Source organism: Sphingomonas jaspsi DSM 18422 (assembly GCF_000585415.1).
GTDB classification, from domain to species: domain Bacteria; phylum Pseudomonadota; class Alphaproteobacteria; order Sphingomonadales; family Sphingomonadaceae; genus Sphingomicrobium; species Sphingomicrobium jaspsi.
On the sequence record NZ_KK073876.1, the window covers coordinates 67,021 to 121,823 of the forward strand.

General features: G+C 64.7%; 60 protein-coding genes, 1 tRNA gene and 1 pseudogene (2 of these 62 only partly in view). 31 read left to right on the forward strand and 31 right to left on the reverse strand.

What is annotated here, in order from left to right:
- The 5 genes in view from G570_RS00355 to G570_RS00375 are tightly spaced (at most 17 nt apart) and all read right to left on the reverse strand, a layout consistent with a single transcriptional unit that may run on beyond the window.
- Positions 1–63 carry the start of a hypothetical protein gene (locus G570_RS00355; protein WP_037497921.1) on the reverse strand. It extends 150 nt beyond the left edge of the window, so 63 of the gene's 213 nt are visible here — the first part of the coding sequence; its start codon is at positions 61–63; its stop codon lies off the left edge, out of view.
- Positions 63–722 (reverse strand): HAD-IA family hydrolase, encoded by a 660-nt coding sequence (locus G570_RS00360; RefSeq protein WP_037497924.1) that lies wholly within the window; start codon positions 720–722, stop codon positions 63–65. Before G570_RS00360 ends, G570_RS00355 begins: the two co-directional genes overlap by 1 nt.
- On the reverse strand, positions 719–1,864 hold the full coding sequence (locus G570_RS00365; protein ID WP_051504464.1) for an RluA family pseudouridine synthase: 1,146 nt from the start codon (positions 1,862–1,864) through the stop codon (positions 719–721). The genes G570_RS00360 and G570_RS00365 overlap by 4 nt, the downstream gene beginning before the upstream one ends.
- Positions 1,865–1,881: 17 nt before the next feature.
- Positions 1,882–2,244: a hypothetical protein gene (locus G570_RS00370; protein ID WP_037497927.1), complete on the reverse strand. Its 363-nt coding sequence runs from the start codon at positions 2,242–2,244 to the stop codon at positions 1,882–1,884.
- Positions 2,241–2,888, reverse strand: a complete 648-nt coding sequence (locus G570_RS00375; RefSeq protein WP_051503889.1) for a DUF4893 domain-containing protein — start codon at positions 2,886–2,888, stop codon at positions 2,241–2,243. Before G570_RS00375 ends, G570_RS00370 begins: the two co-directional genes overlap by 4 nt.
- 146 nt (positions 2,889–3,034) lie before the next feature.
- On the opposite strand from G570_RS00375, the gene rarD reads away from it, so the two are divergent.
- Positions 3,035–3,949, forward strand: a complete 915-nt coding sequence (rarD, locus tag G570_RS00380) for an EamA family transporter RarD (protein ID WP_084607395.1) — start codon at positions 3,035–3,037, stop codon at positions 3,947–3,949.
- Between the two features lie 31 nt (positions 3,950–3,980).
- Complete coding sequence (locus G570_RS00385) at positions 3,981–4,202, forward strand: hypothetical protein (RefSeq protein ID WP_037497929.1); 222 nt, start codon at positions 3,981–3,983, stop codon at positions 4,200–4,202.
- Positions 4,203–4,206: 4 nt separating this feature from the next.
- Here G570_RS00385 and G570_RS00390 read toward each other — a convergent pair whose 3' ends face one another.
- Positions 4,207–5,937 carry a PHA/PHB synthase family protein gene (locus G570_RS00390; protein ID WP_037497938.1) on the reverse strand — a complete coding sequence of 577 codons (1,731 nt, stop codon included), beginning with the start codon at positions 5,935–5,937 and terminating at the stop codon, positions 4,207–4,209.
- Positions 5,938–5,998: 61 nt separating this feature from the next.
- On the opposite strand from G570_RS00390, the gene G570_RS00395 reads away from it, so the two are divergent.
- The 6 genes from G570_RS00395 (at position 5,999) to G570_RS00420 (ending at position 10,439) form a co-directional block, all read left to right on the forward strand.
- On the forward strand, positions 5,999–6,619 hold the full coding sequence (locus tag G570_RS00395; RefSeq protein ID WP_037503211.1) for a trimeric intracellular cation channel family protein: 621 nt from the start codon (positions 5,999–6,001) through the stop codon (positions 6,617–6,619).
- 52 nt (positions 6,620–6,671) lie between these two features.
- Positions 6,672–7,850, forward strand: a complete 1,179-nt coding sequence (locus G570_RS00400; protein ID WP_037497941.1) for an LL-diaminopimelate aminotransferase — start codon at positions 6,672–6,674, stop codon at positions 7,848–7,850.
- Positions 7,851–7,995: 145 nt separating this feature from the next.
- The gene (locus G570_RS00405; RefSeq protein ID WP_169731712.1) at positions 7,996–8,565 is read left to right on the forward strand and encodes a L,D-transpeptidase family protein; all 570 of its coding nucleotides are present in this window, start codon (positions 7,996–7,998) and stop codon (positions 8,563–8,565) included.
- A 32-nt stretch (positions 8,566–8,597) separates the two neighbouring features.
- Positions 8,598–9,173 (forward strand): hypothetical protein, encoded by a 576-nt coding sequence (locus G570_RS00410; protein WP_037497944.1) that lies wholly within the window; start codon positions 8,598–8,600, stop codon positions 9,171–9,173.
- Position 9,174: 1 nt separating this feature from the next.
- Positions 9,175–9,651, forward strand: coding sequence for a DUF2721 domain-containing protein (locus G570_RS00415; RefSeq protein WP_037497948.1), 477 nt, complete (start codon positions 9,175–9,177; stop codon positions 9,649–9,651).
- A 56-nt stretch (positions 9,652–9,707) separates the two neighbouring features.
- A complete protein-coding gene (locus G570_RS00420; protein ID WP_037497952.1) occupies positions 9,708–10,439 on the forward strand; it encodes a DUF2059 domain-containing protein in 732 nt (243 codons plus the stop codon).
- On the opposite strand, the gene G570_RS00425 is transcribed toward G570_RS00420, so the two are convergent.
- Complete coding sequence (locus G570_RS00425) at positions 10,436–10,693, reverse strand: hypothetical protein (RefSeq protein WP_051503891.1); 258 nt, start codon at positions 10,691–10,693, stop codon at positions 10,436–10,438. The two genes, G570_RS00420 and G570_RS00425, sit on opposite strands and share 4 nt — an antisense overlap.
- A 134-nt stretch (positions 10,694–10,827) precedes the next feature.
- Here G570_RS00425 and glpX point away from each other — a divergent pair, with 134 nt between their 5' ends.
- The 6 genes from glpX (at position 10,828) to G570_RS00455 (ending at position 15,671) form a co-directional block, all read left to right on the forward strand.
- Complete coding sequence (glpX, locus tag G570_RS00430; protein ID WP_037497954.1) at positions 10,828–11,805, forward strand: class II fructose-bisphosphatase; 978 nt, start codon at positions 10,828–10,830, stop codon at positions 11,803–11,805.
- Between the two features lie 40 nt (positions 11,806–11,845).
- On the forward strand, positions 11,846–12,328 hold the full coding sequence (locus G570_RS00435; protein ID WP_037497956.1) for a PH domain-containing protein: 483 nt from the start codon (positions 11,846–11,848) through the stop codon (positions 12,326–12,328).
- A complete protein-coding gene (locus G570_RS00440) occupies positions 12,325–13,200 on the forward strand; it encodes a PH domain-containing protein (RefSeq protein WP_037497959.1) in 876 nt (291 codons plus the stop codon). The genes G570_RS00435 and G570_RS00440 overlap by 4 nt, the downstream gene beginning before the upstream one ends.
- A gap of 111 nt (positions 13,201–13,311) precedes the next feature.
- Positions 13,312–13,800, forward strand: coding sequence for a PH domain-containing protein (locus G570_RS00445; RefSeq protein ID WP_037497962.1), 489 nt, complete (start codon positions 13,312–13,314; stop codon positions 13,798–13,800).
- Entirely contained in the window at positions 13,797–15,551 is a 1,755-nt protein-coding gene (gene recJ, locus G570_RS00450) for a single-stranded-DNA-specific exonuclease RecJ (protein ID WP_037497964.1), read from the forward strand. Before G570_RS00445 ends, recJ begins: the two co-directional genes overlap by 4 nt.
- Positions 15,552–15,596: 45 nt before the next feature.
- Positions 15,597–15,671 (forward strand) — tRNA-Glu (locus G570_RS00455).
- A gap of 87 nt (positions 15,672–15,758) precedes the next feature.
- Here the strand turns inward: G570_RS00455 and G570_RS00460 are convergent.
- Positions 15,759–17,924 carry a putative bifunctional diguanylate cyclase/phosphodiesterase gene (locus G570_RS00460; RefSeq protein WP_037503220.1) on the reverse strand — a complete coding sequence of 722 codons (2,166 nt, stop codon included), beginning with the start codon at positions 17,922–17,924 and terminating at the stop codon, positions 15,759–15,761.
- Positions 17,925–18,286: 362 nt separating this feature from the next.
- On the opposite strand from G570_RS00460, the gene G570_RS00465 reads away from it, so the two are divergent.
- A complete protein-coding gene (locus G570_RS00465) occupies positions 18,287–19,825 on the forward strand; it encodes a type II secretion system protein GspD (RefSeq protein ID WP_037497966.1) in 1,539 nt (512 codons plus the stop codon).
- 200 nt (positions 19,826–20,025) lie between these two features.
- On the forward strand, positions 20,026–21,153 hold the full coding sequence (locus G570_RS00470) for a S8 family serine peptidase (RefSeq protein ID WP_037497968.1): 1,128 nt from the start codon (positions 20,026–20,028) through the stop codon (positions 21,151–21,153).
- Positions 21,154–21,212: 59 nt separating this feature from the next.
- Here G570_RS00470 and G570_RS00475 read toward each other — a convergent pair whose 3' ends face one another.
- From G570_RS00475 to putP, 8 genes are all read right to left on the reverse strand, one after another.
- The gene (locus tag G570_RS00475; protein ID WP_051503893.1) at positions 21,213–22,469 is read right to left on the reverse strand and encodes an MgtC/SapB family protein; all 1,257 of its coding nucleotides are present in this window, start codon (positions 22,467–22,469) and stop codon (positions 21,213–21,215) included.
- 42 nt (positions 22,470–22,511) lie between these two features.
- Positions 22,512–23,342: a universal stress protein gene (locus G570_RS00480; protein ID WP_037497970.1), complete on the reverse strand. Its 831-nt coding sequence runs from the start codon at positions 23,340–23,342 to the stop codon at positions 22,512–22,514.
- 62 nt (positions 23,343–23,404) lie between these two features.
- Positions 23,405–24,244, reverse strand: coding sequence for an S-formylglutathione hydrolase (gene fghA / locus G570_RS00485; protein WP_051504467.1), 840 nt, complete (start codon positions 24,242–24,244; stop codon positions 23,405–23,407).
- Between the two features lie 5 nt (positions 24,245–24,249).
- Positions 24,250–24,624, reverse strand: a complete 375-nt coding sequence (locus G570_RS00490) for a VOC family protein (RefSeq protein ID WP_037497973.1) — start codon at positions 24,622–24,624, stop codon at positions 24,250–24,252.
- A gap of 15 nt (positions 24,625–24,639) precedes the next feature.
- The gene (locus G570_RS00495; RefSeq protein ID WP_037497974.1) at positions 24,640–24,996 is read right to left on the reverse strand and encodes a cupin domain-containing protein; all 357 of its coding nucleotides are present in this window, start codon (positions 24,994–24,996) and stop codon (positions 24,640–24,642) included.
- Positions 24,996–26,108 (reverse strand): S-(hydroxymethyl)glutathione dehydrogenase/class III alcohol dehydrogenase, encoded by a 1,113-nt coding sequence (locus G570_RS00500; RefSeq protein ID WP_037497975.1) that lies wholly within the window; start codon positions 26,106–26,108, stop codon positions 24,996–24,998. Before G570_RS00500 ends, G570_RS00495 begins: the two co-directional genes overlap by 1 nt.
- A gap of 66 nt (positions 26,109–26,174) precedes the next feature.
- On the reverse strand, positions 26,175–27,410 hold the full coding sequence (locus G570_RS00505) for an LVIVD repeat-containing protein (protein ID WP_037497976.1): 1,236 nt from the start codon (positions 27,408–27,410) through the stop codon (positions 26,175–26,177).
- A 58-nt stretch (positions 27,411–27,468) separates the two neighbouring features.
- Positions 27,469–28,953: a sodium/proline symporter PutP gene (putP, locus tag G570_RS00510; RefSeq protein WP_037497984.1), complete on the reverse strand. Its 1,485-nt coding sequence runs from the start codon at positions 28,951–28,953 to the stop codon at positions 27,469–27,471.
- Between the two features lie 96 nt (positions 28,954–29,049).
- Here putP and G570_RS00515 point away from each other — a divergent pair, with 96 nt between their 5' ends.
- From G570_RS00515 to G570_RS00535, 5 genes are read left to right on the forward strand one after another with little or no spacing between them, the layout of a single operon-like run.
- Complete coding sequence (locus tag G570_RS00515; protein ID WP_037497987.1) at positions 29,050–29,811, forward strand: SDR family NAD(P)-dependent oxidoreductase; 762 nt, start codon at positions 29,050–29,052, stop codon at positions 29,809–29,811.
- Positions 29,808–30,623, forward strand: coding sequence for an enoyl-CoA hydratase family protein (locus G570_RS00520; protein ID WP_037497990.1), 816 nt, complete (start codon positions 29,808–29,810; stop codon positions 30,621–30,623). Before G570_RS00515 ends, G570_RS00520 begins: the two co-directional genes overlap by 4 nt.
- Positions 30,616–31,746: an acyl-CoA dehydrogenase family protein gene (locus G570_RS00525; RefSeq protein ID WP_037497992.1), complete on the forward strand. Its 1,131-nt coding sequence runs from the start codon at positions 30,616–30,618 to the stop codon at positions 31,744–31,746. Before G570_RS00520 ends, G570_RS00525 begins: the two co-directional genes overlap by 8 nt.
- A complete protein-coding gene (locus G570_RS00530; protein ID WP_037497995.1) occupies positions 31,743–32,135 on the forward strand; it encodes a RidA family protein in 393 nt (130 codons plus the stop codon). The genes G570_RS00525 and G570_RS00530 overlap by 4 nt, the downstream gene beginning before the upstream one ends.
- Positions 32,132–33,691: an AMP-binding protein gene (locus G570_RS00535; RefSeq protein ID WP_037497997.1), complete on the forward strand. Its 1,560-nt coding sequence runs from the start codon at positions 32,132–32,134 to the stop codon at positions 33,689–33,691. Before G570_RS00530 ends, G570_RS00535 begins: the two co-directional genes overlap by 4 nt.
- Here G570_RS00535 and G570_RS13525 read toward each other — a convergent pair.
- The 10 genes and pseudogenes from G570_RS13525 to G570_RS00580 form a co-directional block, all read right to left on the reverse strand.
- Positions 33,663–34,127: a hypothetical protein gene (locus G570_RS13525; RefSeq protein ID WP_156930262.1), complete on the reverse strand. Its 465-nt coding sequence runs from the start codon at positions 34,125–34,127 to the stop codon at positions 33,663–33,665. The two genes, G570_RS00535 and G570_RS13525, sit on opposite strands and share 29 nt — an antisense overlap.
- Positions 34,124–34,249 (reverse strand): annotated as a pseudogene (locus G570_RS14015) (biotin/lipoyl-containing protein); the annotation flags it as partial. The gene G570_RS13525 and the pseudogene G570_RS14015, both read right to left, overlap by 4 nt.
- Positions 34,231–35,043: a phytanoyl-CoA dioxygenase family protein gene (locus G570_RS00540; protein ID WP_037498000.1), complete on the reverse strand. Its 813-nt coding sequence runs from the start codon at positions 35,041–35,043 to the stop codon at positions 34,231–34,233. The gene G570_RS00540 and the pseudogene G570_RS14015, both read right to left, overlap by 19 nt.
- A complete protein-coding gene (locus tag G570_RS00545; protein ID WP_037498003.1) occupies positions 35,040–37,076 on the reverse strand; it encodes an acetyl-CoA carboxylase biotin carboxylase subunit in 2,037 nt (678 codons plus the stop codon). The genes G570_RS00540 and G570_RS00545 overlap by 4 nt, the downstream gene beginning before the upstream one ends.
- 22 nt (positions 37,077–37,098) lie before the next feature.
- The gene (locus G570_RS00550; protein WP_156930263.1) at positions 37,099–37,446 is read right to left on the reverse strand and encodes a hypothetical protein; all 348 of its coding nucleotides are present in this window, start codon (positions 37,444–37,446) and stop codon (positions 37,099–37,101) included.
- A complete protein-coding gene (gene scpA / locus G570_RS00555; RefSeq protein WP_037498008.1) occupies positions 37,443–39,572 on the reverse strand; it encodes a methylmalonyl-CoA mutase in 2,130 nt (709 codons plus the stop codon). The genes G570_RS00550 and scpA overlap by 4 nt, the downstream gene beginning before the upstream one ends.
- 38 nt (positions 39,573–39,610) lie before the next feature.
- Positions 39,611–40,075 carry an OsmC family protein gene (locus G570_RS00560; protein WP_037498010.1) on the reverse strand — a complete coding sequence of 155 codons (465 nt, stop codon included), beginning with the start codon at positions 40,073–40,075 and terminating at the stop codon, positions 39,611–39,613.
- Between the two features lie 18 nt (positions 40,076–40,093).
- A complete protein-coding gene (locus G570_RS00565) occupies positions 40,094–40,441 on the reverse strand; it encodes a hypothetical protein (protein ID WP_037498012.1) in 348 nt (115 codons plus the stop codon).
- A 26-nt stretch (positions 40,442–40,467) separates the two neighbouring features.
- Positions 40,468–40,887, reverse strand: a complete 420-nt coding sequence (gene mce, locus G570_RS00570) for a methylmalonyl-CoA epimerase (RefSeq protein WP_037498015.1) — start codon at positions 40,885–40,887, stop codon at positions 40,468–40,470.
- Positions 40,888–41,094: 207 nt separating this feature from the next.
- A complete protein-coding gene (locus G570_RS00580; RefSeq protein WP_037498034.1) occupies positions 41,095–42,627 on the reverse strand; it encodes an acyl-CoA carboxylase subunit beta in 1,533 nt (510 codons plus the stop codon).
- A 177-nt stretch (positions 42,628–42,804) separates the two neighbouring features.
- Between G570_RS00580 and G570_RS00585 the strand changes: the two genes are divergently transcribed.
- The gene (locus G570_RS00585) at positions 42,805–44,514 is read left to right on the forward strand and encodes a methyl-accepting chemotaxis protein (protein ID WP_169731713.1); all 1,710 of its coding nucleotides are present in this window, start codon (positions 42,805–42,807) and stop codon (positions 44,512–44,514) included.
- An 11-nt stretch (positions 44,515–44,525) separates the two neighbouring features.
- Here the strand turns inward: G570_RS00585 and pyk are convergent, their stop codons facing one another.
- Positions 44,526–45,980 (reverse strand): pyruvate kinase, encoded by a 1,455-nt coding sequence (gene pyk, locus G570_RS00590; RefSeq protein WP_037498040.1) that lies wholly within the window; start codon positions 45,978–45,980, stop codon positions 44,526–44,528.
- Positions 45,981–46,151: 171 nt separating this feature from the next.
- Here pyk and G570_RS00595 point away from each other — a divergent pair, with 171 nt between their 5' ends.
- The 4 genes from G570_RS00595 to ruvC are packed head-to-tail and all read left to right on the forward strand — an operon-like array spanning position 46,152 to position 48,288.
- Positions 46,152–46,394 carry a DUF2312 domain-containing protein gene (locus G570_RS00595; protein ID WP_037498042.1) on the forward strand — a complete coding sequence of 81 codons (243 nt, stop codon included), beginning with the start codon at positions 46,152–46,154 and terminating at the stop codon, positions 46,392–46,394.
- Between the two features lie 51 nt (positions 46,395–46,445).
- Entirely contained in the window at positions 46,446–47,006 is a 561-nt protein-coding gene (locus G570_RS00600) for a DUF1003 domain-containing protein (RefSeq protein ID WP_037498046.1), read from the forward strand.
- A gap of 36 nt (positions 47,007–47,042) precedes the next feature.
- Positions 47,043–47,786, forward strand: coding sequence for a YebC/PmpR family DNA-binding transcriptional regulator (locus G570_RS00605; protein WP_037498047.1), 744 nt, complete (start codon positions 47,043–47,045; stop codon positions 47,784–47,786).
- Positions 47,787–47,799: 13 nt separating this feature from the next.
- Positions 47,800–48,288, forward strand: coding sequence for a crossover junction endodeoxyribonuclease RuvC (gene ruvC / locus G570_RS00610; RefSeq protein WP_037498050.1), 489 nt, complete (start codon positions 47,800–47,802; stop codon positions 48,286–48,288).
- An 11-nt stretch (positions 48,289–48,299) separates the two neighbouring features.
- Here the strand turns inward: ruvC and G570_RS00615 are convergent, their stop codons facing one another.
- Positions 48,300–49,178 carry an alpha/beta fold hydrolase gene (locus G570_RS00615; protein WP_051503894.1) on the reverse strand — a complete coding sequence of 293 codons (879 nt, stop codon included), beginning with the start codon at positions 49,176–49,178 and terminating at the stop codon, positions 48,300–48,302.
- Positions 49,179–49,391: 213 nt separating this feature from the next.
- On the opposite strand from G570_RS00615, the gene ruvA reads away from it, so the two are divergent.
- Entirely contained in the window at positions 49,392–49,988 is a 597-nt protein-coding gene (gene ruvA / locus G570_RS00620; protein WP_037498053.1) for a Holliday junction branch migration protein RuvA, read from the forward strand.
- Positions 49,985–50,239 carry a hypothetical protein gene (locus G570_RS00625; protein WP_156930264.1) on the forward strand — a complete coding sequence of 85 codons (255 nt, stop codon included), beginning with the start codon at positions 49,985–49,987 and terminating at the stop codon, positions 50,237–50,239. The genes ruvA and G570_RS00625 overlap by 4 nt, the downstream gene beginning before the upstream one ends.
- A 2-nt stretch (positions 50,240–50,241) precedes the next feature.
- Here G570_RS00625 and G570_RS00630 read toward each other — a convergent pair whose 3' ends face one another.
- Entirely contained in the window at positions 50,242–51,363 is a 1,122-nt protein-coding gene (locus G570_RS00630) for a dipeptidase (RefSeq protein ID WP_051503895.1), read from the reverse strand.
- A gap of 97 nt (positions 51,364–51,460) precedes the next feature.
- On the opposite strand from G570_RS00630, the gene ruvB reads away from it, so the two are divergent.
- Entirely contained in the window at positions 51,461–52,498 is a 1,038-nt protein-coding gene (gene ruvB / locus G570_RS00635) for a Holliday junction branch migration DNA helicase RuvB (RefSeq protein ID WP_037498058.1), read from the forward strand.
- A complete protein-coding gene (locus G570_RS00640; RefSeq protein WP_051503896.1) occupies positions 52,495–53,655 on the forward strand; it encodes a DUF3089 domain-containing protein in 1,161 nt (386 codons plus the stop codon). The genes ruvB and G570_RS00640 overlap by 4 nt, the downstream gene beginning before the upstream one ends.
- Here the strand turns inward: G570_RS00640 and G570_RS00645 are convergent.
- Positions 53,603–53,821 carry a helix-turn-helix transcriptional regulator gene (locus tag G570_RS00645; RefSeq protein WP_037498062.1) on the reverse strand — a complete coding sequence of 73 codons (219 nt, stop codon included), beginning with the start codon at positions 53,819–53,821 and terminating at the stop codon, positions 53,603–53,605. The two genes, G570_RS00640 and G570_RS00645, sit on opposite strands and share 53 nt — an antisense overlap.
- Positions 53,814–54,260: a hypothetical protein gene (locus G570_RS00650; RefSeq protein WP_037498065.1), complete on the reverse strand. Its 447-nt coding sequence runs from the start codon at positions 54,258–54,260 to the stop codon at positions 53,814–53,816. Before G570_RS00650 ends, G570_RS00645 begins: the two co-directional genes overlap by 8 nt.
- A gap of 117 nt (positions 54,261–54,377) precedes the next feature.
- Here G570_RS00650 and G570_RS00655 point away from each other — a divergent pair, with 117 nt between their 5' ends.
- Positions 54,378–54,803, forward strand: the 5' portion of a protein-coding gene (locus G570_RS00655; RefSeq protein ID WP_156930265.1) for a YbgC/FadM family acyl-CoA thioesterase. The gene runs 33 nt beyond the window's last position; only the first 426 of its 459 coding nucleotides appear in the window; its start codon is at positions 54,378–54,380; its stop codon lies beyond the right edge, outside the window.

A 54,803-nucleotide genomic window follows, 5' to 3' on the forward strand; every position in this document is an offset into this window, starting at 1 on the left:
CAGCCCGATCAGGCGAACGATCGCATAGACCATGAAAATCCGGGCTTCGTCAGGCTGCGCCATCAATTTCTCCCCAACCAGTCGGCCGCGTGCGCCACGACGTCTGCCGGTGTCATGGCCACGCCGTGCGCGCCGGCGTCGATCAACTCTACCGGCTCATGATAGCCCCAGCCCGCGCCGATCGCACCCGCGCCGGCATTGACCGCGCAGCCCATGTCCCAGGCGGTGTCGCCGACGAATATGGTTCGCGAAGCCTCCGCCCCAACATCGGCCATGGCGGCCATTGCCATCGCCGGGTGCGGCTTGGACGGATTGTTGTCTGCCGTCTGCAGGGTCACGAAGCGGCGTTCGAGGCCGTGCAGTTCCAGCACATGGCGGAGCCCGCGCATGCTTTTCCCGGTGGCGACGCCGAGCAGCCAGCCGTCAGCCTCCATCCGGTCGAGCAGGGCGGCAATGCCGTCGAACAGGGGCTCCTCCAACTCGCCCGCGCCTCGCATGGCGAAGAAGGCGTCCTTGTAGGTGGCGGTCAGCGCATCATGGTCCGCGCCGGGCGCGAGTCGCTGCATCGCCTGGTCGAGGCTGAGGCCGATGACCTTCTTCGCTTCCTCGCGCGGCGGGGCGACGAGGCCATGGGCGGCAAAGGCCGCTTCGACCGCACGATGGATGCTGGCGCCGCTGTCGACCAGCGTGCCGTCGCAGTCGAAAATCGCCAGCCGGATCATTTGCGGCGCGGTTTCCTCGCGGGCTTTTCGGGCGTGCTTCCCCCACGCGAACGCCGTTCGCCCTTGCGCGCCTTGCGGTAGGCCTTGGCATGGGCCGCGGTGCGCTTGGCCTTGGTCTCGGGCGACTTCGCCGGGTCGGGATTGTCGAGCGGCAGCATCTCGCCCAGCATCCGGTCGAAGCCCAACGTCGCCAGGCTTTCCTCGAAATGGGCCGGCAGGTCGGCGGTATGGTCGATCGGCTTGCCGTCGGTGCCGTCGATCTTCAGCCGCCGCGCATGGAGGTGCAACTTGCGGCTGATCCCGCCGGTCAGGAAGGCGTCCGCCCCGCCATATTTGGCATCGCCGACGATGGGATGGCCGATCGCCGCCATGTGCGCGCGCAGCTGGTGGGTGCGGCCGGTCAACGGCTGCAGCTCGACCCAGGCGGCGCGGTTGCCGGCGCGTTCGATCAGGCGGTAGCGGGTCTTGGCGGGCAGGCCATTCTCTTCATCGACGTGCATCTTTTCGCCGCCGGTCCCCGGCTGCTTGGCAAGCGGGGCGTCAATCATGCCTTCTTCGCGCGAGGGCACGCCGGTGATCAGCGCCCAATAGACCTTGCGCGCGGTGCGGCCGGAAAATGCCTTGGCGAAATGCGCCGCCGCCTTGGCGGTGCGCGCCACCAGCAACACGCCGCTGGTGTCCTTGTCGAGGCGGTGGACCAGCTTGGGACGCTGTCCTTCGTCGTTGGCGAGGCCATCGAGCAGCCGGTCGAGATGCTGGTTGGTCTTGGTCCCGCCCTGCGTCGCAAGGCCCGGCGGCTTGTTCAGCACATACCAGTCGCGGCCCTTGGCCATCACCATTTCGCGCACGAAGGCTTCTTCGTCCTCGGTCAGGGGTGTGATGATGCGCTTCGGCTTGGCGCCCGGCCCTTCGGCAGGCGCGGCTTCGGCGGGGGGCACGCGCAGCGTCTGCCCCGCTTCGATCCGGTCGCCGGGTGCGACGCGCTTGCCGTCGAGCCGCAGCTGTCCGGTCCGCGCCCAGCGCGACACGATGTTGAAGCTGACATCCGGCAGGTGCCGCTTGAACCAGCGGTCAAGGCGAATGCCGTCATCGTCGTCGGCCACCACGAAGGTGCGGACATTGTCGCTGGAAGTTTGGGCCATGGGCGAGCCCAATAGCGTCAAGCGTCCGCCGACGCCATCGCCCAATAATCAAAGGCCTTTTGCTGAAGCTGGGCGATGAAGCGCTGCGCCTTCGCGCCTTCCCACGGCCCGCGATAGTCGTGGCAGGCCGCGCCACCGACCCACCAGCCTTGGCCGGGGAGGCCGTCCGACTGCCGGACGACCAGAACGGCGAGCTCCGGTTCCCCTCTCGCTTCCGCTTCGGCATCGACCGCGCCCAGCGTCTTGCACAGCGCCCGCATCTTGGGTCGCGAGAAGCCGTAGCCGAGATGTTCGAGCAATTCGGAGTAGGTCAGCGGATGGCCCGCGCTGGCTGCCGCCACCAGATGGGCACGAACCTCTTCGGGGTCACCAATGCTCATTCGGCCGGCTGGTCAGGCACCGGGGTCAGTTCGAACACGTCCAGCTTTGCGCCATCCTTCGGGAAAGGAATGACGAGGCGCCATTTGAACGGTCCGATCCGTTCGAACACACCGGCCATGTCGCGACGCGGGTCCTCGCCATAGGCGCGCGCCTCGTCCTCATTGCCAAGCGCCAACGTGCCGAGGAAGATCAGGCGGTTGGTGCCGCCATTATCGTCCCACAGGCGGCCGGCGGGACGCTGGCTGCCAGTCTGCTTGACGATGGTAAACTGGTCGTCCTGGACCAGCACGTAACAGAAGAAGGGCTTGAACTTCTGGTACGACGGGCCCTTGCCGCCTTCCTTGCCGAGCGTGATCAGGCGGCAACTGTAGCTACCGGGGGTCGGTGCAGGCTTGGTCTCGCCCGCTTTGGGGACCAGCAGCTTTCCTTCGGCATTGAGGTCGGCACGCGACACCACGGCCCGCGCATCGGCCAGCCCGCGCTGCCAGGCTTCGTCGAGCCGGGCGAGGCGCGCCTGGTCGTCGGCGGTGGCAATGCCTTTCCAGACCTGCTCTGCCGTCGGCGGCTCGACCGCGACGACAGGTCGCGGCGCATCCTTCTTGGGGAGCGTGCACGCTCCCAGCGCGAGCAACCCCAACGCCATCGCAATTGATCTCAGACGCAAGGTCGCGACTCCCACAGATTCGCCGGCACGGGGGCGAGGGTGACAAATGCTTCACCGTTATTCAACCAACGTCGGGTTCATCATGACGATTGACTGGGCGCTGAACGGCTCTAGGCGAAGGCCCGGTGAATGCACCGCCAAATCCCACTTCGCTCGATCCGCACCGCACCGCCCGTATCGGTTTCACCTATGGGGTGATCGCCTATGCGTGGTGGGGGATCATGCCGATCTACTTCAAGGCGCTGAAGGCGGTGCCGTCGATCGACATCGTCGCCCACCGGATCGTCTGGTCGCTGCTGGTGCTGGGTGGGTTGCTGACGGCGGTTCGCGGTTGGTCGGCGGTGCGCTCGGCGCTTGGCAATCCCAAGGTTCGCTGGATGTTGTTGCTGTCGTCGGTGCTGATCGGGACCAACTGGCTCTTCTACGTCTATTCGATCAACAGCGGTCATATCCTCGCGGGCAGCCTCGGCTATTATCTCAACCCGCTGGCCAACATCCTGCTTGGCCGCTTCGTCCTGAAGGAACATCTGACCCGGGCGCAGTGGATCGCGGTGGGAATTGCGGCGGCCGGCATCGCCGTACTGGCGGCAGGCGCCTTCACGACGCTTTGGATCAGCCTCACCCTCTGCTTCAGCTTCGCGACCTACGGCCTCATCCGCAAGATGATCGCGGTCGACAGCCTGCCCGGCCTGGCGATCGAGACGGCGATCCTTTTCCCGATCGCTTTTGGATGGCTTGTAATGGGCGGCGCCGAAGGGCGGCCCTTGCTCGGCACCAATAATGTGGAGAGCGGCCTGTTGATCGCGTCGGGCGTCGTGTCGACCGTCCCCTTGCTCTGCTTTACCGCAGCAGCGCGGCGCCTGCGCTATTCAACGGTGGGCATGCTGCAATTCATCGCGCCGACACTGCAGTTCCTTTTGGCGGTGGCCATCTATCGCGAGCCGTTCACGGCCGCACATGGCGTCGCCTTCGGCTGTATCTGGACGGCGCTGGCGATTTACACCACCGCGGTGATCCGCAAGGCGCGCACCGCCGCTTGAAGCGAAACGGCGTCAGGGCCATGTTCGCTTCATGACGAACATCATCTCGATCCTCATTGGCTTGGTAGGCCTGGTCTGTGCGGCCATCGCCTTCATCCCGCTGCTCGGGTGGGCCAATTGGCTCATCATTCCGCTGGCGGTCGTCGGCGCTGGCATCGGTGCGATGTCGGGCAACAAGACAGGCCGGAACCTCAACCTGTTCGTGATCGTCGTTGGCATCGTCCGCCTGATGCTGGGCGGCGGCATTATCTGACGAGTCAGCGCGTTTTCACATACCGGCCGGGCGCGTCCTCGATCGCCTTGAGCTTGCCCTTGCCCGGGATGCGCGCGCCATCGGCCTTGACCATTTTGGGCGCCTGATCGCGCAGCCATCCGATCCAGTCCGGCCACCAGCTGCCTTTGGTTTCTGTTGCGCCCGCGATAAATTCGTCGAGCGTCGCGGCCGGCGCATCATTGGTCCAATATTGATATTTGCCGGCGGACGGCGGGTTCACCACGCCGGCGATATGGCCTGATCCGGCGAGCAGGAACCTTTTCGGGCCCGACAGCACCTTGGTCAATTTCCACACGCTCTTGAGCGGTGCGATATGATCTTCCTTGCCGGCCTGGATGTAGGCGGGCGTCTTGATTGTCGTGAGGTCTATCGGAACCCCCTTCACACTGATGGCGCCCGGCTTCACCAGCAGATTCTCGCGGTAGAGCCGCATCAGATAGTCGCGGTGCCACTGGCCCGGCAGGTTGGTGACGTCCCCGTTCCAGTGCAGCAGGTCGAACGGCGTCGGGTCGTTGCCCATCAGGTAATTGTTGACGACATAATTCCAGATGAGATCGCGGCCGCGCAGCAGGTTGAAGGTCGCCGCCATCACCCGCCCGTCGAGAATGCCGTTTTCGGCGGTCAGCTGCTTCAAGGTCGCGAAGGTGTCGTCGCCGAGGAACAGCTTGAGGTCGCCCGCATCCTCGAAATCGACCTGGGCGGTGAAGAAGGTGACCGACTTGACCTTGTTCGCACGGCCCTTGCCCGCAAGATAGGCGAGCGTTGCGGCCAGCGTCGTCCCGGCCACGCAATAGCCGATGGTATGGACCGCATCGACGCCGAGCAGGTCCTTGACCGTATCGACCGCCCGCTCCTGCGCGCCGACATAATCGTCCATGGTCACGTCGCGGATGCTTTCGTCCGCGCTCTTCCAGCTGACCATGAAGACGGTGACGCCCTGGTCGACCGCCCATTTGACGAAGCTTTTTTCGGGCGTCAGGTCGAGGATATAGAAACGGTTGATCCACGGCGGGAAGATCACCAGCGGCGTTTCGAGCACTTCGTCGGTCGTCGGCGCATATTGGATCAGCTGGAACAGGTCGGTTTCGAACACGACCTTGCCCGGCGTCGTCGCCAGGTTGCGGCCCAGTTCGAAGGCGCCTTCGGGGCTTTGCGTCACCTGCCCGCGCGTGATGTCGCCGAGCATGTTCTTGAGGCCGGACAGAAGGTTTTCGCCCTTCGTCTCCAGCGTGCGCTTCATCACCTCCGGATTGGTCGCGGCGAAATTGGCCGGGCTCATCGCCTCGACGAAGCCGCGCGTCGCGAAACGCAGCCGGTTGCGCGCCTCCTCATCGAGCCCGTCGATTTCCTCGACCGTGCCGAGCAGCTTGTCGGAAATCGCGAGGTAGCCCTGCCGGACCGTGTCGAAGATCGGGTTTTCCTTCCACTCGGGCGACCCGAAGCGGCGGTCCTTGGCCTCGCCCGCGGCGGCGAACTGGCCGAGCATCTGGCTCCACGCCTCCAGACCTTTCGACCAAGCCTCCGCCCCCTGCGCCATCCATTGCATGGGATCGTTGCTGGCGGGCTGCGACAGGCCGAAGCCGGGCATGGTCTTGGCCTTGCCGAGATTCTCGGCCCAGGCCTCCATGATCATCTCGTTGGCGCGGGCCATGACCAGCGCCCAATGCTGCCAGTCCTCGATCCCCGGGATGCTCTTGGTATTATCGTCGGTCATGGCCAGCCTCATAGCGCCGATTGCGCGCGAAAGCGACGTGGGGGTAAGGGGTGACGCGATGATGACTCCGCCCGACATCCCCGCCGACGCGCTGGTCTGGCTAGACTATATCGGCATCGCCGTGTTCGCAGTGTCGGGCGCGCTGGTCGCGGCGGAAAAAAGGCAGACGATGGTCACCTTCATCTTCTTCGCGGTCGCGACCGGCGTTGGCGGCGGCACGCTGCGCGACCTGATGATCGGCGCGCCGGTGTTCTGGGTGCACACCAATTCGACGTTGCTGATCTGCATCGCGGCGGCGACCTTGGTCTGGATGTTGTCCCGCAAGCAGATAGCCGACCGCGCGCTGCTATGGTTCGATGCCATCGGCCTCGCCGCCTACGCAACTTATGGCGCGTCGAAGGCACTCAGCTACGGCGTGTCGCCGGTGCCCGCCTTTGCCATGGGGGTCATTACGGCTTGCGCGGGCGGCGTGATCCGCGACGTGATGGCCAACGAGCCGTCGATCGTGATGCGGCCGGAGCTTTACGTCACCGCCGCGGCCCTGGCATCCGGCCTTTATGTGATCCTGTTCGTCGCCGGCGCGCCGGCCGCACTTGCGGCGCTGGTCGCAGGGCTGATGGGCTTTGCCCTGCGCGGCGCCGCCATCGCTCGCGGCCTGTCGCTACCCGCCTACGATCGCTGATTGTCCGAACAGCCCCCTTGCGGCAGTGCAGCATTTGCCGCCATGAAGCGGCATGTCCGACGATTTCTATCGCATCCAGCGCCTGCCGCCCTACGTGTTCGCCGAAGTGAATGCGATGAAGGCCGCGGCACGCGCACGGGGCGAGGACATCATCGACCTCGGCATGGGCAATCCCGACGGATCGCCGCCGGCGCATGTGATCGACAAGCTAGCCGAAGTCGCCAAGTCGCCCACCGCCCACCGCTACTCCGCGTCGAAGGGGATCAAGGGCCTGAGGAAAGCGCAGGCGGCCTATTACAAGCGCCGCTTCAACGTCGATCTCGATCCCGAAAGCGAGGTCATCGTCACGCTGGGATCGAAGGAAGGGCTCGCCAACTTGGCCCAGGCGATCACCGCGCCAGGGGATGTCGTGCTGACCCCCAACCCCAGCTATCCGATCCACCATTTCGGCTTCATCATCGCCGGCGCAGCGATCCGTTCGATCCCCGCCATCCCCGGCCCGGATTTTTTCGACCGGCTGGAAAAGGCGATGCGCTACACCGTGCCGCGGCCCAAGGTGCTGGTCATCGGCTATCCGTCGAACCCGACCGCCGAGGTCGTCGATCTCGCCTTCTACGAGCAGCTGGTCGCCTTCGCGCGCGAGGCCGGCCTGACCGTCATTTCCGACCTTGCCTATGCCGAAATCTATTTCGGCGACGAGCCGACCCCGTCGATCCTGCAGGTCGAGGGCGCGAAGGATGTCGCGGTCGAGTTCACCTCCATGTCGAAGACCTATTCGATGGCCGGCTGGCGAATGGGCTTTGCGGTCGGCAATGCACGGTTGATCGGTGCGCTGACCCGCGTGAAGAGCTACCTCGACTATGGCGCCTTTACCCCAATCCAGGCGGCGGCGACCGCTGCCTTGAACGGCCCGCAGGACTGCATCGATGCCAATCGCCAACTCTACAAGAAACGGCGCGACGTGATGGTCGAAAGCTTCGGCCGTGCGGGCTGGGCCATTCCGGTTCCCCAAGCGTCGATGTTCGCCTGGGCGCCGATTCCCGAACAGTTTCACAACCTAGGCAGTATGGAATTCGCCAAGAAATTGCTGGTCGAAGCCGGTGTAGCGGTCGCGCCGGGCGTCGGGTTCGGTGAGGAAGGCGAAGGCTATGTGCGCCTTGCGCTGGTCGAGAACGAGCAGCGCCTTCGCCAGGCTGCGCGCGGCATCAAGAAGGTGCTGTCGCGGGGATAGGCCGTTAACCGCGCGGAACCGGCCTTATCGACGAAGCGTTGGCGCGCAACGATGCGCGGCGCGCGGTAATTAACCGTCCGCGTTGTATGGGCGAGCCGGATCGGGCAAGCCCGGACTGACGACCAGTGGGATGGGGTGCAAGATAATGAAATTGCGGACGCTTTTGACTGTGGCCGGCCTGTCGGTCCTGGCAGCCTGCTCGACGCCGACGCGTCCGCCGGTGGTGGCCCAGCCGACCTTTACGCCGCCCGCGACCAATTACCGCTGGACCAACGGCTATTCGGCCAAGGGCTTCGAAGCGATGCACGCGGCGTTCGGCAAGGTCACGCTGGCGCCCGGTGAAAACCATTGGGTCGCCGCGATTCCGGCGGACGGCGACGTCGCCATCACGATCGACATCGCCAACCAGATCGCCTTCGTGTTCAAGGGCGAACAGTTGGTGGGCGTGACCAATGTTTCCACCGGCAAGAAGGGCCACCCGACCCCGCTCGGTTTCTGGACGATCAACTGGAAGCGGCCGATGTATCGCAGCAAGAAGTATGACAATGCGCCGATGCCGTTCATGCAGAACATCGACGACAAGGGCATTGCCATCCATGCCGGCAACACGCCGGGCTATCCCGCCAGCCACGGCTGCATCCGGATGCCGATGGCATTCGCCAAGCAGCTCTACGGGCTGACCAAGGCGGGCAACAAGGTCATTATCGAGGGCTGACGCGGGCCGCCCGGCTCTGCTAGTCATGGGCCGTGCAACAGGATATTTCATCCGACGATAGTGCGCGCAGGGGCCGCATCGTCGGCCTGTGCGGCTGGGCCATCGTCGCGCTCAGCGCCGGCTCGGCCTTGCTTCCGCTACTTGGCCACGCCGATGCCAAGCCGGTGATCGGCACGATGCTGGTCGTCGCCGGCATCTTCGAAGCGATTTCGGCATGGCAGCGGCATGACGCCCGCATCCTCGCGCTGCTTGCCGCTCTGCTGACGATTGCCGCCGGACTGTTGTTCGCCACGCAGGCTGCGGGCCACTTGCTGCCCGCGCTCTACATCGTCGCGGGATGGCTGGCCGGACGCGCGCTGCTGTTTTTTGCCACAGCGGGTGCGGAGCATGGCAGCGTGCGGCGCTGGACCATCGTTTCGGCGGTCACCGACGCCGCATTGGCGGTACTGCTGATCATCGGCATTTCGATCGCGACCCTGGTCGTCGCGCTGTTCGGCGAAACCTCGCCGATGATCGCCAGCTTTGCCTGGGTGCTGGCAGCAAGTTTCGTGACGACCGGATTGATGCTGGTCGAAACCGCCAACTGCGCCCGGCGCGAAGAGGTCTAAGATGCAATCGCCGCTCCACACCCCCGACCTCACCCAGTTGGCGCAGATCATCCAACTGGCGGTCGCGCCGGTGTTCCTGTTCGCGGGGCTCGGCGCATTCCTCAACGTGTGCGCCGGACGGCTGGCGCGTATCGTCGACCGCGCCCGCGCGCTTGAACCGCGCATCTTCGCGTCGCGCGGCGAAGAACATGACCGGCTGGTTTCCGAAGTCCGGATGCTCGACCGCCGCATCAAGGTGGTCAACCAGGCGATCTTCTGCACCGTTCTGGCCGCGCTGCTGGTTTCGGCCGTGGTGATCCTGTTGTTCACCGCCTTCCTGACCGGCTACCGCTTCGGCACCGCCATCGCGCTGCTCTTCATCGCGGCGATGCTTTTTACCGGACTCAGCTTTGCCATCTTCCTTCAGGAAACGCGGCTTGGCACCCGGTCGGTCAGGGTCCGCAACTACATCCTCGAGCACCAGGCCGACGCGGACTAGCGCGGCGACAGGTTCAGGACGTATGGTCGGGGCCTGATCGTAGGGGGAATCGTCAAATGTACCTGTCCGCAGCCGCCGCCGCGCTGATGCTTGCCGCGCCGACCAACAGCCCATCGCGCACCGAAGAGACCAAGTCCGTCAGCGTTGACATGCCTGCCAACAAGAAGTCGGCTGATTTCGCCGAATTCATGAAGATGTTCGACAAGCTGTTCCCGCCCCAGCCCGATCCCGATCCGGCGCGGCTGGCCGTCGCCCGCCAGACGGCCAGCGGCCTGTTTCCGCAGGGCGTCTACGGGCGAATGATGACGACGTTGATCGACACGATGACCACGCGCTTCCTCGACATGTCGGAAGCCGATTTCAACGCGAAGGACAGCAAGGGCAAACCGGCCAGCACGCAAACGATGCGGGAGGCGATCGCCAAGGACGATCCGCATTTCGAAGAGCGCATGGCGATTATCCGCCGGGTGCTGGGCGAGGAAATGGGCAAGGTCTCGGCGATCCTTGAGCCGCGCATGCGCGACGGGCTTGCCCGATCGATGGCGCGGCGCTTCGACGCCAAGCAATTGGCCGACCTCAACGCTTTCCTCGCCACCGACAGCGGCAAGGCGTTCGGCGAACAGAATATGGCGATGTGGGTCGATCCCGACATCATCCGCGGCATATTCGGGTCGATGCCCGAATTGATCGCGATCATGCCGGGCGTGATGCAGCGGATCGAAAAGGAGACCGCGCATTTGCCCAAGCCAAAGAAGGGCAAGCCTGCGCCGGCGAAAAAGGCGAGCTAATTCTTCGGGCGCAGCAACGCCGACAGCAACCAGAGGATGACGACGTTGGCGGCAGGAGCGGCAAGCGCAACGGCCAACCCCTCGCCCCATTGGTTCCAGGGTAGCCCGAGCGGAATCAGGAACACCGCCGACAGCGGATCCCTTTCCTGTCCGAACAAGCCGTAGGTCCCGATCAGCCAAAGGCCGAGCGCCAGGATGTAGAGCAAGCCGACGATCAGTGCGGCCCATCCGAGCAGCTTGGATAGCGTGTTCATCGGCCGGCTCCCTCTCTGTGTCGTTCGAGCCCATGAGTATCACACCGTTGCCCGGCCTCGACAAGCGATGGCGGCACGCCTATCGGGCGCTCGTGCATTCGTATGCATGACCTTGTCCGGAGAGCTACAGCATCATGGTTCGCGCCAGTTCGACCCTCGACCGCGTCCTCGTCCTCGAAATGGTCCGCGTGACCGAAGCCGCGGCCATCGCCGCCGCCAGCCTGATCGGCCGGGGTGACGAGAAGGCCGCCGATGCCGCCGCCGTAGAGGCGATGCGTGCCGCGCTCAATCGACTGCCGATGGACGGGACGGTGGTGATCGGCGAAGGCGAACGCGACGAAGCGCCGATGCTGTACATCGGTGAAAAGGTCGGCAGCGCGCAGGGCGATGGGCCCGGCATCGACATCGCGCTCGATCCGCTGGAAGGCACGACCATCACCGCCAAGGGCGGACCCAACGCGCTGGCCGTGCTCGCCATCGCCGAAAAGGGCGGCCTGCTGAATGCGCCTGACGTCTACATGGACAAGATCGCGATCGGCGGCGGCTACCCCGAAGGCACGATCGACCTCGCCAAATCGCCGACCGACAACATCAAGTCACTGGCCGCGGCAAAAGGCGTCGAGCCCAACCAGATCATCGCCTGCGTTCTCGACCGCCCGCGCCACGGCGCGATCATCGAGGAGCTGCGCGCCCTGGGATGCGGCATCAAGCTGATCCCGGACGGCGATGTCGCCGGCGTAATCGCAACCGCCGATCCCGACACCGGCGTCGACATCTATCTCGGCCAGGGCGGTGCGCCGGAAGGCGTCCTCGCCGCGGCCGCGCTGCGCTGCGTCGGCGGGCAGATCCAGGGACGCCTCGTCTTCCGCAACCAGGACGAGCGCGACCGCGCCAGGCGCTGGGGCATCGAAGACCTCGACCGCATCTACAAGATCGACGAAATGGCCAAGGGCGACTGCATCTTCGCCGCGACCGGAGTCACCGACGGGTCGCTGCTGAAGGGCGTCAAGCATCGCAAGGGCGGTTGCATCGAAACCGAAAGCATCGTCATGCGCGCGTCCAGCGGCACCGTCCGCCGGGTCAGCGCGGAGCACGGCAAGGGGCTCGTCTGATCGACCTTGCGGTCGCTTCTCGTGGCTGTATTGTGTTGGCATGACAGTTGCCGTGCCTAGCGACCTTCGCCCCGTCGAGGTGGCGTACAAGACGAGCCTGCGGGTCCGCGCTCTCCTTTTCTGGCTACCTCTGCTTATTGGCAGCTTCATTACAGATCGCCTGCTGTTGGCCGAGACCGGCTGGGGCGGACTTGCGCCTTCGCTGGTCGTGCTGTTCGCCTTCGCCGGCGCCGTCTATGCCCCGGGTCGCGTCTATCGCCGGTTGGGCTATGCGCTTGACGACCGACTGCTCCGTGTCGTTCGCGGCTGGATGTTCCACACCGACACCGTCGTGCCATTCGTCAAAGTGCAGCACATCGACGTAACGCGCGGGCCGATCGACAAATTGTTCGACCTCGCCAGCCTGGTCGTCCACACCGCAGGGACACATAATAGCGTCGTTACCCTGCCCGGCCTGTCGCCGGAGACGGCGACGTCGATCCGCGACGCCATTCGCGCCGAAATCCGCGCCGACGCCGAATGATCGACGCCGCGGCGACTCCAGCCACGCTGCCGCCTGGGGAACGCCTGCACCCTTTGTTCCTGCTCACCGGCCTGGGAAAAAGTATTCGCGGCGCTTGGGGGCTGTTTGCGGGCGGCGCCGTCTTGGTGACCAGGAACCAGTGGTGGCTTGCGGCCGTGTTGCTCGGCGGGTTCATGCTGCTGTCGGTGGGGTCGCTCGTCCTGAAGTGGCTCAAGCTCGAATTTCGGGTCGGACGCGATGAGATCCGCATCGACACGGGGCTCCTCAATCGCACCAGTCGCGTGATCCCGTTCGACCGAGTCACCGACATCGATATCGAGCAGGGGCCCGCCCACCGGTTGTTCGGCCTGGCGAAGGTTCGCTTCGAAACCGGTGCTTCGGCGGCCGCAAAATCCGACGACGGGGTGTTGGAAGCAGTCTCCTTCCATCGCGCAGAGGCGATCCGCGAACATGTTCGCGCCCGTCGGGGCGGAGCATCAATCGAACAAGCGGACGTGGACGCTGCGCGGCCACCTTTATTTGTGATGGACAAGCGCCGTGTCGCGCTTGCCGGGCTGTTCAATTTTTCGCTGGCCATTTTTGCGGGCCTGTTCGGGGCCACGCAGACGCTCGGCAATGTCGTCGGCTTCGATCCGTTCAAACGCAGTTTTTGGAACCGGGCGTTAAGTGAGGCGGGCCCGTTGAACGAACTCGTGCTCGCTCATCAGTTCATCAGCTTTGCCGCCGGGATCCTGACGCTGACGACGATCGGCATCGTAACGGGGCTAATTCGCAGCACCTTGAGCGACCACGGCTTCCGGCTTGATCGGACCGACACCGGCCTGCGCCGGCGCCGCGGGCTTTTGACGCTCACCGACGTGTCCCTTCCGTAAAGGCGCGTTCAGGCGGCGATTCTAGCCAATGGCCCCTTTCGCGCGCGCTTCGGCTGGTGGACGCTGAAGCTGCAGAGCCTCGCGCAGGACGGGGGTCAGGGCGACCATGTCGTGGCCCCGCTCGCAACGATCGACGAAGTGGCATCCATCAACGCCTCCATCGGGCTGCCGATCGGGCCCGACGAAACTTCATGGCGGCGGGTCGCAAGAGCTTATGTTTGGGCTGTGGCGCCCATCGCGGTTCCCGCAGCAATAGGGGCGCTGGTAGGCGTGACGATCGGCGGGCCGATGGCGCTTCTCTTGGTCCCGGCGGGACTTGCCGCGCTTGTCCTGCGCTATGCCGAATGGCGACACACTCGCTTTGCACTCGACGGATCGACTTTGTTTATCGAACGCGGTTGGTGGCGGCATCGCCGCCTTGTCCTGCCCGTGCGCCGCATCCAGAGCATCGACATCGCCGAGAATTTCTGGACGCGCAGGCTGGGCTATTGCGCCCTTCAACTGGGTATTGCGGGCGGTAACGGCCTTTCCGTCCACGCGATTCCTGCGTTGACCCGCGTTGACGCAGAGGCGCTCAGGGGCCAACTGCTGACCGCATGAGCGGGGAATTTGTGTGTGGAATCGAACGTAGCGTCACCGGCCAGCCGTGGCGCTGGCGGCGCGCCGGCGGCGATGAGCTGGGACTTGACCTTACCGACCAGCTTCTGCTCGCCCGCGGGGTCGATGCCGCCGACCTGGCGCGCCATCGCAGCCCGACGATCCGCGATTTCCTGCCCGACCCGTCCCACTTCGCCGACATGGACAAGGGCGCCCAGCGCATCGCCGACGCGATCGATCGCGGCGAGACGATCGCCATCTTCGGCGACTATGACGTCGACGGCGCGACCTCGGCCGCGCTGCTAACCCTGCTGCTGCGGCGCCTCGGGGTCGAGCCGATGGTCTATATCCCCGACCGATTGATGGAAGGATACGGCCCGTCAGGTGCCGCGCTGGTCGAATTGAAACGACGCGGCGCGGACCTGGCCATCACCGTCGATTGCGGCGCACAGGCGTTCGACGCGCTCGACGAGGCGGCAGCGGCCGGACTGGACGTTATCGTCTGCGATCATCACCAATGCGCGACCCGGCTGCCTGTTGCGCATGCCCTCATCAACCCCAACCGCCTTGACGAAAGCGAGACCGGCGCTGCCCACGGCCATGTGGCAGCGGTCGGCATGGCATTTTTGCTAGGCGTGGCGCTCCTCCGTGAGCTTCGCGGCCGCGGGGCCTTCGTCGACAGGCCGGAACCCAGGATCATCGACCTGCTCGACATCGTCGCCTTGGGCACGGTCGCCGACGTGGCGCGCCTGCGGACGCTGAACCGCGCCTTCGTCACACAGGGCCTGAAGGTCATGTCGGAGGGCCGCAACGTCGGCCTCGTCGCGCTGGCGGAGGCGGCGCGGCTGGTCAAGGCGCCGAGCTCGCGCGACCTCGGCTTTGCGCTCGGCCCACGAATCAACGCCGGCGGGCGGGTCGGCAAGTCCGATCTCGGCGTCCGACTGCTGACCGCCACCGATCCCGCCGAAGCGCGCGAGATCGCGGCCGAACTCGACCGGCTGAACGAGGAACGGCGAGCGATCGAAATGATCGTGACCGAGCAGGCGAGCGAGGCTGCCGAACGGCAGGCCGACGACCCGCTGATCCTGGTCAGCGGCAAGGGCTGGCATCCCGGCGTCATCGGTATCGTCGCCAGCCGCATCAAGGAGCGCTACGGTCGTCCAGCCATTGTGGTCGCCGAAGACGACGACGGCACCGGCAAAGGCTCGGGTCGTTCGATCAGTGGGGTCGACCTCGGCGCCGCGGTATTGGCGGCCAAGGACAGCGGCCTGCTGCTGGCGGGCGGCGGCCACGCCATGGCGGCCGGCCTGACGGTCGCGCCGGGCGGCATCGATGCGCTGCGCGCCTTCCTTCACGACCGCATGGTCGGCGATGTCGAGACGGCGCGCGGCAACCGCTCGCTGCTCCTCGACGCCTTGCTCTCTCCTGGCGGCGTGAGCGGCGAACTGTGCGACGCCCTTGAGGCAGCAGGCCCCTATGGCGCGGGGTGGCCGGCCCCGCGGGTTGCCGCGGGACCCGCGCGCCTGATCCGCCCCAGCATCGTTGGCAACGGCCATGTCCGTGCCATCGCCAGCGGTGCGGACGGCCGCTCGTTCAAGTTGATCGCCTTCCGCGCCGCCGACACGCCGCTCGGTCAGGCGATCCTCTCGGCCAGCCCGGATTCACGCTGGTGGCTGGCAGGCAGCATCAAGCGCGACGCGTGGAACGGCGGCAATGCCGCAGAAATGCACCTGGAAGATGCCGCACCCGCTTGACGCTTCGCGTTTCATCGCCTAGTCGCGCCCCCGCACCACGCAAGTGGCCCCTTCGTCTAGCGGTTAGGACGCGGCCCTTTCACGGCTGAAACACGGGTTCGATTCCCGTAGGGGTCACCATTTTTTGCGATGTGTGGGGCACATCGAAAAAATGGTGACATTGCGTTCAATGCCATGAGCCGCCTTTGGGCGGCTTTTCTTTTACCGTCAGGCGGACAGCGGTCGGACGCCCTCTTCCACCAGGTTGGTGATCGCTTCCGCGGGCATGGGGCGCCCCGTGAGATAGCCTTGCACATCGTTGCAGCCCGCCGCGCGCAGCGACTGGCGCTGGGCATCGGTTTCGACGCCTTCCGCAACCACCTTGAGGCCCAGTGCATGGGCGAGCTGGATGATCGCCAGAACCACCGATTCGGCCTGCCGGTCGACATCGATGCGGGCTACGAAGCTGCGGTCGATCTTGACCTTGTCGATCGGGAAGCGTTGCAGGTAGCCGAGACTGGAATAGCCGGTGCCGAAGTCGTCGAGCACGATCGAAAAGCCCATTCGCCGCAACTGGCGGAGGATCGCCAGCGAATGGCGGTCGTCGGCCATCAGCAGGCGCTCGGTGATCTCCAGCTCGAACTGACGAGGGTCTACGTCGAATCGCTTCACCAGTTCGCGCAGGCTGTCGACGAAATCGCCCGAACGCAATTGCATCGCCGACACGTTGATCGCCACGGTGAGGTGCGGCCAGCGCTGGCTGTCCTGGAACGCCTGGCGGAAGATGAACAGTCCCAGCGAGTCGATCAGTCCCGATTCCTCGGCGATCGGCACGAAGTCGCCGGGCGCGATCGATCCCATGCCCTCGATGTCCCAGCGGCTGAGCGCCTCTACCCCGACGATCCGGCCCGACACGTCCACTTGCGGCTGGTAGTGCAGGTGGATGTCCCCGTCGCGCAGGGCGTCGTGCAGCTGCGTCCGCATCTGCTGCCGCCGCCGCACCTGCCGGTCCATCGTCGGAGAGAAGTGGCGATAGCAGTTCCGCCCGGCGTCCTTCGCATCATAGAGCGCGAGGTCGGCACGGCGGAGACATTCGTTGGCGCTGATATTTTCCCAGCTGCTGGTAACGATCCCGATCGATGCACCGACGAAGACGCGGCCGGCCTCCAGTTCGACCGGTTCCGCAATCGACGCGATCAGCCGTTCGGCGAGTGCCGCCGCGCCCCGCGCGTCGGTCGCGTTTTTCAGGATGACGAATTCGTCACCGCCAAAGCGGGCGACAAATTCGTCGCTGTTGCAGGCGTTACGAATCCGACCTGCAATGACCCTGATTAGCGAGTCCCCAGCTAAGTGCCCCAAACTGTCGTTGACTGCCTTGAAGTGATCGAGGTCGATGCACAGCATCGCAAAGCTCGCGCCGCGGGCCAGCGACCGCGCCGAGATTTCGGCATAGGCGCTTTCCAGCCGCGCTCGGTTCGGCAAGCCGGTCAGCACGTCGTGGAACGCCATGTGGGACGCCCGCGCTTCGCTCACCATCAGGCTTTGGGTCAGCCGGCGCGTGCGCATAGTCATCGCGATCACCGCGCCGGCGACCAGGAGCGAAAAGATCAACAGATAAGGCGCCGCCCGATGGACCAGCGCCGAGCCGGGATCGCGCGGTTTCCATGTCAGCTGCCCGATCTGCGTTCCGTCGCGCGCGACCAGTGCGATCACGCCCATGCCCGGATCGACCTTTGCGCCCGGTGCCAGGAACCGCATGTCCGTGATATGATGCTCGCTGGCCAAAGCGTCGATTGTCGTCTGGTCGAGCTTCTTGCCGATAAGCGCCACTGCCGACCTGCGGGCGAGCGGGTGTGCGCGTTGGTCGGGCTGGACCAGCCCGGCGGCGAGCAGGAAAGGCGAACCGTTGATGGTCGCCAAGTCCCAGGCCGAAATGCGCTTCATGCTCATCCCGTCGGGTTGGACGGCCGGAAGCGGTCCACGCTTGCGCTCCAGCGCTCGGACGGTCGCGATTGACGACTTCGCCGAGGTGACGATTTGCCGCCGAACCGTCGCGTCGGGCCCGACCGCCTTCTGACGGAGCATCGTCAACCGGTCGTCCCGATCGAACACCGCCGCAAGGTCATAGTCGCGCGCGCCGACGAAATAGTCGCCGATCATCATCCTCGCCCAGTTGGGATCGAAACGATTGTCGAGGTTGAGGACCGCGTCATCCCAATAGGTCTGCGGCAGCAGTTCGTTCTGCAGCGTGTTGGCATGATTGCCGATCGCCATGTCGACGATCATTTCCGACTGGCGGCGGGCATCCTTGTCGACGTCGTAAGCGAAGTAGAGCTGGGTGGCTGCGAGCATGGCAATGCAGGCAGCGACCAGCAGCGCCGCTCCCCACGTCATCAACCGCGTCGGCGTTCTGCCGCCCGTCAAGATGCCCCCTTCGTCCACCCGCCAGCGGTTAATCCGGAACGGGTAAATATTAGGCAGATACCGATAGATAACGGGATGGCAACCAATCAATCACTGATTCAGCCGCAATCGGCCCGCTGTCGTCGGCGGGCGGCTCCCCGAAGATCGCGGATTACGCCAAGCAGTTGCGAATATGGGATTTTTAGCGCGGGATGTTGCCGCATTTCCACAGTCGACTTCTTGCAATCGCGACCCGCTCCCTTAAGGTCGGCTAGTTCAGAGTCGGCGTCCTCCGGGACGATAGGGGTCAGTTTCTTTTCATGACATTCAGCTTTTCCCGGCTGGAGGCCGGTATGCTCCTGCCGATCGCGGCAATAGCCGCGCCGGTTCACGCGCAAGTCGAAATTCCGGCCGTGGTCGAAGAGGTCAAGCTTGTCACCGAAGACGAGCGGCAGGCGTCGTTCATCGTCCGATTTTCGCCCGAAGAGCCGCAATTTGCACCGATCAATTCCAACCCCAGCCGGCCGATGCTGGTCATGCGTTCGACGCTTCGGGCGCCGCGCATCGTCGCGCGCAACAGCTATCGCGGCATCGTGAGGTCGACGCAGTTCGATGTCAGCGGTCGCGACCTGCTGATGATGTTCGATACCACCGCGCCGGCCCGTGTGACGGCTGAAAAGGTCGGCAACTCGTCGATCAAGGTCAGCGTGGAAAAAGTGACCGATGCCGAGGCAACCGGCATCCGCCCGATCGGGTCGTCGTCGACCGAGGTCGTCAAGACCAGCGACTTGCCGGTCCTGCCGATGATGAACCCGGGCGACAGCTATGAACTGGTGCCGCTTAAATATGCCGACGTTTCCGAAGTCATCGGCTTGCTGATCGAAGGCACGACCATCGAACCCAACAACGTCTTCATCCGTCGCGAGCCGGGATTCGGATCGCCTGGTGCGAACAACCAGAACAATTATGTGGCGATGAACCAGCCCCAGAACACCAAGGACGACCGTCCGCTGGGGCAAGCGTTCCCCGGTACCGGCCTTGCGATCGATCGCCGTCTCAACGCAATCTGGGTCAGCGGGTCGCCGGATCGCATCGCCAACATCAAGCAACAAATCGCGTTGATCGATATCCCGGTCGACAGTGTGATCCTGGAAACCCAATTCGTCGAACTCAGCGAAACCGGCGCACGCAACATCGGCATTGATTTCAACAATGCGTCCGGCCAGATCGCCAGCGGCACCATCACCACTGGCGACAAACTGCCGTTCACCATCGACAATTACAAAGTCCGACTGCCGTCAGGCCAGTTGCAGGCTGCGATTTACGCGCAAGTCGCCAAGGGCGAAGGTCGCATCGTGTCGCGGCCGCGCATCGCGGCACAAAGTGGGGCCACCGCCAAGATCATTACCGGCGACGCCATTCCGATCCTGACCTCGATCCAGCTGTCGGGTGTCAACGGCGTGTCGCAACAGGTGCAATATGTGAATGTCGGCGTGACGCTACAAATCGCGCCGCGGGTCAGCTCTGACGGGTTCGTCACATCGAAAATCTACGGCGTCGTCAGCTCGGTAACCGGCTTCATCGGCGACTATCCCACGATCAGTCAGCGTGAAGCCGAGACATCGGCCTCGGTGCGCGACGGCGAGACCTTTGTGATTGGCGGCCTCACCCAGGAGAATTCGCTGAATACCAAGTCGAAAATCCCGCTGCTTGGCGACATCCCCGTGGCCGGCGAATTGTTCAAGGTGCGCAAGGGCAACCGCAGCCGCACTGAACTTTACATTGTGATCACCCCGCACATCGTTCGTCATCGGCGCTTTGAATCGGACCAAGATTCGGCCGCCGCCCAGACACAAAATGCTGCGCAACAAATCGACGGGCAGGTTAATTAAATGGGCAGCTAATTCCGCGCGTTGCACGGCCGCCACATAGTTACCGAAAATTATGAATTAGCCCCGTTTCGGGACGTTTTTCGCGACGAAATCTATTCGCTATGCGCGCTCGACCATAGACAGCGCTTGCGCGCGCGATAGTCTCCCTTTCCAGCGGTCGGATCCTCGCCCGCCAGTTCCTACAGAGAGGGGTCTCTAGGATGAATCTGAAGTATGTTGCGCTGGTTGCAGCGCTGCCCGTTGTCGCGGCCGTTTCCGCTCCTGCCTCGGCGCAGGTCGCCGGCGAAAAAATTCCGAACAGCTACATCTGCGTCTTCAAGAAAGAAGCCGTTTCGCGCGGCAACGCCCGCGCCGAAGCGGTGCGCAGCGCCAATGCCGGCCAAGGCCAACTGAAGCATGTCTATTCGGCGACGATCCGCGGCTTTGCCGTCAATGCCTCGGCGCAGGGCGTCGAAAACATGAAGGCGCATAACGCCAACATCGCCTATTGCGAACAGGACCAGGTGGTCACGGTCATCCCCTTTGCCGTCAGCGCTAAGGGCAAGCCCGGCGGCGGCGGCACCCAGCCTGCACAGGAAACGCCGTGGGGCATCGCGCGCGTCAACGGCGGCCTTCCGGGCACCTATAAGACGGCGTGGATCATCGACACCGGCATCGATTACAGCCATCCCGACCTAAACGTCGACCAGGCCCGCAGCCGCAGCTTCCTTGGTGGCACCACCACACCCGTCGACCAGAACGGTCACGGCACCCACGTTTCGGGCACCATTGCCGCGCTCAACAACGGCATCGGCGTCATCGGCGTCGCCCCGGGCGCGCCGGTTGTCGCGGTCCGCGTGCTCGACCGTCGCGGCAGCGGTTCCAACTCGGGCGTGATCGCCGGCGTCGACTATGTCGGCCAGGTCGGCCAGGCCGGCGACGTTGCCAACATGAGCCTTGGCGGCGGTGTCAGCCAGGCGCTCGACGATGCGGTAGTCGCGGCGTCGGCCGGTGGCGTCCGCTTCGCGCTGGCCGCCGGCAACGAAACCGACAATGCCAACAATCACTCGCCGGCCCGCGCCAACGGTCCGAACATCTACACCGTGTCGGCGTTCGCGATCGGCGACAATTGGGCCAGCTTCTCGAACTACGGCAACCCGCCGGTCGATTTCGCGGAGCCGGGCGTGTCGATCAAGTCGACGTGGCTGTCGGGCGGTTACAACACCATCAGCGGCACCTCGATGGCGACCCCGCACCTTGCCGGCCTGCTGCTGCTCGGCGCGATCCGCAGCGGCGGCAACGTCAACGGCGATCCGGACGGCAACCCGGACGTCGTCGGCGTTCACTAAGTTCCGCCGCCTCGTGCGGTAGAAAAGGGGAAAGGGCGGCTCGTTCGGGCCGCCCTTTTTCATTGCAACCAGGCGATCGCGATCGAAGCGGCAAGCGTGAGCGTGCTGGCAAGCAACGCCAAAATGGCCGCGCGGCCCTTGCGTCGGGCATAGGCAATCGTCACGCCGATCTTGACCGCCATATTGGCGACGATCGTCCCGCCAATGGCAATGGCCGCCATTTCGGCGCCGATGACCGATGGCGGCAACCCGCCAGCCGTGACGATCGACGCATCGACGTCCATCGATCCCATCAGGAACAGCAGCACCGCAATGCCTTCCTGTCCGAAGCGGCCTTCGGCCCAGCGCGCCGCCACCGCCGCGATGGCGATGAACAGCACGAAACCCAGCGCGGGTAAGAGCGCGATCGGATTGCCTGGCGGCGTCGGCGCGTCCGACCGTTCGGCGCGGCGATACAGCCACCCCCCGGCCCCCCAGGCGACCACCAGCGCAGGCGCGACGACAAACAGGAACGGCAACAGCAGGCGGTTGGCGAGGATCGCTACCAGCAGGATCACGCGCAGGTACATTACGGCACTGGCCAAGGCGATGCCGGCCGGCTCCGCTCCGCCGCCTTGTCCGCTGCCCAGCCGCTGGGCAAGCGACTGGGTCACCGCGGTCGAGCTGTAGGCACCGCCTATGAGGGCGGTTGCGATCGTCCCGTGACGTGCGCCGAACAGCCGGTTGGCGACATAGCCGGCGAAGGAAAATCCGGTGACCAGCACCACCACCCACCACAGCTTGGTCGGGTTCCAGGCGCCATAAGGTCCCATCGGCTGGTCGGGTATGAACGGCAGGATCGCCAGCGCGATGATCCCGAAGCGCGCAAGTGCATGGATGTCGCGTTCGTCGAGCCGGTCGACGAACCGGTGTAACTCTTCCTTCATCGCCAGAATGAGGACGACCACCGCGGCGGCCGCCAGCGCCAGGCCGGCGCTGCCGATACCCGCCATGAAGGCCGCGCCGATGGTCGCGACGGCCGCGATCGGACTGGTGGCGTCGCCGTCCCGCTTGAGACGCGGCGCGTAGGCAATGCCAAGGTAGATCAGCATCGCCGCAATCATCAATCCGCTGATTATCGGTTGGTCGGACGCGAGCACGCCCGAAAGTCCGGCCCCCAACCCCATCAGCGAAAATGTGCGCACCCCGGCGACCCTGGTGCCTTCCTTCTGGTCGCGCAGCTTGTAACCGCGTTCCAGCCCCACCAGCGCGCCGATCGCCAGACCGGTCGCTGCGCCCAGCGCATCGCGCGCGAAGGGCGACAGGTCGGCGATCAAGTCGCCCGCATCCCGACATGTCGATCGGTCGTGCTCACCCGCTCAATGTGCGACGATCAGCGCTACCGGGCAAGCTTCCAGCAAAGCGCGGGTTACGCCACCGAACCAATATTCGCCGAACCGGCTATGGCCGTAGCCGCCCATGATGAGCGTTCCGGCTCCCTTTGCGCCAACCGTTTCCATCAGTAGCGGCGCAACCATGTCGTTCGGCTCGTCGAACGTCTCCAGTTCGGCATGGATGCCATGGCGAGACAGATATTCGAGAAGGCGTGTCGACGGGAATCGACGGCTGCCGTCATCGACGCGTTGCGGCTCGACGACCCTGACGACGGTCACGCGTTCGGCAAGACGCAGCCAGGGCAGTGCGCTTCGCACGGCGTTGGCCGCTTCGATGCTGCCGTTCCAGCCGATGACGGCTGGCGCCAGCGGATCGTGGACGACACCGCGATCGCCCGGGATGAACAGCGGCGTCCTCGATTCCCTGATGAGGTCGCCAATGACGGTCAGCGGGTGACCGGCCATCGACGACGACGCCTTGCGACGGCTGACCATCAGCAGGTCGGCAAGCCCGGCCCGGCCCGCGAGCGAAAGCGCAAGCGGTCCGCCAATCTGCTCATAATCCCACGACACGTCCTCGGTCTTCAGCGCCGCCTCGCAGCGCGCCCGGACTCGTGCCTCGGTGTCCATGATGGATTCGAAGACCTTGTCCATTACGAACACGCCCCCGAACGCATCGAAGGTGACATAGGCCTCGGCTGGCGTGACGTGGACGCAGCTCAGGTGGCCGCTGGATGCCCGGGCCAAGGCCAAGGCATCCTCCAGCCGCCGTTCCAGATCGTCATGGTCCTGCGCGTGGAAGAGGATGGTCGTCATGTCGCGCTCCTTCCTTTTCCAGGAAAGGAAGCACCGATCGGATCAGTCCGCCTTGATGCCGATCAATCATTCATGCGCGCGGCATGCCACCGCAGATGGTCGGCCATGAAGCTCGAGATGAAATAGTAGCTGTGGTCGTACCCCTCGCGCCGGTTCAGCGTCAGCGCTATTCCGGCATCGCTGCAGGCCTGCTCCAGCAATTCGGGTTTCAATTCGCGTTCGTAAAACGGGTCGGCAGTGCCGATGTCGACCAGCAAGTCGGGCAGCGTCGCCCCGTCCTCGATCAGGGCGACCGCATCGTGGGCACGCCAGGTCGAGCGATCGGGCCCAAGATAGTTGGACAGCGCCTTGTCGCCCCATGGCACCTGCGACGGCGCCACGATCGGCGCGAAGGCGCTGACCGATCGGAAGCGCCCGGGATGACGTAGCGCGACCGTCAGCGCACCATGCCCGCCCATCGAATGGCCGGTGATGCCCTGCCGTGCCATGTCGACGGGAAAGGTGTCGGCAATCAACGCCGGCAGTTCGTCGGTGACATAAGACCACATCCGGTAATTGGCCGCCCATGGCTTCTCCGTCGCATCGACGTAGAAGCCCGCGCCGAGGCCGAAGTCCCAGGCGCCGGCGCTGTCGTCGGGCACGCCTTCGCCGCGCGGACTGGTGTCGGGCGCGACGAAGATGATGCCATGTTCCGCACAGGCGGCGCGAAATTCGCCCTTTTCAGTGACGTTGGCATGGGTGCAGGTGAGCCCCGACAAATACCAGACGACCGGCATCGTCGTGCCCGGGTCATGATCGGGCACGAACACCGAAAAGGTCATGCCGGTGCCGGTTGAACTGCTGGCTTGCGTGTACACGCCCTGCACCCCGCCGTGGCTGCGGACTTCGCTGACGGTTTCGATCGGCATCAGGCGCGGCTGAGCGCGCAGAGCTTGTTGCCGTCGGGATCGCGCAGATAGGCGAGGTACAGCCTCATGCCCGCACCTTCGCGAATTCCGGGCGGGTCTTCGATCGCGGTGCCGCCATTGTCCTGTCCGGCCTGCCACCAGGCATTGGCCTGTTCGGGCGTCATCGCAAAGCCGATGGTCATCCCGTTACCGCATCCGGCCGCTTCGCCGTCGATCGGCTTGGTCACGAGGAACACCGCGCCATTGTGGGCATAGACCAACCGTCCCTTGGGATCGATCCTGCCTTCCGGCCCGCCGAACGCAGCGAAGGTCGCGTCATAGAATTTCTTCGACCGGTCGAGGTCGTTCGACCCGACCATCATATGGCTGAACATGGCTTGCTCTCCTTTTTAGATTTCGACGGCGATCGTGGCGGTTGCCGGATCGCCGGTATTGGGCATGTCCTTGGGGTCAATCAGTAGCAGCTTCACCTCGCCCTTTCGTGCACAAGGCCGATGCTCGGTCCCCCGCGGAACGACAATCATTTCGCCCGGCCCCAGCACCTCGGTTCGATCGCGGAATTCCATCTCAAGCTCGCCGTCGAGGATCAGGAACAGCTCGTCGGTATCGACATGCTGATGCCACATGAATTCGCCTTCGACCTTTACCAGTCGCACTTCATTGTCGTTGTAGCGAGCAACGATCCGCGGCGCCCAATGGTCGGAAAACATGCCGAGCTTGTCGGCAAGATTGACCTTGGCGCTCATCAATAAACCACCACGCTGCGGATGCTTTCCCCCGCGTGCATCAGGTCGAAGCCCTTGTTGATTTCGTCCAGCGTCAGGACGTGGGTGATCATCGGGTCGATCGCGATCTTGCCGTCCATATACATGTCGACGATCCCCGGCACGCCGCTGCGCCCCTTGACCCCGCCAAACGCGGTCCCGCGCCAGTTGCGGCCGGTGACCAGCTGGAACGGTCGGGTAGAGATTTCCTTGCCCGCCTCGGCGACGCCAATGATGACGCTGGTACCCCAGCCGCGGTGACAACATTCCAGCGCGGTGCGCATCACCTCGGTATTGCCGGTCGCATCGAAGCTATAGTCCGCGCCGCCATCCGTGATCTCGACGATCTTGGCGACGATATCCTCGCGGCTCATGCCCTTGGTGTTGAGGAAGTCGGTCATGCCGAACTGGCGGCCCCAAGCCTCGCGGTCGGGGTTGATGTCGATGCCGACGATCTTGTTCGCGCCAGCCAGCTTCGCGCCCTGTATGACGTTGAGGCCGATTCCGCCCAGCCCGAAGACCACGACATTGTCGCCCGGCTGGACTTTCGCCGTCTGCGTCACCGCGCCAACGCCGGTGGTCACGCCGCAGCCGATGTAGCAGCTGGTCTTGAACGGTGCGTCTTCCCGAATCTTGGCGACCGCGATTTCCGGCAGCACCGTGAAGTTCGAAAAGGTCGAGCAGCCCATGTAGTGGAAGATCGGCTGGCCCTTGTAGCTGAAGCGCGTCGTCCCGTCGGGCATCAGTCCCTTCCCCTGCGTTGCGCGAATCGCGGTGCACAGGTTCGACTTGCCGCTGAGGCAGGTTTTACATTTGCCGCATTCGGGCGTGTAGAGCGGGATGACATGGTCGCCGGGCTTCACGCTGGTGACGCCAGCGCCGACCTCGCGCACCACGCCAGCCCCTTCATGACCAAGGATCGACGGGAAGATGCCTTCGCTGTCGAACCCGTCGAGCGTGTAGGCATCGGTGTGACAGATGCCGGTCGCCATGATCTCGACCAGCACCTCGCCCTCGCGCGGGCCTTCCAGATCGACTTCGATGATCTCCAGCGGTTTCTTGGCTTCGAAGGCAACGGCGGCACGAGTCTTCATCGGGCATTCTCCTTGGCCAAGCGCTTGGCACGGCGGCCGCGGCGCGCCAAGCCCGATCGCATTCGGTCAGCGCGAAAACACCGCGCCATGCGGTTTTCCGTCGCCAGTCCATCCATGTGGCCATGCCTTGCCCGCCATGTTGAAACCGACCTTGCCGTCCGTGTCGCGGAACGTCTCGTCGACGGTCAACTTCCCGTTCTTCTGGTCGAGATTGAGGACGTAAAGCCGGTCGCCCGCCTTGCCCGACGTCACGACCAGGCGGGACGTCCGGGGGTCCCACGCGGTCCAGTGCGACGTGTAGTCCGGATCGATGGTCAACCGCGACACTTCGACCGGTTTCGCGCCATTGGAAATGTCGAGCACGACATAGCCGCCGATGCTTTCCACCGCCTGCACCAGATAGTGGCCGGCGATGGTCGGCACGCCGCAGAAGGTGCCCGGGAACTGGTGCACCAGCGTTGCCTTGGGATGGTCGCCGGCCAACCCCGTCACCCGCTGCAGACCGCAGCTCAGCGTCTGGATATAGACCGCGCCATCGGGCCCGATCCGCGCTTCTTCCGGGTCGATATGCCCGCTCAGCGACGGACCCGGATCCAGCTGGTAGGTGCCAAGCAGCTTGAGGTCCGACAGGCGGAACAGTTGGTAGGTCACGCTCTGCAACAGATGCTCGTCCTGCATCGGCGAGTTGGTCACCAGCACCCGGTCGATCTTGGGAAGCGGGATCAGCGAATAGGGCAGTAACGGCCAGTCGGGATGGGCCGGGTCGGCGTTGCTTGCGGCGCGGACGACATTGCCACGATCGTCGATCTCGACGATCCCGCCGGTCAGCTCCTTCCCGTCCATTCCCGCCATGTCGTGGCCGGCATGCATGTCATGCTCGCCGCGCTTCTGCTGGAAGCTGGCGAGGACATGGCCATTGGGCAGCCGCAGGAAGCTGTGCGGCATGGCGAAGCCCGCCATGTCGCGAAACGACGCCGCGACCTTTGGATGCAGGGGATCGGTGAGGTCGAAGACGAAGCTGCGGTTGGCATTATGGTCGTTGGCGAACAGCATGTCGCTTGCCGGCATTTCATATTCGGTGTGGTGCGGCCGTACACTGACCTGATCGGTCGCGACCGTCGTCACCAGCTTGCCGTAACGGGGCGATCCGGGATCGGCGTCGATCACCGCCAGGAAGTCGTTGCCCTTGGCGGCCTGGTCGCCGACGAAGACGAACAGGTAATCGCCGGACTTTTGCGGGGCGGCGATCGCACTCGTCGCCAGTCCCAACGCCACGCCAACCTTGAACAGGGTCTTCAGCATTGCCCTTCTCCCCCAATCGACGCGATCGGCGGCAAGCGCGGCGGGATGCGCTACCGCGTCATGCGCCGACCTTCGCGGCCTCGGCAGCAGCGTCGAACTGCCGCTCGATCTCGTTGCCCGGCTCGGCGGTCGCCTTGCTCACGATCCAGATGGTCAGGCTGGACAGGATGAAGCCGGGCACGATTTCATACAGCCACGCCGACCAGCCAGCGACAATCCAGACGATGACGGTCACCGCGCCGACGATCATCCCGGCAAGCACGCCTTCGCGGGTCGTGCGTTTCCAGCGCAGGCTGAACAGGATGGCCGGACCGAACGCCGCGCCGAACCCGGCCCAGGCATTGCCGACCAGGCTGAGAATCGAACTGTCCGGGTTCATCGCCAGCAGCCCGGCGAGGACCGCGACGCCGGCAACGCACAGGCGGCCGATCGCGACCATTTCCTTCTCGCTCGCCGAGCGTTTGAAGAAGGTCTTGTAGATATCCTCGGTCAGGCTCGACGAGGTCACCAGCAGTTGGCTGGAGATGGTCGACATGATCGCTGCCAGCACCGCCGCGAGCACAAAGCCCGCGATGAACGGGTGGAACAGGATCTGCGAAAGCTTGAGGAACACCGTTTCCGGGTCCGCCAGCGTCTGGCCGTGCGTGGAATACCAGGCCGCGCCGACAAGACCGGTCAGGATCGCGCCAATGAGGCTGATGGTCATCCAGCCGATGTTGATGCGCCGCGCGGTCGGCATGTCCTTCACCGACCGGATCGCCATGAACCGCACGATGATGTGCGGTTGGCCGAAATAGCCAAGGCCCCAGGCCGCCGCACTGATAATGGCGACGGGCGTCACCGCGCCGCCGATCATTTGGGTCATCGACAGGCTTCTTGCCTGTTCCGCCGCCGCCAGTCCCGCCTGCAGCGACGAACCTTCGTCCATCCAAGCAACGATGGGGACCAGCACCAGCGCGATAAACATGATGCAGCCTTGAACGAAGTCGGTCAGGCTGACAGCAAGAAAACCGCCCATCACCGTGTAGGTCACAACCACGCCGGCCGTCAGCAGGATGCCTGTGGTATATTCCATGCCGAGCGAGGCGACCGCGAACTTGCCGCCCGACACCATGCCCGCCGAGGTGTAGAGGGTGAAAAAGACGATGATGACCAGCGCACTGATCAGGCGCAACGCGCGGCTCTTGTCGTGGAACCGTTCTTCGAGAAAGTCCGGCACCGTAATCGCATCGTTCGCCAGCTCGGTATAAGTCCGCAGGCGCGGCGCGACGAGGCGGTAGTTGAGGTATGCGCCGATGACGAGGCCGATGCCGATCCATGCCTGTCCGAGTCCGCTGGCGAAGATCGCGCCCGGCAGGCCCAGCATCAGCCAGCCCGACATGTCGCTGGCCCCGGCGCTGAGTGCGGTTACCGCCGGCCCGAGATCGCGCCCGCCGAGGAGATAGCCCTCGGTGTCCTGGGTCGATTTGCGCCAGGCATAGAAACCGATGCCGAGCATTGCGATGAAATAGATCGCCAGCGCGATCATGGTCCCCGTTTGCATGGGGCGGGACGCTATGACTGTGCAGGGTCGCTGGCAAGCCATTGCCTGCATCGCCTGCGCGGCCTAGCCTCCGGGCAAAACAGGAGGGCATTCGGATTGGGCTGGCTTTCAGGCAAACATGCGCTGGTCACTGGCGGCGGGACCGGCATCGGCGCGGCGGCGGCGCGGATGATGGCGGCCGAAGGCGCGAAACTGTCACTGATGGGACGCCGGCCCGAACCGCTCGACGCTATTGCGGCCGAAACCGGCGGTCGCGCCTTCCCCTGCGACATGACCGACCGCGGCGCGATGGAAACCGCCTTCGCCGCGGCGCGTAACGCCAGCGGGCCGTTCGACATCGTCGTGCTGAACGCCGGCATCGGCGACAGCGCCCCATTTCAGCGCACCAAGCGCGAATCTTGGGACCGGATCATCGCCACGAACCTCACTGCCCTGTTCGATGGCGCGCAGTTGACGCTTCCCGACCTGGTGCAGGGCGACGACAAGCGCCTGATTATCGTCGCCTCTGTCGCGGGCTTGCGCGGCGCCGCCTACGCCGCGCCCTATGTCGCGTCGAAGCATGGCGCGGTCGGCCTGACCAAGAGCCTGGCGCTCGAATATGCCAAGACCGGGCTCACGGTGAATGCGGTCTGCCCCGCGTTCGTCGACACGCCGATGGTCGACGACAGCGCCGACCGGATAAGCCGCACCACCGGCCGCAGCGAGGAAGAGGCCCGCGCCGCGCTCGCCGCAATGAACGCCAACGGCCGGCTCGTCACCGCCGACGAGGTCGCCGACGCAATCCTGTTCCTGTGCAAGCCCAGCAGCCGGTCGATCACCGGCGCGTGCCTGACCATCGACGGCGGCACCACCGCATGACCTTCGATCCCGCATCCTTTGTGCCGCAGCATTTCCGCTGGGACTATTCCGACCATGTCGCGACGATTACGCTCAACCGGCCGGAAAAGAAGAACCCGCTGACCTTCGACAGCTATGCCGAACTGCGCGACACCTTCCGCGCGCTGGTGGTGACGCCCGACGCCCGCGTCGTCGTGCTCAAGGGCGAGGGCGGCAATTTCTGTTCGGGCGGCGACGTCCACGAAATCATCGGCCCGCTGACCGAACTGGACATGCCTGGGCTGCTCGCCTTCACCCGCATGACGGGCGACCTGGTCCGTGCGATGCGCGCCTGCCCGCAGCCGATTATCGCGGCGGTCGAGGGCGTCTGCGCCGGCGCCGGCGCAATCCTCGCCATGGCCAGCGACCTGCGCCTCGCCGCGCGCGAAACGCGGACCGCCTTCCTGTTCACCCGCGTCGGGCTGGCGGGGGCAGATATGGGGGCCTGCGCCATTTTGCCGCGCCTGATCGGCCACGGCCGCGCCGCCGAGCTGCTCTACACTGGCCGCACCATGACCAGCGAGGAAGGTCATGACTGGGGCTTCTTCAATCGCGTCGTCGACCGCGCCATGCTGCACCACGCCGCCGCCGATCTGGCGCGCGAGATCGCCAATGGTCCGGCCTTTGCCCATTCCATGACCAAGCGGCAGCTCGACATCGAATGGAACGTCAGCATCGACACCGCGCTGGAAATGGAAGCGCAAGCGCAAGCGATCTGCATGCAGACGAACGACTTCCGCCGCGCCTACGAAGCCTTCGCCAACAAGCGCACGCCGGAGTTCAAGGGTGACTGACTGGCTTAGCTGGCCGTTTTTCGATGACGATCATCGCGCGCTTCGCGATCGTCTGCGCGGCTGGTGCGAGGCGAAGCTCGACGATCATCACCCCGCCGACGTCGACGCCGCCTGCCGCGATCTTGTCGGGAAACTGGCGGCAGCGGGCTTCACCCGAATTTGCGTTGCCGACGATGACCGGATTCCCGACGTCCGCAGCCTTGCGATCGCTCGCGCGACCCTCGCCTACCACAGCGGCCTCGCCGACTTCGCCTTCGCCATGCAGGGGCTGGGCTCGGGCGCGATCAGCCTGTTCGGGTCGGATGCACAAAAGGCGGAATGGCTTCCAAAGGTCGCCGATGGTAGCTCCATCGCCGCCTATGCCCTGACCGAACCCGACACCGGCAGCGACGCCGCCAACATCGCCATGCGCGCCGTTGAGGTCGATGGCGAATGGCGCCTCACCGGCGAGAAAAGCTATATCAGCAATGGCACCATCGCCGACGTGCTAACCGTCTTCGCTCGGACCGGTGCAGCGGAGGACGGTGCAAAGGGCATCAGCGCCTTCATCGTGCGCGGCGACGACCCCGGCCTGTTGGTTGCCGAGCGGATCGAGGTCATCGCGCCCCACCCGCTCGCGCGCCTGAAATTCGACGGCGTAAAGGCCGACCCGCTCGGCGCCACCGGCGACGGCTTCAAGGTGGCGATGCAGACGCTCAACCTGTTCCGCGTCACCGTCGGTGCGGCGGCGCTCGGCTTCGCCCGCCGCGCGCTCGACGAAGCCATCGCCTTCGCCCGCACCCGCAAGCTCGGCAACGCGACGCTCGCCGACAATGCGGTGACGCAGGACCGGCTGGGCGACATGGCGACGCTGGTCGATGCGTCGGCCCTGCTGATCGCCCGCGCCGCCTGGCAGCAGGACATGGCAGACGGCGACAACCGCGCCGCCGCCGCCATGGCCAAGCTCCACGCCACCGAAGCCGCGCAGCAAGTCATCGACATGGCGCTGCAGATGCACGGCGGCCTCGGCGTCACGGTCGGCGCCAAAGTCGAAGAACTCTACCGCGAAGTCCGGAGCTTACGCATCTACGAAGGCGCGAGCGAGGTGCAGCGGATGGTCATCGCAAGGACTCTGCTGAAATGAAGGAACTGCTCCCCCCCGGCTGGCCGCGGCCCAAGGGTTATGCCAACGGCATGGCCGCGCGCGGGCGCTTCGTGATGACCGCCGGTGTCGTCGGCTGGGACGAGCAGGAGCGGTTCCAGACCGACAGCATGGCCGGCCAGTTCGAACAGGCGCTGAGGAACATCGTCGCCATCCTCGCCTGCGACGGAGCGGAGCCGGACCGCATCATGCGCATGACCTGCTACGTCACCTCGATCGACGAATATCTGGCGTCGGTGAAGGATATTGGCGCGGTGTGGAAATCGGTCATCGGCCGCCACTATCCGGCGATGGCGGTGGTCGAGGTAGTGCGGCTGGTCGAGCCCCGCGCCAAGGTCGAAATCGAAGCGACGGCGGTCATCCCGGAATGAGGGACCGCTTCGTCGAGGAGCGATTGCCGGGCGCGGACCAGCTGCCCGACTTCCTGCTGCTCGATTACCCCGACGAACTGAACGCCGCGGCGGAATTGCTGCGAGGCGGCGCGTCCGACGCACTGGCGGTCATCAACGCGCATGGCAGCTGGACCTACGGCCAGCTCGACGACCTGTCAGGTCGCATCGCGCGCCTGCTGGTCGAGGAAGAAGGCCTCGTCCCCGGTAACCGCGTGCTGCTCCGCGGGCCCAATGGCTATACGATGTTCGCCTGCTGGCTCGGCATCCTGAAGGCCGGCGGGGTGGCGGTGACGACGATGCCGCTGCTGCGTCCCGGCGAGATCGCGACGGTGATCGACAAGGCCGAGGTCAGCCATGCGCTGTGCGACAGTCGCTTCATCGGCGACCTGCGCGAAGCCGGGCTGCAAACCCGCTTCCTCAAGCATATCGTCAAATATGACGGCGATTTCGGGAAGGGGGCGCTCGAAACGCGCTGCGCCGACCTCAAGCCTCTGCCCGCCCTCGCCACGAAACAGGACGATCCCGCCCTCATCGCCTTCACCAGCGGCACCACCGGCGTGCCCAAGGGCTGCGTCCATTTCCACCGCGACATCCTCGCGCCATGCGACACCTTCGCCAAGGCCCATTTCCCGATGAAGCCCGGCGACATCGTCATGACCAGCGCGCCGATCGCCTTTACCTTCGGGCTGGGCGCGACCCTGCTGTTCCCGCTGCGCCAGGGCGCGACGACCGCGACGGTTGAAAAGGCGACGCCCGCCGAATTGACCGAAGCCGTGTCGCGGTTCAGTGTCACCCACCTCGCCACCGCGCCGACCGCCTACAAGGCGATGCTGACCGCCCCGGCGCTCGACAATGCACTGAAGTCGCTGAAGGCCTGTGTATCGGCAGGCGAACATTTGCCGCAGGCGACATGGACCGCGTGGAAGGACCGCACCGGCCTGTCCATCGTCGACGGCATCGGCTCGACCGAGATGATGCATGTCTTCATTTCCGAAAGCGGCGACGCCATCCGCCCCGGCAGCACCGGCCGCGCAGTGCCGGGCTATGAAGCGACCATCCTCGACCCCGACGAAAATGGCGAAGGGCGGCTGGGCGTGAAGGGCCCGACCGGCTGCCGCTACCTCGCCGACGATCGGCAGGCCAATTACGTCGACCGTGGCTGGAACGTCACCGGCGACACCTACCGCTGCGATGAGGACGGCTATTATTGGTACGTCGCGCGTAGCGACGACATGATCGTCAGCAGCGGCTACAACATCGGCGCGCCAGAGGTGGAAAACGCCCTGCTCGCCCACCCGGCGGTGGCCGAATGCGCGGTGATCGGCGTGCCCTGCGCCGAGCGCGGGCAGAAGGTTAAGGCCTTCATCGTCCCCGCCGACTTCGCCACCCCCAGCGACGAACTCGCCGCGGGCTTACAGGCCTTCGTCAAGGACCGCATCGCCCCCTACAAATACCCGCGCGAAATCGAGTTTGTGGAAAGTTTGCCGAAAACGGCGACGGGTAAGCTCAGGCGGGTGGAGTTGCGGAATCCTTAGCGGAGCGAGCTTCAAACTCAGCAAGCAGTTTCCACAAGTTAGCGCTGTCCGCTTCGTCCGAAACGCCGTCGACTGAGTTTCTCACGGCGTAGTAGTCGGTTTCCGTTCTGATTTTGCCGGCTTTCAGTACGCGCCTTATCTGTCGATCGAATCTCACCCTTATGTCGGACAAGGTTGGCAAGTTAGCCTCTCGCAACGACGCATCTAGTTCCAGAAGGTCGTTGCCTTGAAGGCAATGGCTGGCTTCAACGAGGTCGCCAACCATCATTGCTAATCCCTGCCTGGCTCTAGCGGGCGAGGTCACCGCCATTTTGTCCAAACATGCAATTGGATGAAGTTCTGGATTGAGCCCTGGCGGCATAGGCATAACTCGCTCGACCATGAGCGCAGACCAAGCCCTCATCATCTCATAGTCTTCGGGTCTGATCCCGCTCACTCGAACTCCACGATGACCTGATCGACGGCCAGGCTGTCGCCCGCCTTGGCGGGCGTCGCCTTGACCGTTGCGCTGCCCTCGGCGCGGAGGATGTTCTCCATCTTCATCGCTTCGACCACCGCCCATCCGCCTCACCCGGCGCGACAATATCCATTGCCGCCGCGCATTTGTCGATCAGGCCTGGCGCAGCGGCGCGGCGCAGGCGGTAACGCTGGACCGGCGAAAGGCCAGCGAAGGTGTCGCGGTCGATCTTCATCCGCGCGTGATAGTCGAAGTTGACGCTGTCGGTGAACCACGGCCTGCTGAACATCGCATAAAGCAGCGGTCGGTCGCGCGCTGATCGATTGGGTAATCCACGATGGAAGCTACGCACGTCCATCAGGAAACAACCGCCCAGCGGCACATGCGGTTCGACCCAGTCGGCAGGCGGATCGATCTCCTCATCGCCGACACGAGACGCGGCGGCGCTGCCTTTCGCGATCGCGGTCGTCCCGGTCTCGTCATCGGTGGCGACCAGCGGCACGACCATCGTCACGGCATAGGGTGGCAGATCGGCATGACCATGGCGCTCGGGAAACAGCGGTGGCAGGTCGCGGTGGAGGTGCATCTGCGGCGCCCCGGCCAGCGCGGTCACTAGCGACAGATTGTCGATCACATAATCCGCGCCCAACAAGGACGACAGTATCCGGTCGAGGATCGGATGGGTCAGCAAGGCCGGATCGAGCAGTGGGCCTTCCATCACGATCGGCATGTGCAGCCGCCCCTCGTCGACGCGCAGATGCACCGGAGGTCGGGCGGGATCGATGGGGCCGGTCCAGCCTGCCACCGTTTCGCGCACCCTTCCGATCATCTCCGGGTCGAATATCCGGTCGATCACGAGAAGTCCGTCGTTGCGGAACTTCTCGTCGAACATCATTCAAACTCCACGATGACCTGATCGACCGCCAGGCTGTCGCCAGCCTTGGCGGGGGTCGCCTTGACCGTGGCGCTCTTCTCGGCGCGGAGGATGTTTTCCATCTTCATCGCTTCGACCACCGCGACCGGCTGGCCGGCTTCGACCTTGTCGCCTTCCTTGACCTCCAGCTTGGTCAGCAGCCCCGGCATCGGCGCCAGCAGGAAGCGCGACATGTCCGGCGCGACCTTTTCGATCATGTGGCGCGACAGCGCGGCGATGTGCGGCGCCATCACTGCCACATCATGCTTCGCACCGCGCGTCGTCAGCGTCCAGGCGCGGCCCTTCTTGGCGACCTGCACCACGCGCCGGCGGCCATCCATGTCGGCAACCAGCAGCGGATCGCCCGGCGCCCAGTCGCCGATCACGTCGATTTCCTCGCCATCGTCGACGCTGACCAGGTTACCGCCGTCATAGGGCGTGACGGTCACTTCGAAATCGCGTTTCGCAATGCGAACGATCTGCGTCGAGTCGGGGAATTCCGGCTCGCCCAGCTGCCCGTCGATCAATGCCGCGCGCGTGTCGACCGTCAGCTCGACGATCGCGGCAATTGCAGCGAGGTCGGTCAACAGTTCCTCGTCCGCCGGCGCGCCGTGGAAGCCGTCCGGATATTCCTCGGCGATGAAGCCGGTGGTGAGGTCGCCGCTGCGGAAGCGCGGGTGCTGCATGATCGCCGAGACGAAATCGATGTTGTGGCCGAGGCCTTCGATCCGGAAGGCGTCGAGCGCCGCGACCTGCTTGTCCGCCGCCTCGTCGCGCGTCCGGCCCCATGTCACCAGCTTGGCGATCATCGGGTCGTAGAACATGCTGACTTCGCCGCCCTCATAGACGCCGTCGTCGACGCGCACGCCGTCCAATCCGCGGCGCCCATTGGCCTCGCCGTCGTCTTCCCAGCCCGGCACTGGCGGTTCGTAGCGCACCAGCCGCCCGGTGGACGGCAGGAAGCCGCGATAAGGGTCTTCGGCATAGACGCGGTTTTCGATCGACCAGCCGTCGATGCCGATATCGTCCTGCGTGAAGGGCAGCTTCTCTCCGTACGCGACGCGGATCATCTGCTCGACCAGGTCGATGCCGGTGATCGCCTCGGTCACCGGATGTTCGACCTGCAGGCGGGTGTTCATTTCCAGGAAGTAGAAGCTCTTTCCCGTCGGGTCCTTGCCGCTGACGATGAGTTCGACCGTCCCCGCCGAATAATAGCCCACCGCGCGGGCCAGCGCGACGCACTGCTCGCCCATCGCCTTGCGCATTTCGGGCGTGACGAAGGGCGACGGCGCTTCTTCGACCACCTTCTGGTGGCGGCGCTGAATCGAGCATTCGCGCTCGTTGAGGTAGAGGATGTTGCCGTGCTGGTCGCCGAGGATCTGGATCTCGATGTGGCGCGGGTCCTCGATGAACTTCTCAATGAAGACGCGGTCGTCGCCGAAGCTGTTGAGGCCTTCGCGCTTGGTCGCTTCAAAGCCTTCGCGGACGTCCTTTTCGGAATAGGCGAGGCGCATGCCCTTGCCACCGCCGCCGGCGCTGGCCTTCATCATCACCGGATAGCCGATCTCGGCCGCGATTTTGACGGCATGCTCGGTGTCCGCGATCTCGCCGACGAAGCCGGGGACGACGTTGACGCCGGCTTCCTTGGCCAGCTTCTTGGATTCGATCTTGTCGCCCATCGCCGCGATCGCGCCGACCGGCGGCCCGATGAAGGCGATGCCTTCGGCGGCCAGCGCCTCGGCGAAGCTGGTGCGTTCGCTTAGGAAGCCATAGCCCGGATGCACCGCCTCCGCGCCGGTCGCCTTGCACGCCTCGATGATCTTGTCGGCGAGGAGGTAGCTCTGCGCAGCGGGCGGCGGGCCGATATGCACCGCCTCGTCCGCCATCTTCACGAACGGCGCGCGCGCATCGGCATCGGAATAGACCGCAACGGTCGCGATGCCCATACGCCGCGCGGACTTGATGACCCGGCAGGCAATTTCCCCGCGATTGGCGATCAGGATTTTTGTGAACATACAAGGTCCGTTTCTTGCGCTGCTATTGCGCGTTGAATTTGTCCCAGCGCTTTTCGAGTTTTGCTCTCTTGGCCGCTTCCGTGGTGCCCGATTTGTCTATCGAGACGAGCCACTTGTGAAAATGTGCCCGGGCGAAAATCTGCCCGCGCTCGTTCAACTGAAGCCACCGGATCGTTAGATCAGGACTACGCGTGATGGTTATACCGTCTACCAACAGTCCTTTATCTGAAAGAAATTCGGCGAAAACGTACTGACTTTCCGCCGCTTCGCGATTCCAATCTAGATCGGGCCGTTCGCCATGTTCGTCGGAAATCGTGACTTTCTGAGAAAGCATTGATGGGACGTCCACGACAATAAAGTCAGCACTCATAACTCTTGGGCCTCCACCGGCGGCTTGTTGTGACCCAGCAATCGCAGCACTTCGTCCGCCGCATCGGCGAGGTTCGTGCCGGGCCCGAAGATCGCCTGCACGCCCGCCTTGCGCAGGAAGTCGTAATCCTGCGGCGGGATGACGCCGCCGGCGACGACCTTGATGTCGGCGCGGCCGAGGTCCTTGAGGTGGCCGATGAGTTCGGGGATAAGCGTCTTGTGGCCCGCCGCGAGAGATGAGGCGCCGACCACGTCGACGTCCTCGGCCACCGCCTGCTCGGCCGTTTCGCGCGGGGTCTGGAAGAGGGAGCCGGCGACCACCTCGAAGCCCAAATCGCCGAACGCCGAACTGACGAGGTTGGCGCCGCGGTCGTGGCCGTCCTGGCCCATCTTGGCGACGAATATGCGGGGCTTGCGGCCAAGCCGTTCGGCCACCGCCACCGTGCCCGCCAGCGCTTCCTTCCAGCGCTGGTCATCGCGCTGGCCATAGATGCCGCTGACCGGTTCGGGCTTGGTGGCATAGCGACCGAAGGCGCGCTCCAGCGCGTCCGAAATCTCGCCGAGCGAAGCCCGCACCCGCGCCGCATCGACGGCCAGCGCGAGCAGGTTTGCGTTACCCCGCGCGCCCGCTTCGAGTGCATCGAGCGCGGCGCGGCAGGCGGCCTCGTCGCGGGAGCTGCGCATTTTCTCCAGCCGCGCGATCTGACCCGCGCGAACCTTGTCGTTGTCGACCTCGAGGATGTCGATCTCCGGCTCATTTTCCAGCCGGTAGCGGTTGACGCCGACGATCACCGTCTCGCCCGTGTCGACCTTGGCGGCGCGCATCGCGGCCGCTTCCTCGATCCGCTTCTTGGGCAGGCCTTCGGCGACCGCCTTGGTCATGCCGCCATGCGCCTCGACCTCCTCGATCAGCGCCCAGGCCTTTTCCTCCAGCTCGCGGGTCAGCGCCTCGACATAGTAGGAACCGCCGAGCGGATCGGCGACGGCGGTGACCCCGCTTTCCTCCGCCAGGATCAGCTGGGTGTTGCGGGCGATGCGCGCACTGAAATCGGTCGGCAGCGCGATCGCTTCGTCGAAGCTGTTGGTGTGCAGCGACTGGGTCCCGCCCAGCACCGCCGCCATCGCCTCGATCGTGGTGCGGACGATGTTGTTGTACGGGTCCTGCTCGGTGAGGCTCACGCCGCTGGTCTGGCAGTGCGTGCGCAGCAGCTTCGACTTTTCCGACTTGGCGCCAAGGTCGGTCATAATGCGGCCCCACAGCGTGCGCGCGGCGCGCATCTTGGCGACCTCCATGAACAGGTTCATGCCGATGCCCCAGAAGAAGCTGAGGCGCGGCGCAAAGGCGTCGATGTCGAGCCCCGCCTTCATCGCCGAGCGGACATATTCCATGCCGTCGGCGAGCGTGTAGGCCATTTCCTGCACCGCCGTCGCTCCGGCCTCGTGCATATGGTAGCCACTGATCGAGATGCTGTTGAACTTGGGCATTTCGGCGGAGGTGTAGGCGATGATGTCGCTGACGATCCGCATCGACGGTTCGGGCGGGTAGATGTAGGTGTTGCGGACCGCGAACTCCTTGAGGATGTCGTTCTGAATCGTACCGCTCAGCGCCTTGCGGTCGACCCCCTGCTCTTCGCCCGCGACGATGTAGAAGGCCATCACCGGCAACACCGCGCCGTTCATGGTCATGCTGACGCTCATCTCGCCCAGCGGAATGCCGTCGAACAGCAGCTTCATATCCTCGACGCTGTCGATCGCGACGCCCGCCTTGCCGACGTCGCCCGCGACGCGCGGATGGTCGCTGTCATAGCCACGGTGGGTGGCAAGGTCGAAGGCGACCGATAGCCCCTTCTGCCCGGCGGCTAGGTTGCGGCGGTAGAAGGCGTTGGATTCCTCGGCAGTCGAGAAGCCCGCGTATTGGCGGATGGTCCACGGCCGGCCCGCGTACATCGTCGCATAGGGCCCGCGCGTATAGGGCGCGACGCCCGGATAGCCGACGTCGCGGCCATCTTCGGGGCCATAGACCGTCTTCAGCCGAATGCCCTCGGGCGTTTCGCGCGACAGGTCACGGCCTTTCGATTCCTTGTCGGCCAGCGCTTTCCAGTCGTCGTACTTGGGCGTGTCGGTCATAGGGCCAAGCCCCTAGCGCCGTAGCGGCAACTCGGCAATCAGGCGCGCGGCGTGACGGTTACCTCGGAGGTGATCGAATTGGCGATGAAGCAGGCTTCGTGCGCCTGGTGGTGGAGGTGATCGAGTGCCGCCGCGTCGGGCGCCTTACCGTCCCACGCAACCCGCGGTTTCAGGCAGACCTTGGTGATGCGAACCTTGCCGTCATCGCATTTGTCGAGGTCGGCGGCCGCCTCATCCTCATAACTCGTCGGCGCGAAGCCGGCGCGGCGGGCGAAGTCGAGGAACCACAGCATGTGGCAGCTCGAGATGGCGGCGAGGAAGCCTTCTTCCGGATCGACCGCCGCCTCGCTCGACCAGGGCGCGCGCACCACCGATGGCGAGGCCGACCCCGGCACCGTCACCCCGCCGTCGAAGCGCCATTCATGGACCCGGCTGTAATGCCCCTTGCGAAATCCTTCGGGGTCGTCGTTGGACCAGGCGATGGTGGCGATATGCTGGGACACGGCTTGCTCCTCTCTCGATCAGGCGCCGGCGATACAGAAGGCAACTACGATGGCGAACAGGTACGCCCCGAAATGGTGCCCCCTTGTCGCCCACGCGTTTACGACAACGGCCGATGCGTACATCGCCCCTGCGCCGAGCACGATGACGTGCCGCGCCGATTCGGGCTGCCCGGGCGCCAGGAGCAGCGCCACCCCGCCCGCGAACCAGTAAAGCGTCGATAGCTGGTACACGCCCGCGTTCAGTCGCTTCGTCGTGTAGGGATGCACTTCGACCCGGTTCAACACATGCCTATGGCTGAGCCAGCCGTGGACCAGCGACAGCAGTATGGCTAAGGCCCCGGCCCCGGTCAGAAACAGGTCGCGCATCGCTCGTCTCCTTCACAGCCCGAGTGTCAATGCGCTTGTTTCGGACTCTCCATGATTTCGGTCAGTACACCCATCATGTCCTTGGGGTGCAGGAAAAAGATCGGAGTGCCGTGCGCGCCGATGCGGGTCGGGCCGAGGATGCGGACGCCCTTCGCGTCATAGTAAGCGCGCGCTTCCTCGATGTCCGGCACTTCGAAGCAGAGGTGATGTTGGCCGCCCTCGGGATTACGCTCGAGGAACTTCACGATCGGCGAGTACGCGCCCAGCGGCTCGATCAGCTCGATCTGCGAATTGGGCGTGTTGACGAAACACACCCGCACGCCCTGCGCCGGCAGGTCGAACGCATCGTGCACCACCTCCGCCCCCATCTTTTCGCGATAGAGCGCAACCGACTTCTCGATCGACGGGGTCGCCACCCCAACATGGTTCAAGCGTCCGAGTTTCATTTTAGAGCGAACTCCGCACAAAAATTGTGACCTGCCAAACGGCAAATAGACACACGGCGAACTTGGCCGCCTGTTTTAGCCAGAATGTCTTAGCGCTCGCGCCTTCGTCGGGACCCTGAAAAACTCGAACCGACAATGAAAATGCACAGGCCAAACCCACCAGCACCATGGCGATTGCCCAAACGCCGAATATTATTTCGCCACCCATTATAGCGGGATATTGTCATGCTTCTTCCACGGATTCTCAAGCTGCTTGTCACGCAGCTTCCTTAGCCCCAGCGCGACTCGCTTGCGCGTCGAATGCGGCATGATGACTTCGTCGATGAAGCCCTTGCTCGCCGCGACGAAGGGGTTGGCGAAGCGGTCTTCATATTCCTTGGTGCGCTGGGCGATTTTGTCCGGGTCGCCCTTTTCGTCGCGGAAGATGATTTCGACTGCGCCCTTGGCGCCCATCAGCGCGATTTCGGCGGTCGGCCAGGCATAGTTCAAATCGCCGCGTAGGTGCTTAGACGCCATGACGTCGTAGGCGCCGCCATAGGCCTTGCGGGTGATGACCGTGATCTTGGGCACCGTCGCTTCGGCATAGGCGAACAGCAGCTTCGCGCCATGTTTGATGATGCCGTTATGCTCCTGCCCCACGCCCGGCAGGAAGCCCGGCACGTCGACGAAGGTGACGATCGGAATGTCGAACGCGTCGCAGAAGCGGACGAAGCGGCCCGCCTTTTTCGACGCGTTGATGTCGAGGCAGCCGGCCAGCACCATCGGCTGGTTGGCGACGATGCCGACGGTGCGCCCTTCGATGCGGCCGAAGCCGATAATGATGTTGCCGGCATGCGCGGGCTGAAGCTCGAAGAAGTCGCCTTCGTCGACGACTTTACGGATAAGCTCGTGCATGTCGTAGGGCTGGTTGGCCGACGGCGGGATCAGGCTGTCGAGGCTGTCCTCGATGCGGTCCCACGGATCCTCGGTCGGACGCTCGGGCAAGTCATGCCGGTTCGACAGCGGCAGGAAATCGAAGAAGTCTCGTGCCGCGAGAAGCGCATCAATATCATTTTCGAACGCGACGTCGGCCACGCCCGACTTGGTCGTGTGGGTGATGGCGCCGCCCAGTTCCTCCTGCGTCACCACTTCGTTGGTCACCGTCTTCACCACGTCGGGGCCGGTGACGAACATGTAGGAGCTGTCCTTCACCATGAAGATGAAGTCGGTCATGGCGGGCGAATAGACCGCGCCGCCCGCGCACGGCCCCATGATCAGGCTGAGCTGCGGCACGACGCCCGATGCGAGCACGTTGCGCTGGAACACCTCGGCATAGCCGCCGAGGCTGGCGACGCCTTCCTGGATGCGCGCGCCGCCCGAATCGTTGAGCCCGATCACCGGCGCGCCGACCTTCATCGCCGCATCCATGATCTTGCAGATCTTCTGCGCGTGGCGTTCGGACAGCGAGCCGCCGAACACGGTGAAATCCTGCGCGAAGACATAGACGAGGCGGCCGTTGATCGTGCCGCTGCCGGTGACCACGCCGTCGCCCGGAAACTTCTGCGCCTCCATGCCGAAGTCGACGCAGTTGTGCTCGACATACATGTCGACTTCTTCGAACGAGTCGGGGTCGAGCAGCACGGTCAGCCGCTCGCGCGCCGTCAGGCGTCCCTTGGCGTGCTGCGCATCGATGCGCTTCTGCCCGCCGCCCATCCGGGCCGCTTCGCGCCGCGCTTCCAGTTGCTCGATCGTCGTCGCCATATGCTCTCCTCGGCCAAGCGCGCTGCCACGCAGGCGCGCGGGCGTCAACGGCAGGCCGACCCACAGAAACCCGTTTACGCCGCTTTAACCATAGTCATGTCACTGAACCGCCAATCTTTATCGAAGCCGTTTCGACGATTCTGGGTGGGCGAGCAGCAGATGACGCTGAATCAAAGGGTGAACTGGATCGTAGGCCTGCTGAGCCTGACGGTGTCCGTGATCCTCGTGACGGGCTTCGTCGTGTCGTCGCGACTTGCGCAAGCGCAGGCCGACAATCGGATCGCGACCGATGCGCTGCGCAACCATCTTGAAGCCGGCATCGCCTTTTCGGAAATGAAGAGCGACATCTACCAGGCGGTCACCTACACCTCGGGCCACAACCGTCAGACACTGGGCGCCATCGCTACGCAGAGCCAGGAAAATATGGCGTGGTTCCAGCGTGCGATGTCCGCGAATGGCAGCATGGATCTGCCCGAATCCATTCGCTCCCAGCTGGCCACGGTGAAGCGCCCGCAGGCGCTGTTCGTCGCAGACTGCGAACGCCTGCTGGCACGCGCCCAAAGCGGGGTGGCGATCACGGAGTTCGACTTGAAGCGGCTCGACCGGGAATCGGCCGCTTTGCGGAAACATTTGAAAACGACCAGCGACGTCATCGTTGGGACGGTCGAGACCAATCAGCGTCATGTCGCGATACTGACCGTCGCCTGGCGGACTATCCTGTTGCTGGGCGGTTTGGCGATGCTAGCCATCGCCGGTTTCATCGCGAGCGTCCTACGTCGCCGGATGGTGAAGCCCATCGCTCGCCTGACATCCTGCCTGCAGGCGCTGACGGCAGGCCGGATGGACGTCGAACTTTCCGACCGAAACAGCCCGGATGAGATCGGTGAACTTGCCAAGGGATTGGAAGCGTTCCGCGAAGCCGTGCTTGAAGCTCGCAAAGCGGAAGATCGCGCCCGGGCCGCCGAACTGGCGCGTCAGCAGGAAGTTGCCGAAAGGCTGGACCAGGACGCCAGGCGCGACGCAGAGCAACGCGAACGGCGCAAGGCGGAACTGACGGCGATGGCGTCCCATCTCGAAGAGCGGGCGTTGGCGACGGCCGACCTGATCGCTCGCGCCAGCAACGCCATGCACATGACCACGACTGCGCTCGCGACGGGCGCGGTCCAGACGCGCGATGCGGCGCGCACGGCCAACCAGGCCAGCGATCGCAGCGCTCAGGACGCACAGGTGGTCGTCACCGCGACGACGCAGATGATGGCCGCAATCGAAGAAGTGTCGCAACTCACCGCCACCAGCGCTAATTCGGCGCGGATCATGGCCGAACAGTCAATGCATGTCGGCCAGAAGGTGGCAGGGCTTGAAGCGGCCGCCGAGCAGATCGGGGCAGTGTCGAAACTGATCGCCGATATCGCCGCCAAGACCAATATGCTGGCGCTCAACGCCACGATCGAAGCGGCTCGCGCCGGCGTTCAAGGCCAGGGGTTCGCCGTCGTCGCGGGCGAGGTCAAATCGCTGGCCGAGCAGATCGCCGAGGCAACGCGTGAGATCGGCGGCCAGATCGACGGGGTCCGCAGCACGGTGGGCGACGTGTCGACCGCCATTAGCGACATCGGTCGCAGCATCGTGACGTTCGACCAGTCTTCGACCGCCATCGCAACCGCCATCGATGAGCAGGGTGCCGCCATCGCCGACATCAATCGCACCATCCAGGGCAGTGTCGGCACCGCCGAGGAATTGCGCACGTCGATGTCCACGCTTCTGTCTCAAGCCGAAACGACCGGCGCCGGTGCGGCCGATATCGTCGGCGCGGTGAAAGATCTCGAACGACAGGGCAGCGAGCTAAGCGGCCAGATTCGTAACTTCATCGATCAAATTCGCGCCGCCTGACGGGGCAGCGATCAACCGTCGTTGAGGTAGGAATCCAACTCGTCGCCGGCCAGTTTGACGACGTGGATGACGTTGGTCGAGCCGCTGGTGCGGAACGGCACGCCGGCCATAATCACCATCCGCTCGCCCGACTTGGCGATGTGGTGGCGCAGCGCCATGCGCTTGGCCTTGCCGACCATTTCCTCGAAACTACCGACGTCGCGGGTGTGAACCGCATGGACCCCCCACTGGAGGCCCAGCTTGCGCGCGACGGCAAGGCTGGACGTCATCACTAGCGTGGGGACCGGCGCACGCTCGCGGGCGATGCGACGTGCGGTCGAGCCCGACGAGGTGTAGCAGGCCATGGCCTTCGCCGACAGCGTCCGCACGATCTGCGCAGCGCTTTCGCTCAGCGCGTCGGCGGTGGTCGCCTCGGCCGGGGTTTCGGTGAAGTGGATGCGCTTGGAATAGACCGGGTCGGCTTCGACCGACTGGCCGATCTTGTCCATCATGGCGACCGCTTCGATCGGATACTGCCCCGCCGCGCTTTCGGCTGAAAGCATGACCGCGTCGGCGCCTTCATAGATGGCGTTGGCGACGTCGCTGACTTCGGCGCGGGTCGGGCTGGGCGACACGATCATCGATTCCAGCATTTGCGTCGCGACGACCACCGGCTTGCCGGCCTGGCGCGCGGCCGCGACGATCCGGTTCTGCGCCGGGGGCACGCCTTCGGGCGGCAGTTCGACGCCAAGGTCGCCGCGCGCGACCATCACCGCATCAACGATATCGATGATTTCGTCGAGCCGTTCCATCGCCTGCGGCTTTTCGATCTTGGCGAGCAGCGCCGCCTTTCCGCCGATCAGGTCGCGGCCCTCGATCACGTCTTCGGGCCGCTGGACGAAGCTCATCGCCACATAATCCGCACCCTGTTCGAGCGCGAAGGCCAGGTCGCTGCGGTCCTTGTCGGTCAGCGCTGGAATCGGGACGACCACGTCGGGCACGTTGACGCCCTTATGGTTCGATACCTTGCCGCCGACATTGACCTCGGCCGCGATCCGGGTCGGGGTCACCTCCTTCGCGGTTAGCCGCACCTTGCCGTCGTCGATGAGCAGGCGGTCGCCGGGTTTCAGGGTCGCGAACAGTTCGGGATGCGGCAGTTCGGCCCTCGTCGCGTCGCCATCGGCGGGGTCGAGGTCGAAGACGAAGGTTTGGCCGGTCTCGAGCATCGCCGACCCGCCCTTGAAGTCGCCCACGCGTAGCTTCGGCCCCTGAAGGTCGAACAGGATGGTGGTCGGTCGGTGCAGCGTCTTTTCAAGGCTGCGAATGGCCTCGACCAGCTTGGCCTTCTCGGCCTGGCTGCCGTGGCTCATGTTGATGCGGAAAGCGTCCGCACCGGCTTCCATCAGCGCGCGGATCATCTCGGGGGAGGAAGAGGCCGGACCCAGCGTCGCCAGGATTTTCACCTTGCGCGCCCGCGGTTTCAGCATCGTCACGTCGTCGTCACTCCCATTTCTTGTTGCCCGAATGCCATAGCGACATGGTCCATCCATGCAACCGCGGCGAATGCGTATTCATGCGCCTTGAGCCTGCCGCTGCCACCGCTTAGGGCCGGTACCGACATCCGGTTTCGGATTCGCGACATCATTAGAAGGATTAGCATGAGCGAGGACAACGTCGCAGCCGACCAGCTGCGCCTTTTCATCGAACGGATCGAACGGCTCGAGGAAGAGAAGAAGGGCATCGCCGACGACATCAAGGACGTCTACGCCGAAGCCAAGGCCAACGGCTACGACACCAAGACGATGCGCTCGATCGTCCGCCTGCGGAAGATGGAAAGCCATGCCCGCCAGGAAGCCGACGCGCTGCTCGAAACCTATCGCAACGCCTTGGGCCTGGATTGATCCTAAGGATTGATCCTGCCAACGCCCTAGGTCTCTCCTAAAGGCAGTCTCATGGCCCATAATTTGTCGTCCAACACGTCCGATCTTGCTGCCCGTCTTTTGACGGACAGTCATGACGAGCTCGGCGACGAAGAACGGCGGGTGCTGGAAAATATCGCGGCTGGCCGCCTCACCAGCCGCGACGCCGACGAGGTCGCGACCGAGCGCGCGACCTTCGGCGAACGTTTGGCCGATCGCGTCGCGGCGGTCGGCGGATCCTGGCACTTCATCATCGCCTTTACCGCGGTGCTGTTGGGCTGGATGGTGATCAACACCGACATCCTCCAGCATTTCGGCATCGCCTTCGATCCCTATCCCTACATCTTTTTGAACCTGATGCTTTCGACGCTCGCGGCAGTCCAGGCGCCGATTATCATGATGAGCCAGAACCGGCAGGCCTCCAAGGACCGGATCGCTGCGCAACTTGATTATGAAACCAATCTGCGTGCCGAGCTCGAGATTCTTCGTTTGCACGAAAAGGTCGACCTTCTGGTGTGCCAGCGGCTCGACCGCATCGAAGCCCGGCTCGACCACTTACCCCAAACGGTTGAGAAGCCCGCCAAGCCCGACTAAGAGCCTCCGCAAACATCACATCTTTCGGGGTTCCCAGTGGCAGGCCATTCCAAATTCAAGAACATCATGCACCGCAAGGGCGCGCAGGATAAGAAGCGCTCGGGCATGTTTTCCAAGCTTTCGCGCGAAATCACCGTCGCGGCCAAGATGGGCCTGCCCGATCCCGACATGAACCCGCGCCTGCGCGCCGCGGTCAACGCCGCCAAGGCGCAGTCGATGCCCAAGGACAATATCCAGCGCGCGATCGACAAGGCATCGAAGGGCGACGCCGAAAATTACGAAGAGGTCCGCTACGAAGGCTATGGCCCCAACGGCGTCGCCATCATCGTCGAGGCGCTGACCGACAACCGCAACCGCACCGCGACCAACATCCGCACCGCCTTCAGCAAGAACGGCGGCAACCTCGGCGCATCGGGCAGCGTCAGTCATGGCTTCGAACGGCTCGGCCTGATCGAATATCCAGCTTCGGCCGGTGACGAGGACAAGGTCATGGAAGCCGCCATCGAAGCCGGCGCCGACGACGTCCAGAGCGACGAGGACGGCCACCAGATCTGGACCCAGACCGACGGCATGCATGACGTCGCCAAGGCGCTGGAAGCGACGCTGGGCGAAGCTGAGGCGGTCAAGCTGGCGTGGAAGCCGACGCTGACCACCGAAGTCAGCGGCGATTCGGTCGCCACGCTGATGAAGCTCGTCGACGCGCTGGAAGACGATGACGACGTCCAGACCGTGTGGGGCAATTACGACATCAGCGACGAAGAGCTGGCCAAGCTCGGCTGATGCTAATGCGCTTATGCTGATTTTGGGCCTCGACCCGTCGCTGTCCTCGACCGGCTGGGGCCTGATCCGCGCCGAGGGCAACCGGCTCAGCCATATCGGCAACGGCCAGCTCAAGACCGCGACGGCCGAGCCGCTGTCTGCACGGCTGTCGCATCTGGCGACCCAGCTTGAAGCGCTGCTGGCCGATCACCCCGCCGATGCGGCGGCGGTCGAGGAAGTGTTCGTCAACAAGAACGCCCAGTCGACGCTGAAACTGGCGCAGGCGCGCGGGGTGGTGCTGATGATCGCCGCCCGCGCCGGGCTCGATCTCACCGAATATGCGCCGACGCTGGTCAAGAAGGCCGTCGTCGGCACCGGCGCCGCCGACAAGGCGCAGGTCCATGCGATGATCCAGCGCCTGTTGCCCGGCGCGAAGATTGCCGGTCCCGACGCCGCCGATGCGCTGGCGATCGCCATTACCCACGCCCACCACTTGGCGAGCGCGCGCGGCGGAATCAGATAGCGCGGCGCCGATCAGGCCGGCTCGGCCACCTCAGCAGTTGATGCAGGCGATGCTCCCGCTTCGTCGCGGATGAAGGCCAGAATATCGCGGTTCACGACATCGGCATGGGTCGTGCACATCCCATGCGGGAAGCCGGCGTAGGTCTTGAGTATGCCCTTGCTCAGCAACTTGGCCGACAGCGGCGCGGAATCGGCATAAGGTACGATCTGGTCGTCATCGCCATGCATCACCAGGACCGGAACGTTGATCGCCTTCAAATCCTCGGTGAAGTCGGTTTCGCTGAACGCCTTGATGCAGTCATACTGCGCCTTGATGCCGCCCATCATCCCCTGGCGGTACCAATTGTCGATCACGCCCTGGCTGACCGCCGCGCCATCACGGTTGAAGCCGTAAAACGGCCCTGACGGAACATCGCGGTAAAGCTGCGCCCGATTGCCGGCGACCGCTGCGCGATAGCCGTCGAACGCCTCGATCGGCGTTCCGCCCGGATTGCTGTCTTTCTTGACCATGACCGGCGGAACGGCGCCGATCAGCACGGCCTTTGCCACCCGTCCCGGGTCGGCGCGGGCCACATAGCGCGCCACTTCACCACCGCCGGTCGAATGGCCGACATGGACCGCATCTTTGAGATCGAGCGCTGCCGCCAGCTGCTTCACGTCGTCGGCATAGGTGTCCATCTCATTGCCGGTATCGGTTTGCGTCGACCGTCCGTGACCCCGCCGATCGTGGGCGATCACGCGATATCCCTCGCCAAGGAAAAACATCAGTTGCGCATCCCAATCGTCGGCGCTGAGCGGCCAGCCGTGGTGGAAGACGATCGGCTGCGCCGCCTTGTCACCCCAGTCCTTGTAATAAATCTCGGTCCCGTCGCGCACGGTGATAGTCGGCATGGCTTGGCTCCTTCATGTTCCCCGCCCGATCGCTGGTGCAGCGGCATTTCGAGAAGCCCAAAGCCATCCCGTTCCTCGAAAGGAACGAGCGCCCTCCCGCGACTCCGACAATCAGCGAAGTGCATGCTGTAGCACAATATGATGACAGCTTTGCGCGCTTTCGCCGTGTGGCGGTGCCTTGCGCGGGGCGCGAATTGGCTTAGACCTGCCGCAATGATCGCCCGCCTCGCCGGAACCCTGCTCGAAAGCGCCGCCGACCACGCCATCGTCGATGTGAATGGGGTCGGTTATCTGGTGCACCTCAGCGCCCGCACCCTCGACGCCATCGGTGCGCCGGGCGGCAGTGTGACGCTCCTCACCGAACTGCAGGTTCGCGAGGATGGCTGGACGCTGTTCGGCTTCGGCTCGCCCGGTGAACGCGAGAGCTTCCGCGCGTTGACCAGCGTGCAGGGCGTCGGCGGGCGTGTCGCGCTCGCGATCCTGTCGGTCCTCGACCCATCCGAACTTGCCGCCGCGGTGTCGCACGGTGACAAGGCGATGGTCGCCCGCGCCAACGGCGTCGGCCCCAAACTTGCTATGCGCATCGTCAACGAACTGGCTGGAAAGCTCGGCAGCCCGACACTCGCCTCGGTCGCCGGCGCGCCCGCTCCCCGCGGCGGCGCGGCAGCCGACGCCCTCTCCGCCCTCGCCAACCTCGGCTTCAAGCCCGCCGAAGCCAGCGCGGCTGTGGTGAAAGCGGCAGAGGAGCTTGGCGATGGCGCGACCCTCGACGCGCTGGTCCGCCTCGCACTGAAGAAAGCGGCCAAGTGATTGACCAATTGCGCTGGCGTTTCGTCGGCGCGACCGGCCGTTTCGACGACCTGTCGATCGACGGCTGCTCGCTCGTTGGCCGACAGGTGCGATCAACTGGGCGCTCCGTGCGCTATCGGACGGCGCGCTTTCCGATGACGCCATACCAGTTCGACATTTACCAGGTCGAGCTGGCAGGCTCGACCCGCGAGTTTGCCGCCACGGAGCTTTCGCCCGGCGTGTTCGGCCACCTCGTTCCGCGCTGGCGCTAGCCCTACCCGCCCCAAGCATCCTTATAGACGCGCAGGAAGTTGGCGCCGAAGAGCTTTTCGAGCCGCGCGCTCGTCCACCCGCGCTTGGCGAGGTCGTTGCCCAGCCGCCGGTAGCGGTCGATGCTGTTGTAGGCCGCGACCAGCGTGTAGACGCCGACCGCCTCGCCCGGCGCCGCGATGCCGCGCTTGATCCGCTCCAGCGTCCAGTCGTCCATCGCCTTCTTCGATTTTTCGTCGAGGACGATCGGCAGGACGCCATTGTCGGTGCCGATGCCGACACCATCCTCGCCCGCGACATTGGCGACATGTTCGATGTGCGCGATCAGCGCTTCGCCCGACGGCTTCATGTCGGGCGCGAGGTACGGCATGAAATAGACGCCGACGACGCCGCCCTTGTCGGCCACCGCCTTGATCGTTTCGTCGCCGGTGTTGCGCGGATGGTCGTTGAGGGCCCGTGCGCCAGTGTGACTGATCACCATCGGCCGCTTGGCATGTTGGGTGGCCTCTATCATCGTCCGCGCCCCGCCATGGGCAAGGTCGAGCAGCAGCTTTTCCGCCTCGATCTTCTCGATGGTCGCACGGCCCAATTTGGTGATGCCCCCAAGCCGCGGTTCAAGCGCACCGTCGCCCGCCAGATTGCCGTTGTTGTAGGTCAGCTGGACGGTCATCACGCCGTCCTTCTTGAGTTGGGCCAGCCGGTCGAGCTCGGTGCCGATCATGCATGTATCCTGCGTGCCGATGATCCAGCCGAATTTCTTCTCGCGCTTGGCCTTGAGCAGGTCCGCGGCCGTCCGCACCAGGATGAAGCGGTCCGGATTGGCGTGGTAGAAATCGTGAAATTGACCGATCGACTTCTGATATTCGCCCCACGGATCGGCGACATTGCCGACCGGGAAGACGGTGTCGCGCAGCGCGGTGACGCCGGTCGCCTGCATGTCGGCCCACGCCTTGTCGGTAAGCCGGGTGACGTCCGGTTCGCCATAGGGGTCGCCCATCCCGCCTAGGGCGTCGATGACGATGGCATTGTCGTACCAGCCGGCGGCGGTTTTCGGCGCCTTGGCGGCGAGCGGTGCAGCAGCCAGCATGGCGCCGGAGGCCAGGATCGAGCGACGAGTCAGTTCCATGCTTTTTGCCCCCTAAGTTGATGCGCGGCACGCTGCGCCTGAAGTCATGACGACGCAAGGGCTGTCCAACCGCGCGCGCCATGGTAAGCGATAGCCAATGGCCACCGATCCTGCCCGCTTGACGACGCCCGAACGCACCGCCGAGGATGCGGATGCCGCGCTGCGCCCCAAGAGCCTCGACGAATTCGTCGGCCAGCAGGCGGCGCGCGAGAATCTTCGCATCTTCGTCAACGCCGCCAAGGCGCGCGACGAAGCGCTCGACCATGTCCTCTTCTTCGGCCCGCCGGGCCTCGGCAAGACCACGCTGGCCGGCATCCTCGCTCGCGAAATGGGCGTCGGATTCCGTGCCACCAGCGGCCCGGTCATCGCCAAGTCGGGCGACCTGGCCGCGCTGCTCACCAACCTCGAAGACGGCGACGTCCTGTTCATCGACGAAATTCACCGCCTCAATCCGGCGGTCGAGGAAGTGCTCTATCCTGCAATGGAGGACCGCGCGCTCGACCTGATGATCGGCGAAGGCCCGTCCGCCCGCTCGGTCCGCATCGACCTGCCCAAGTTCACGCTGGTCGGCGCGACGACGCGGCAGGGCCTGCTGACCACGCCGTTGCGCGACCGCTTCGGGATCCCGGTCCGGCTCAATTTCTACACCGTCGAAGAACTGGAAAAAGTCGTCACCCGCGCCGCCCGCCTGTTATCGGCCGAGCTCACCGCGGACGGGGCCCGCGAAGTCGCCCGCCGCAGCCGGGGCACCCCGCGCATCGCCGGTCGCCTGCTGCGCCGCGTCCGTGACTTTGCCCATGCCGCTGGCGCCGACGCCATCGACGCCGCCGTCGCCGACCGCGCGCTGCAGCGGCTGGAGATAGACCACCTCGGCCTCGACGCGATGGACCGGCGCTACCTCACCATGATCGCCGACCTGTACGGCGGCGGCCCGGTCGGCATCGAGACCCTGGCGGCCGGCCTCAGCGAGCCGCGCGATACGCTTGAGGATGTGGTTGAGCCCTATCTCATTCAGCTCGGACTCATCGCCCGAACAGCAAGAGGGCGCTGCCTCAATGGCCGTGGCTGGCAGCATCTGGGCCTTACCCCGCCCGCCGGAAGCCAGACAGGATTGTTCGACCCGGAAGGGAAATGATGTCGTTGTTCCTCGCCGCCGTAGCGGCCGCACTCCCCGCCTCGTCTGTCAATTATTCCGATGAGGCGAACTGGCTGTGCCTGCCGGGTCGCGCCGATGCCTGCGCGGTGCCGCTACGAACCACCGAACTGGGTCCGAACGGCTATGGCGCGACGATCCCGCGCCCCGGCGGCAAGTCGCCGGACGTCGACTGCTTCATCGTCTATCCGACGGTCAGCCGCGACAGCGGCCTCAACAGCGATCTCGTCCCCGGCGACGGCGAGGAAAAGGCGGCGGTCCAGACTCAATTTGCCCGCTTCGCCCAGGCCTGTCGCCTTTACGCGCCGATCTACCGGTCGATGACGGTCGGCGCGGTAGGTGTCGCCGCGACCGGCGGAGACGTGACCCAGCCGGCGATGCTCGCCTACGCCGACGTTCGCAAGGCGTGGGCCGAATATCTTGCTCGCTACAACAAGGGCCGTCCCTTCATCCTGCTCGGTCACAGCCAGGGTTCGCTGATGCTCCAGCAGCTGCTGGCCAAGGACATCGAAGGCCGGCCGGAGGCGAAGCGAATGAAGCTGGCGATCATTCCCGGCTTCAACGTGCTGGTGCCGCAGGGCCGGGCGGTCGGCGGCACGTTCAAGTCGACGCCGATCTGCACCCGCACCGGCCAGACCGGCTGCGTGATGAGCTGGGTCAGCTTTCGTGAGAGGAACGTCCCTCCCGTTGGCGCACTGTTCGGCTATGCCGACAAGGCCGGCATGACGGTCGCCTGTACCAATCCGGCCGCGCCGGGCGCCAGGGACTGGGTGCCGCTTGAAAGCTACTGGTATGCTCGGTCGAACCTGCCCGTTCCCGGCGGGCCGATCGCATGGTCGAGCGAAGGCGCACCGCCCACCCCCTATCTGCGCACGGAGGGGCTGGTATCGGCGAAGTGCGTCAACGACGGGCCGCGCGGCTACCTGTCGATCCGCACCAACGCCGACCCCGCCGACAAGCGCACCGACCGCGTGGGCGGCGAAGTCGGCGCCTTCGGCTTCTTCCTTCCCGGCTGGGGCATGCACCTTGCCGACGTCAATGCCGCGCAGGGCAATCTTGTCCGCGCGGTGGAAGGCCTCAACTCGCCTAAGGCTGCTGCCCCCCTTCAATCCAGAACAGCTGCTCCGGCGCCACGCTGAGCGCGCGGGCCATTTTCAGAGCCAGCAGCGCGGAAGGAACGAACACCCCGTTTTCGACCGTGTTGACGGTCTTGCGCGTCACGCCGCACGCTTCGGCCAGCTCCGCCTGCGTCAGGCCGAGCTCGGCCCGCCGTTCCTTCAATCGGTTACCCAGCGTTTCAGCCATCGCGCGATGCGCGTCGTTCAAGCATTCCGAAGCGGACCAGCGCCGTCACGATTCCCAGCGTCACCACCAGATGTGCCGGCTCGTCGCCCCGCATCGGTTCCTGCTGGTTGATGAAATAGCAGGCGATGGCCGTCAGGATCGCCGCCAGGAAGCCGTCGCCGAGTGCGGTAGCGCGGTTCGCGCGGGTGCTTTCGTCGTTCAGCAGCTCGCGCATTTGCCGCGATTTCATCCAGAAACCGCCAGTATAAAGGGCCGCCAGCAGGACCAGCGACAGGACGATCCACGCGCCGATCTTGAAATGGTCGACCGGGCGGGATCCATGGGTATCGCTGAGATAGCTGGCCTGCTGCGCCAGAAAGATGATCGCCATCATCGGAAACATCCGTGCCCGGCGGCTCGTCAGTTCGTCGGCGCGCTCGCCCAGTGATTTTTCGCTCATGCCACCCTCTTTAGTAACCTATGCGTTACATGTAACCTGAGCGTTACATCGTCGTCAAGCCCCGTTTCGCCGCGCCATACTTGCCCCTTCGGCCCGCTGATGGTTAAGGCGGTGGTGATGGACCCATCGCCTTTCGACATACCCTATCGCGGCGGCTTCGTCGGTACGGAGCATCGCTTCGCGCTGACCGTCTATTTCGAAGACACCGACACCGCCGGGATCGTCTACCACGCCAACTATCTGCGTTTCTTCGAACGGGCGCGGTCGGACATGCTCCGCGCGGCGGGGATCGACCAGCGCGCCTTCCTCGATGCCGGCGGCGGCGCCTATGCCGTCACGGAAATGGACATCAAGTGGCGCCGCTCGGCCCGGCTCGACGACGATTTGCTGGTGGTCAGCCGCGTCACCGGCGTGCGCGCCGCCAGTTGCCTCATTCATCAACGGGTCATGCGCGCAGGTGAAGTCTTGGCGGAGGCGACGGTCACCGCGGCGCTCGTCTCCCCGCAAGGCCGCCCGGTCCGCCAGCCCGCGGAATGGGTCGAA

Excerpts from the sequence above, each read along its gene's own strand:
- G570_RS00360 (WP_037497924.1), bottom strand. The coding sequence starts at position 722 with ATGATCCGGCTGGCGATTTTCGACTGCGACGGCACGCTGGTCGACAGC.
- G570_RS00365 (WP_051504464.1), bottom strand. The coding sequence starts at position 1,864 with ATGGCCCAAACTTCCAGCGACAATGTCCGCACCTTCGTGGTGGCCGAC.
- G570_RS00370 (WP_037497927.1), bottom strand. The coding sequence starts at position 2,244 with ATGAGCATTGGTGACCCCGAAGAGGTTCGTGCCCATCTGGTGGCGGCA.
- G570_RS00375 (WP_051503889.1), bottom strand. The coding sequence starts at position 2,888 with ATGGCGTTGGGGTTGCTCGCGCTGGGAGCGTGCACGCTCCCCAAGAAG.
- G570_RS00385 (WP_037497929.1), top strand. The coding sequence starts at position 3,981 with ATGACGAACATCATCTCGATCCTCATTGGCTTGGTAGGCCTGGTCTGT.
- G570_RS00390 (WP_037497938.1), bottom strand. The coding sequence starts at position 5,937 with ATGACCGACGATAATACCAAGAGCATCCCGGGGATCGAGGACTGGCAG.
- G570_RS00395 (WP_037503211.1), top strand. The coding sequence starts at position 5,999 with ATGACTCCGCCCGACATCCCCGCCGACGCGCTGGTCTGGCTAGACTAT.
- G570_RS00400 (WP_037497941.1), top strand. The coding sequence starts at position 6,672 with ATGTCCGACGATTTCTATCGCATCCAGCGCCTGCCGCCCTACGTGTTC.
- G570_RS00405 (WP_169731712.1), top strand. The coding sequence starts at position 7,996 with ATGAAATTGCGGACGCTTTTGACTGTGGCCGGCCTGTCGGTCCTGGCA.
- G570_RS00415 (WP_037497948.1), top strand. The coding sequence starts at position 9,175 with ATGCAATCGCCGCTCCACACCCCCGACCTCACCCAGTTGGCGCAGATC.
- G570_RS00420 (WP_037497952.1), top strand. The coding sequence starts at position 9,708 with ATGTACCTGTCCGCAGCCGCCGCCGCGCTGATGCTTGCCGCGCCGACC.
- G570_RS00425 (WP_051503891.1), bottom strand. The coding sequence starts at position 10,693 with ATGAACACGCTATCCAAGCTGCTCGGATGGGCCGCACTGATCGTCGGC.
- glpX (WP_037497954.1), top strand. The coding sequence starts at position 10,828 with ATGGTTCGCGCCAGTTCGACCCTCGACCGCGTCCTCGTCCTCGAAATG.
- G570_RS00435 (WP_037497956.1), top strand. The coding sequence starts at position 11,846 with ATGACAGTTGCCGTGCCTAGCGACCTTCGCCCCGTCGAGGTGGCGTAC.
- G570_RS00440 (WP_037497959.1), top strand. The coding sequence starts at position 12,325 with ATGATCGACGCCGCGGCGACTCCAGCCACGCTGCCGCCTGGGGAACGC.
- recJ (WP_037497964.1), top strand. The coding sequence starts at position 13,797 with ATGAGCGGGGAATTTGTGTGTGGAATCGAACGTAGCGTCACCGGCCAG.
- G570_RS00460 (WP_037503220.1), bottom strand. The coding sequence starts at position 17,924 with ATGACGTGGGGAGCGGCGCTGCTGGTCGCTGCCTGCATTGCCATGCTC.
- G570_RS00465 (WP_037497966.1), top strand. The coding sequence starts at position 18,287 with ATGCTCCTGCCGATCGCGGCAATAGCCGCGCCGGTTCACGCGCAAGTC.
- G570_RS00470 (WP_037497968.1), top strand. The coding sequence starts at position 20,026 with ATGAATCTGAAGTATGTTGCGCTGGTTGCAGCGCTGCCCGTTGTCGCG.
- G570_RS00480 (WP_037497970.1), bottom strand. The coding sequence starts at position 23,342 with ATGACGACCATCCTCTTCCACGCGCAGGACCATGACGATCTGGAACGG.
- G570_RS00490 (WP_037497973.1), bottom strand. The coding sequence starts at position 24,624 with ATGTTCAGCCATATGATGGTCGGGTCGAACGACCTCGACCGGTCGAAG.
- G570_RS00495 (WP_037497974.1), bottom strand. The coding sequence starts at position 24,996 with ATGAGCGCCAAGGTCAATCTTGCCGACAAGCTCGGCATGTTTTCCGAC.
- G570_RS00500 (WP_037497975.1), bottom strand. The coding sequence starts at position 26,108 with ATGAAGACTCGTGCCGCCGTTGCCTTCGAAGCCAAGAAACCGCTGGAG.
- G570_RS00505 (WP_037497976.1), bottom strand. The coding sequence starts at position 27,410 with ATGCTGAAGACCCTGTTCAAGGTTGGCGTGGCGTTGGGACTGGCGACG.
- putP (WP_037497984.1), bottom strand. The coding sequence starts at position 28,953 with ATGCAAACGGGGACCATGATCGCGCTGGCGATCTATTTCATCGCAATG.
- G570_RS00520 (WP_037497990.1), top strand. The coding sequence starts at position 29,808 with ATGACCTTCGATCCCGCATCCTTTGTGCCGCAGCATTTCCGCTGGGAC.
- G570_RS00530 (WP_037497995.1), top strand. The coding sequence starts at position 31,743 with ATGAAGGAACTGCTCCCCCCCGGCTGGCCGCGGCCCAAGGGTTATGCC.
- G570_RS00535 (WP_037497997.1), top strand. The coding sequence starts at position 32,132 with ATGAGGGACCGCTTCGTCGAGGAGCGATTGCCGGGCGCGGACCAGCTG.
- G570_RS00540 (WP_037498000.1), bottom strand. The coding sequence starts at position 35,043 with ATGATGTTCGACGAGAAGTTCCGCAACGACGGACTTCTCGTGATCGAC.
- G570_RS00545 (WP_037498003.1), bottom strand. The coding sequence starts at position 37,076 with ATGTTCACAAAAATCCTGATCGCCAATCGCGGGGAAATTGCCTGCCGG.
- G570_RS00550 (WP_156930263.1), bottom strand. The coding sequence starts at position 37,446 with ATGAGTGCTGACTTTATTGTCGTGGACGTCCCATCAATGCTTTCTCAG.
- scpA (WP_037498008.1), bottom strand. The coding sequence starts at position 39,572 with ATGACCGACACGCCCAAGTACGACGACTGGAAAGCGCTGGCCGACAAG.
- G570_RS00565 (WP_037498012.1), bottom strand. The coding sequence starts at position 40,441 with ATGCGCGACCTGTTTCTGACCGGGGCCGGGGCCTTAGCCATACTGCTG.
- mce (WP_037498015.1), bottom strand. The coding sequence starts at position 40,887 with ATGAAACTCGGACGCTTGAACCATGTTGGGGTGGCGACCCCGTCGATC.
- G570_RS00580 (WP_037498034.1), bottom strand. The coding sequence starts at position 42,627 with ATGGCGACGACGATCGAGCAACTGGAAGCGCGGCGCGAAGCGGCCCGG.
- pyk (WP_037498040.1), bottom strand. The coding sequence starts at position 45,980 with ATGCTGAAACCGCGGGCGCGCAAGGTGAAAATCCTGGCGACGCTGGGT.
- G570_RS00595 (WP_037498042.1), top strand. The coding sequence starts at position 46,152 with ATGAGCGAGGACAACGTCGCAGCCGACCAGCTGCGCCTTTTCATCGAA.
- G570_RS00600 (WP_037498046.1), top strand. The coding sequence starts at position 46,446 with ATGGCCCATAATTTGTCGTCCAACACGTCCGATCTTGCTGCCCGTCTT.
- ruvC (WP_037498050.1), top strand. The coding sequence starts at position 47,800 with ATGCTGATTTTGGGCCTCGACCCGTCGCTGTCCTCGACCGGCTGGGGC.
- G570_RS00615 (WP_051503894.1), bottom strand. The coding sequence starts at position 49,178 with ATGCCGACTATCACCGTGCGCGACGGGACCGAGATTTATTACAAGGAC.
- ruvA (WP_037498053.1), top strand. The coding sequence starts at position 49,392 with ATGATCGCCCGCCTCGCCGGAACCCTGCTCGAAAGCGCCGCCGACCAC.
- G570_RS00630 (WP_051503895.1), bottom strand. The coding sequence starts at position 51,363 with ATGGAACTGACTCGTCGCTCGATCCTGGCCTCCGGCGCCATGCTGGCT.
- ruvB (WP_037498058.1), top strand. The coding sequence starts at position 51,461 with ATGGCCACCGATCCTGCCCGCTTGACGACGCCCGAACGCACCGCCGAG.
- G570_RS00640 (WP_051503896.1), top strand. The coding sequence starts at position 52,495 with ATGATGTCGTTGTTCCTCGCCGCCGTAGCGGCCGCACTCCCCGCCTCG.
- G570_RS00645 (WP_037498062.1), bottom strand. The coding sequence starts at position 53,821 with ATGGCTGAAACGCTGGGTAACCGATTGAAGGAACGGCGGGCCGAGCTC.
- G570_RS00650 (WP_037498065.1), bottom strand. The coding sequence starts at position 54,260 with ATGAGCGAAAAATCACTGGGCGAGCGCGCCGACGAACTGACGAGCCGC.